The organism is Ornithinimicrobium jinqii (assembly GCF_045032595.1).
Lineage (GTDB): Bacteria > Actinomycetota > Actinomycetes > Actinomycetales > Dermatophilaceae > Ornithinicoccus.
This window is the reverse complement of sequence record NZ_JBJFZS010000011.1, coordinates 56790-114460: the sequence shown is the minus strand read 5'-3', so window position 1 is coordinate 114460 and position 57671 is coordinate 56790. Positions and strand designations below refer to the sequence as shown.

Sequence of the window (57671 nt, the reverse complement as noted above, 5' to 3'; positions counted from 1 at the left end):
GCGAGCGTTCGCCCGCAGGACTCCAAGCGCGGTGTCATCACCGCCTACGAGATCGGGCTCACCCACACAGTCGACGCCGCCGCCATACGACGTGGGACCGGTTGGACGCACGATGAGCTCGGCCTGTCTCGATCGACAGTCCTGCCGCTGGAGGGGTGGAAGCGGCTGCTCGAGGCGGGATTCCCTTTCGTCAAACGCGTGCTGCTCACCGGCCCGCAGTTTGCGCCTGCTCGCACGGAGGTGGCGCTGGTGGTGGCCGACCGAAAGGTGCCTCTACGCGGGGCAGGAGCAACCGTCGATCAACACTGACACAGGAGCAGCAGCACACGCCGCGCCTGAGTCGAGGGAAAGAGTGAACTCGCGTGAACCGCCGCAGTTCTTGGCATCACGAGTCACGGTGACAAGGGGTGCAGGCGCCGTCGGATACGTAGGCGAAAGAAGGATCTTGCCGGTATTCGGGTTGTAGACTCCTGCCCCGTTGGCCACCGAGATCGAGTCATCTGTCCCCGTGCTTGCGAGTGTGAAGGTGAGTTGGATCGGCGCAGTCCCGATGACCTGCACAGTGAACGTGACCACGTTGATCTGGTTCTTGGGCGAGGTGCACTCAAAACCTAGATAAACGCTGCAGCTTGCCGCCGCGAAGGCCGCGGGAGAGCTCATGGCCACCACAGGGACGGACCAGGCCGCCCCCTTCACCAGCAGGCGACGTGTGGGCGTAGTTTCGGACATGCCATTCCCCGATCGAGGCTGCAAACATAAAAAAGCCGACCGTGGATGTACCGGTCGGGGGACGGGTCCAGTCTGTCACGGACCACGACGCGCAACCTCACCGGGCCGACCCCAACCGCACCTCACGTCACATCCGAGCCAACTTGCGCGACCGCTCGCGCGCGGCAGTCCGCAACGGACGCGACTCTCCGCGCGGACCCTGCGCCCGTCGGGCATCACCAGTCGTGCCGTAGTAGTAGTAGCCCTCACGCTCCACCGGGGTCTTGGTCAGCACGAATCCGTCCACATCGACGTCACCGGTCTCCAGCGTGCGCAGCGCCTCCTGCACGTGCCGTTTGCGCGTGCTGGCGGCGGAGACGACGAGGAGCAGTCCGCCGGTCAGCCGGCTCATGACGAGCGCATCGGTGACGGGCAGCACGGGCGGGGAGTCCACGAGTACGAAGTCGAACTCGCGGACGAGGCGGTGGAACAGCTTCTCCATCGCCTTGGACCCGAGCAGCTCACTCGGGTTGGGCGGGATCACCCCTCCGGACAGCACGAACATCTCGGTGTCGCCATAGCGCTGGATGACGTCTTCAGGGCCGGCCTCCCCGGCGAGGACAGAGGTGAGGCCCACTGCACCCTCCAGCCCCAGCTCCCGCGCGACGCTGGGATGGCGCAGATCAGCGTCGAGGACCAGCACCGTCCGACCTGACTCGGCCAGGGCCATCCCCAGGTTGAGCACCGTCGTCGTCTTGCCCTCGGCCGACAACGCCGAAGTGACCACGAAAGAGTGACCGGAATCGGCCGCCACGTCGACGAAGACCAGGTTGGTCCGCAGCTTGCGCACTGCCTCGGCCTGCGGCCCGAAGGGGTCGTCGACCAGGTAGAGCGGAGCCTGGCTCCCCTTCGAGCCGAGGACGGGTATGGCGCTCAGCACCGGCTTGTCGGAGACGCCGCGCAGGTCCTCCGACGTCCTGAGCCTGGTGTCGAAGGCGTGCATCCCCAGTGCGTAGGCCACAGCCAGGAACAGGCCAGCCAGGCCGGAGATCAGCAGGTTCTGCACGGGGTTGGGTTCGACAGGATCGCTGGAAGCGGTCGGCTGGTCGACGTACTGCGCCTCGACGGCGTCGCCGCTCTGCGCCAGGGTGGGTGCGTAGGTCCGAGCGGTCCGGGCTAGTTCCTCCGGCACGGCCTCAGCAAACGCCCGTGCATGCTCGGGAGAGTCGCTGCGGACGACGAAGTCGAACAGCGAGGCGTCTCCGCCGCTGGGCAAGGCCTCCACAGAGACGGGCACGCTCGCCTCATACCCGAGCGTCGCGCGCACCGGGTCCAGCACGAGCGGCGAGCGCGCGATCCGCGCGAGGGTGGTCTTCTCCCCGTCGGGCATCTGGTAGAGGTTGCCAGTGCTCTGGCCGCTGCCGTCAGCAGCCGCGAAGTAGATGGTCGTGCGCGACTCGTAGACCTTGGGCGTGGTCGCGGTGGCTACCGCTGCTCCGGCGACGACAAGCAGCAGGATGGCGGCGGCACCACGCCAACGGCGGGCAAGCGCGACAAACAGATCACGAACGGTCAACGCCCGAACCCCCGAAGGTATGGATTTGTGGGACGAGTCAGTTTATCGCGTATGCAGCGTGGCGACCTCGTCGCGGAGGCGAGCTGCAAAACGCTCCTCCCCGAACGCTGCGGCGTGCCGGACCAGGGTGTGACACGACCACTCATAGGTGGCGGCTCGGTCGATCGCCCGACCGATCAGTTCTGGCTCGCTCCGGTCGAAGAACACTCCGGTCTGCCCTTCCACGACCGTGTCGAGGTAGCCGCCCTCGCGCAAAGCCACCACCGGGAGACCCCAGCCGTTGGCCTCCAGCGGCGTCAGTCCGAAGTCCTCCATGCTCGGAGCCACCAGCCCCTGAGCGTGCGAGTAGATCCAGCGAAGCTCGTCGTCGCTGACACCGGAGACGATCCGGACGTTGGCCGGCAACGACGCACGCAGCGCGTCTCGCTCAGGGCCGTCACCGACGACGACGAGACGTTCATGAGGCCGGTCGCGGAACGTCTCGATCGCCTTGTCCACGTTCTTGTACGGGAGAAGGCGCGACACGACCAACCAGTAACTGCAGTGACCCCACTCCGCCAGGTCCGGGTGCCCCGACTGCTCACCGCACAGGTCCAACCCGGGAGGCGGGGGGACGACGTCGGCCTCGATCCCGTAGGTGGTCGCGATCCGTTCCTTCACCGTCTGCGAGTTCGCGAGGTAGCGGTCCGCGCGCCCCGCTGCGGTCCTGTCCCACAGACGGAGTGGCGGGGTCAGCGCACCAAGGGCCACAGCTCGAGCCGACCGACGACCCGACTCCCCGAGGTACTCCTCGGCCTGGTAGAGCCAGCGCGCGGGGTTGTGGCAGTAGACGAGCATCTTCCCGGCCGTTCGGAACCCGTGGGCCCAGCCGCTGCTGGAGGCTAGCGTGACGTCCGCGTGGATCTTCTTCGCGCTGGCTGCTGCGGCCAGCAGGGGGAGCGCTCGTCGGTGGTCGCGCCTGAAGGCGGGGATGCGGTTGAGCGGACTCACGATGACGTGGCGATCGCGGAACTCGGGGAAGCTCCCGTCCCGGTCGTACAGCGTCGTGTAGATGGGAGCGTCCGGGAAGGCCCTGCTCATCGCCAGCACGACCCGCTCTGCGCCCCCTCGTTGCGTGAGGTAGTCGTGAGCGATCGCGACCGGAACTCTGCGTTGCGCTCCCATGTCCACTCCCTGCCGTCAACCCCGGGGACAGCGTAAACCGTCCGTGGTGGCAGCCCTAACGTTTCTCGAGCAGATTCAAGAGATAGTCGCCGTACCCAGACTTACGCAGCGGTTCGGCGCGCTCCATCAGCTCGTCGTCGGACAGGAAGCCCATCGTCCAGGCCACCTCCTCCGGCGCACCGATCTTGTAGCCCTGCCGCGCTTCCAGGGTGCGGACGAAGTTGGAGGCGTCGTTGAGGGAGTCGAAGGTGCCGGTGTCCAACCAGGCCGTGCCTCGTGGCAGCACCTCCACGTGCAGCTCACCGTCGTCCAGGTAGCGGCGGTTGAGATCGGTGATCTCGAGCTCTCCCCGCGCAGAGGGTTTGAGCTCGCGCGCGTACTCCACGACCCGCTTGTCGTAGAAGTAGAGCCCGGGCACGGCATACGAGCTCTTCGGCTCGGCAGGCTTCTCCTCTAGCGACACCGCCCGGCCCTGCTCGTCGAACTCGACGACACCGTAGGAGGTGGGGTCGGCCACCCGGTAGCCGAACACGGCCGCGCCAACGAGGTTGTCGAAGCGGCGCAGCTGGGTGCCCATCCGAGGGCCGTAGAAGATGTTGTCGCCCAGGACCAAGCACGAGGTGTCCTCGCCCACGTGGTCAGCCCCCAGGATGAACGCCTGGGCGAGCCCGTCGGGAGAGGGCTGCTCCACGTACGTGATCGAGATGCCGAACCGGCTGCCGTCACCGAGCAAACGGTGGAACTGCTCGGCGTCGTGCGGGGTGGTGATCACCAGGACGTCGCGGATCCCGGCCAGCATCAGCGTGGACAGCGGGTAGTAGACCATCGGCTTGTCGTAGACCGGCACGAGCTGCTTGCTGACCCCGAGGGTGATCGGGTGCAGCCGGGAGCCGGTCCCGCCGGCCAGGAGGATGCCACGCATGCGGCCCACCCTATGGTGCCGTGTCTGGGGTGCCGAGATCCTGCAGGTATGCCGTCAGCGCGACCGTCTCGTCCGTGGGTCGGAAGCCCGTCGCCTTGATCTTGTCAAGGCCCAACACCGAGCGTGCGGGACGGGGAGCGACCGGTCCGGGGGTGCCGGCCGACCACGCTTGCGTGGTGGTGTCGGTCACGTCGGCGGCGTCACGGCCCCGCCCCACGAAGACCGCTCTAGCCAGGTCAGCCCACGACGCGGGGTCCCCGTCGCTCGTCACGTTGTAGGTGCCGAACGCTGGGCCGGTCGACAGCAGGTGCGCGGTCACACGGGCAAGGTCGGCCGTGAACGTGAGTCGCCCGACCTGGTCGGCTACCACCGTCGGTGAGGCCCCTCGATCTGCCAGCGACGCCATGGTACGAACGAAGTTCTTGCCCCCGCCGACCACCCACGAGGTGCGGATCAGGTAGTGCTGCGGGACAACGGAGACGGCCAGGTCGCCGGCGGCTTTGGACTGGCCGTAGACCGACAACGGTGCGAGCGGAGCGTCCTCGGCGTAATCCTGCTCGGTGCCGTCGAAGACGTAGTCGCTGGAGTAGTGCACCAGCGTGAACCCGTGGTCCACGGCGGCGCGGGCCAGCGCGGCAACGCCCGTCGCGTTGGCCGCCCAGGCGGCACGACGCCCCTCCTGGGTCTCTGCGGTGTCGACGGCGGTGTAGGCGGCGGCGTTGACCACGGTCCCCACCCCGCTGAAGTCGTAGGCGGCGACGGCGGCGGGGTCCGCCAGGTCGAGCTCGTCCCGGCCGACGCCCGTGGCGGCGGGGAGCATCTGGAGAAGGGCCCGACCGAGCTGGCCCCCGCTCCCCAGCACCAGGGTCCTGCGTGGGAGGACCCGCCTCACCTCCGCGAGCGGTGGGTGGGCGCGGTCCTTGTCCGAGACCTCCGCCTGCTCCAGCGGGACCGGCCACGGGATCTCGACGGTCTCGTCGGCGAGGTTGAGCATCGTGTACTCCGCGTCCGCCGACCAGTGGTCGTTGACGAGGTAGGAGTAGACGGTGTCCTCCACGAGGGTCTGGTAGGAGTTGCCAACCCCCCGTGGCACGAACACCGCGGTGTGCTCGTCGAGCTCCTGAGTGTGGACGACCCCGAACGTCGGACCTTCGCGAAGGTCCACCCAGGCCCCGAACGCGCGGCCGTGAACGATCGAGACGAACTTGTCCCACGGCTCGGCGTGGATCCCCCGGGTCACGCCGGCCGGCCCGTTGTACGCGACCGAGTGCTGCACCGGGCCGAAGTCCGGAAGACCCAGCGCGGTCATCTTGGCCCGCTGCCAGTTCTCCTTGAACCAGCCCCGGGAGTCGCCGAGAACCGCCAGGTCCACCACCAGCAGACTGGGGATCGCGGTGGCCCGGACAGCGAGGTCCTCCACGTTCACTGGCCCTTCGCGGCGTACGCCGCCTCGATGGCGGCCTTCTTGGGACGCCACCAGTCATCGTGGTCGCGGTACCAGTCGATCGTCCTTGCCAGGCCTTCCTCGAAGGAGGTGTACGTCGGCTCCCAACCGAGCTCTGTGCGCAGCTTCGTGGAGTCGATGGCGTAGCGCAGGTCGTGCCCGGCCCGGTCGGTGACGTGGTCGAAGTCGTCGGGGTCGTGCCCGAGCTGCTCCAGGATCATCCGGACCACCGCCAGATTGGACCTCTCCCCGTCCGCGCCGATGAGGTAGGTCTCTCCGATCCTTCCCCTCTCCAGGATCTTCAGGACGGCCGAGGAGTGGTCCTCGGCGTGGATCCAGTCGCGGACGTTGGCGCCGCTGCCGTAGAGCTTGACCTTGCCCCCGTCGAGCACGTTGGTGATCTGCCGCGGGATGAACTTCTCCACGTGCTGCCACGGCCCGTAGTTGTTCGAGCAGTTCGACAGCGTCGCCTGCACCCCGAACGACCGTACCCAGGCCCGAACCAGATGATCCGCCCCCGCCTTCGACGCTGAGTAGGGACTGGAAGGGCGATAGGGGGTCGACTCGGTGAACCGCGCCGGGTCGTCCAGCTCCAGGTCCCCGTACACCTCGTCCGTGGACACGTGGTGCAACCGCACCCCGTGCCGGCGCACCGCCTCCAGCAGAGTGAACGTGCCCACGATGTTCGTCTGCACGAACGGCGACGGGTCGTCCAACGAGTTGTCGTTGTGCGACTCCGCCGCGAAGTGCACCACCGCACCCTCCGCCCCGGCCAGCTCGGCCACGAGCCCGTCCACCAGGCCCGCGTCACAGATGTCACCCTCGACCACCCGCACCCGCTCTCCCGGCAACCCCGCCAACGCCTCCCGCGACGCCGCATACGTGAACGCATCCAGCACCGTCACATGAGCATCCGAGTGCCCCAGCACGTGGTGGACGAAGTTCGAACCGATGAAACCGGCACCACCGGTCACGAGAAGACGACGCATGAAGGCAACACTAGATGCCGGATGTCGGGGCCTGGCTCCGGGCCGTCTGCGGGAGAGTGCGGCCAGTACGGTTGGACCGAGTCCGAGTGGCAACTCCCCCCTCGCAGATCAGCGCACTGGGACAGCCAGGGTAGAGTCGTATGTCATGCGATCGGGCCGAGTCAGCATCGTGATCCCGACTTACAACGACGACCCTGACCACCTGGCTGCGGCGGTCGGGTCGGCGCTGGCACAGACGTGCGGTGACGTCGAGATCGTCGTGGTGGACGACGGTTCAACTCAACCGGTCGCCCTTGCTGGCGTGCGAGTCGTTAGGCAGGACAACGAGGGAACCTCGTCTGCTGTCACGACGGGAATTGCCGCCACCGATGGCGAATTTGTTCTCATCCTGGGTGGTGACGATCGAATGGACGCTCACCTCGTGGCCGAGAGCGTGACTCTGCTTAGGGGTGACCGGGAAGTCGTGGCAGCGATTCCCAATCTTGAGCAGTTTGGAGACCTCCGGAAAGACATAGGGGAGATGCCTCAGGAAGCTCGGCTCGCAGACATCATCTTTCGCAACAAGGTAGTTGCGACGGCGATGTTTCGTCGATCCACCTGGGACAAGTACGGTGGCTACGACGGTACACTCGGGGCGCTGGAAGACTGGGAACTGTGGGTGCGCTTCCTCGCCCAGTCGGGCGGAGTAATGCGACGGGTGCCGACGGCGAAATTCTACTATCGGATAAGGTCGGTGTCGCGGAACACGTACGGCATGACGCCCGAGGCCCACGACGCCGCTCGCGTCCGAATGGTCGAGAATAATCCGGACCACCTTGACCGACTGTTCTTTGCAATGGTCGACGTGGCCCACAGTCTTCAAGGGCAACTATGGGCACGGGAGGCAGAAGTGACCAAGTGGCAACGCCGCGTAGGACCTCTTCGAACTGTGTGGCTGATAGCCAAGAGCCTCGCGCGGCGCGCGGACCGCGACGGGTACTGAGTACGCAAATGGGTCTAGGTACAAGCGCAAGAGACCGCGCAGCCGCCTTTGTCAGCCGCCACAGTGTTCTCGTCCCCAGACGGAGGATCCCAAGACTCGAAGCCCCACTTGTCGCCGTAAGCGTCTATCGATCGCGCAACGTCCCCCTTGTAGTGCAATTCATCGGGGCGCTCCCACCAAATTCTGACGTCCGGTTGCATGCATTAGAGGAGGTCTCGCCGGCCCTCAAGAACCAGACCGTCAATTCAGGAGCAGGTATGCGGATTCCACTCCTCCGGCTGCTCCTAGCAAGCGACACCGTGCCCCAGAACGCCTGGGTCATGCTTTTTGATGATGATGCCCAATTCGTCAGACCGGGCCCATCGAGATTCCTGCAGTATGCGGCTGCTGGCCACTTGCACATCGCTGCGCCGGCCATTCAGCCAGGAAACCCCACCTCTCATGCTCACGCTGTCGCCCGTGCGCTGCGCAACGCGCGCCGTGTGGGCATGGTGGACAGTGGTCCAGTCGTCGCATTCTCCCCCCGAGCCCGGCGGCACATAGACCTCTTCCCAGAAGACGTATGCGGCATGGGGTGGGGTCTCGACGTCCGCTGGGCCCTCGGGGCCGCAGCGTCGGGCCTGGACGTGGGGGTAGTTGATGCCACTCCCATCCGGCACCATGGACCGGTGGGTGCGGAATACGAAACCACCGTCGAGCGAGCGGCACTGGAGGCGGAACTCGATCAGAACGGGGTCGACTTGATGGATCTGTGCCGCGATATGGGAGAGTCCTGGCGGGTCTGGCATTCTCGGGCACCCTGGGTGGGTAAGTGACTCTACGACCGTCCCACCGAGACCGTCACCGACGGGTGTAATGACTGCAACCATCTCGAGAGCGTGCCGCCCAAGCGTCACCCCTGCTTCGTGCCGCGCGCTTGGCTGATACTCGCGTTCCGCGCCCACCTCGGACCCAACCGGGAGGGTAATTGCCGGGTGATATGATATTCTACCCGGTGGAGTGCCTCAGTTCGAAACCCCTCATATTGACTCTTACCCGTCCGGTCCAGAACGCCATCAATCTGCAAGTTTGTTCGATACCGCACTGGCTCGTAAGTCGCGCGTACCTTGCGGCTGGCCCGTTGGTAACTCTCCATTCGGAACTCGAATGTATAGGGGTGCGGGGCGTGTCGTGCAATGGCCGCGGGGGAGAAGGTCTTCATGTCGGTGGCAAGCATGTTCTTGCGTGATATAAGAAACACCTGATCGCTGAAGCCCCAGCTGAGGAGGAAGTCACCCACTCGAGCGACCGCGTCTCCTTCAACCCCAGCGTCCTGAGGTCGGGCGGGGGGCCAGTTCAGCGAGGCGTGCAGGACTCGTGAGTCGCTCCCAAGTAGATCCAGGGAGGGGCTTACCCAGTCGGCTGGCTCCTCCAAGACGGTCTCCGCGTCCCACCCAAGGATGTATTCGGACGACGAGACCAACGGCATCACAAGGCCGTAGTCGAGTAGGTAGGGCCGCCGTCGAAAGTGCCGATGACCGAGGCGCCAGTGCTGCAGCGCAGCAGGCACCCAGTCAGAGACAAACTCGAAACCCGTAATCTCTCCACAGTCTACCAAGGCTGCGGCTCGGTCTTGTGCCTCCCGCGGGTCACCGACATTGTTGATGAGGGCGATGACCTGCTCGAAGGTGCGGGCGTTCATCTGCTCAATCGCAGGGAAGTAGCCCGGCGCCAAGACCTGCCGGTAGGTGCGTTCGTAGCAGTTCACTGCCAGCGTGACGGACATCAGCTCCCCCCAGAGGCGACCCGGCCTCGGTCCCGGAGCTGTCGGGCGGCCGCCCGTGCTATCTGAGGCGCGGTTGCCCTCAACCCGAAAGTGGCGATCCCGAGCGCGACGATGCTCCTCCGGTAGTAACTGTCGTGCCAGAACCGATCGGAGGCAATCGCTTGACGGTAGAGGTGAGCGTGGAGGGGACCGCTGGTCATACGCGTCGATCCGGGTCCGTCCACCAGCATCCCGCCCAGCTGGAGGGCCAGCGAGTTGGACAAGAACGGGAGGGGTAGCTCGGTGGAGCGAGAGGTGGCGCCCAGGTGTACCCGGTAGAAGACGGAGGCATCTTCCACGCGATAAATGGGGGTCAGCCGCGAAGCATTGGCCAGAGTAATATAGTCATCCATGGCGCGGGCGTGAGGCGCGAACCCGCCGACAGCCTGGAGCAAGGTCCGTTTCGCAACAAAGCTAGTAGTGGTGGAGATCGGACCCTGGAGAACGTCTCGCGTCGTAATTGTTGTGAAGGTCGGGCGAGGGTTGAGTGGATGCCTGGACGCCAGCTCAGTGATCTCATCCTTGTCGCTCACGTAGTCGTCAGCCCACTCGCCAACATCCGGGTGTAGCTCTCGAAGGACATCCCTTTCCAAGCGAGAGGCAAACTTGAGCTCCCGCGAGAGCACTAGGTCTGCGGGGACCGACTCCACGAAGTCATGCAGCTGGCGGAAGCGGCCAGGGTGCCACAAGTCGTCCTGATCCAGGAAGGCTACCCACTCGCTTTCCGCGCGGGCCAGCCCACGGTTGCGCGCCACGGCAACACCGGCATGATCCTGGCTCAGCACAGACGTCACGACTGGGTGCTCGTCTGCGATGTCGACCGATGCGTCCGTCGAGCCGTCATCGACGACGATCACCTCGAGGTTCGGGATGGCGTTTGCGTGCAGCGAGTCCAAGGTGGGGCCGAGATACCTCGCCCCGTTGTAGGTGGGGACCACGATGGTCAGATTCTTCACGACAACCTGCCGGGGCTCGGTTCCGGAGACGCGCTCTTCCCGGAAAGGTCACCCAAGGCGATCAGGCGCGCGAAGTATGGGTTGTTCTCTCGGAGCCAAGCGAAAGTCCCTTGGGCCTCCACGACCCCGTCCCGCATCACGACGACATGGTCGGCGTGCCGCACGGTCGACAACCGGTGGGCGACGATGATCACCGTGGTCCTGCCCTTCAGGGCTCGTAGCGCTTCGGTGATGTGGCTCTCCGTCTCGTTGTCGAGAGAGGAGGTGCCCTCGTCCATCACGATCAATTGGGGGTCTAGATAAAGCGCGCGTGCGATGCCCAGCCTTTGCTTCTGCCCGCCACTCAAACCGCCACCTCTGTCTCCGAGCTCAGTGTCGAGTCCCCCTCCGAGACTGCTCACCAAGTCCGTCAGCATGGCACGATCGATCGCCCCCTGCAGCCGTGCCCCATCCACGTCCTCGCGGTCCTCGTCGATCGTGATGTTTTCCAGAAGGGAGCCTTCGAAGAGGTACACGTCCTGCGGTACGTAGGCAATCCCCCTCTGCCACGTGTCCAGAGCGTCGCGTATATCACGACCGTCGACCCGCACCTGTCCCATCTTTGGCTGGTGCAGCCCGAGGACGACATCGACCAACGTCGTCTTCCCGGCACCACTGCCCCCGACGATGGCGACCTGCGTTCCAGCCTGGAGGGTGAGGGACACGTCGCGGACGGCAGGTCGAGCTGCCCCAGGGTAACTGAAGGTCACGGCAGCCAGGGACAGCTCTGCGCGAAGGGGCAGGACGGGGCCTTTCTGGCGCTTGGTGGGCGTAGCAGGGGGCAGCACCTGCGCGCCCGCAAGTTCCTCCCTCAGTATCTTGACGAACGGCTCTCCCACTCGCACCGAACTCACGCACGCCAGCAGACCCGATATCGCCGGGAGCAGCCGTAGCGCCGCCGCGACGAAGAGGGCGAGAACGCCAAAACTGTTGAGCAGGTTGGCCTCACGCGCGACGGAGAACGCGAGGACCGTTCCCAGCACGAGAATGAACAGGGTCTCCAGCAAGTACCGGGGCAGCGCCGCCAACAACGACGCCACCTGCGACGCACGCACCGACTCGTTCGAGACCTGACGGTACTGATCGACGAAGCGTTGCTGGGTCCCGCGGAGGTGCAGCTCCTTCATAGCCCCCAGCGCCGTCATGGCGCTGCGCCAAGCGGCGACGGCCGTCCTATCCATCTCTTTGCCAGCCCGTGCGGCATGGGGCCGGACCACGCTCAGGTAGACGATGGAGAACAGCACCGTCGTGGCCATCAACACCAGGCTGGGCACCGGAGCCAGGATGATCAGGGCCGTGGCGATCGCGAGGATGTTGAAGGCGTGGGAGAACAACTGGATTCCCGCATTGATGACAAGGCCAAAGACTTGGAAGGTGGCCGTGTTGAGGCGGTTCATCAGCGTCGCCTGACTTCGGCGCGAGACGTCCGTATACGAAGACGTGAGGTAGTGCCGCAATAACCGTGACGCGACTGATGCGCGTTCTCGACCTATGAAGCCCTGGTTCCACCAGTTGAAAGTGACGGCAAGGACGTCTTTCAGGATGAAGAGCACCACGACCGCGATGATCAGCGGCAGTATCGCGGTCTCCGGCGCGACCCCCAGGTTGTCCAGCGCGGATTGCACAAGGCCCGGAGGCGGTTCGCCGACGGCCATCGTGACCATCGGGAGCACGAGCGCGATCGCGAAGGTGTCCATGAGGGCCATGAGGACGAGGCCCACGCTCACCACCCCAAGCCTGCGTCGAGCGGGGACGGGTAGCAGGCTCAGCGCCCTCCAGACGACGCTCAGCACTCCCTGCCCCCCACTCACGGGCGTGGGGTCCGTGTCTGACACGCTCGTAGACTACACAGTGCTGCATCGAGTCTATTCTCACCGCCCAGCTGCCAGCTGGTTGAAAAGGAAGGCCTCCGTGACTGGTCAGTCGAGCGAAGGGCAAGACATGACGGCCCGAGCTGTCGCGTTCTACCTGCCGCAGTTCTTCCCCATTCCAGAGAACGACGAGTGGTGGGGGCCGGGTTTCACCGAGTGGACCAACGTGGCTCGCGCGCGGGGGCTCTTCCCAGGTCACCGACAGCCGCACATCCCTGGTGAACTGGGCTTTTACGACTTGCGTGTCGCAGAGACCCGTGCGGCTCAAGCCCACCTGGCTGCACAGCACGGTGTCGAGGCGTTCGCCTACTGGCACTACTGGTTCGGCGGCGGCGAGACGATCCTGGAGCGGCCGTTCCAGGAAGTTCTCCGCAGCGGAGCGCCTGACTTCAAGTTCTGTCTGGCCTGGGCCAACCAGTCCTGGACCGGAGCCTGGCACGGGGCGCACGGCCGGGTCCTGCGCGAGCAGCGTTACCTCGGGCGTGAGGACGAGCAGGCCCACTTCACCAGCGTCCTGCCCGCCTTCCGGGACGAGCGCTACCTCCGCGTCGACGAGCGTCCGGTGTTCTACGTCTTCCGTCCCGAGGAGCTGCCGGACGCCGCCCGGTTCGTCGATCACTGGCAAGGCCTGGCCCGCGCTGCAGGCCTCCCCGGCCTCTACCTGGTGGCCGAGGTTAGCGACCTGGTCGGCGCCGGGCCGCGGTACGAGAACCATGATGCCGACGGCTTCGACGCGGGGGTCTACATGCGTCTGCCGGCTAGGACCGATGGTCTGGCAAGACTTCGCATGCGAGCCTTGCGCAAGGTCCTGGGCGGCGGACCCGAGATCTATAGATACGAGGCGAGCGCCTCCCTCCCCCCTTCCCGTCGATACCTGCCGTGCGTCTACCCGAACTGGGACAACACCCCACGATCTGGCCGACGCGGTCTCGTGCTCACGGGTAGCCATCCAGACCGCTTCGAGAAGGGTGTGCGGGCTGCCTCGCAGCACCTGGTAACACGTTCAGACCAGGAGAGGCTGCTGTGGATCAAGTCCTGGAACGAATGGGCCGAAGGAAACCACCTGGAGCCGGACCTTGAGCACGGACGACGGTGGTTGGAGGCCGTGCGCGACGGGCTGGCGGCGGGGAGCGGGACATGAAGATCGCGATGATCTCCTACTACCTGCCCTCCGAGAGCAAGATCGGGGTCGGGCACCAGGTGCACGCACTGGCGAACGACCTTGTCAGCCGGGGACACTCGGTGACCGTGTTCAGCCCGTGCCGGACGCCCGAGGGTGCGCACTATGCCGTGCACCGGGTGCCCGTCGGCAGACGGCTGCGCACGTTCAGGTTCGCCGTGAATCTTCGGAAGGAGGACTTCTCCAGCTTTGACGCCCTGCACGCCCACGGCGATGACTACTGGCTCTGGCGCAGACGTGTCCCCGTTCACGTCCGCACCGTGCACGGCTCATGCTTCGAAGAGGCCAAGCACATCCGTGGTGTGGTGGAACGGACCCGAATGATCCTACTCGGTTGCAGTGAAGCACTCGCGGCGGCCGTGGCGGATCACACCGTCGCAGTGTCACCGCCGACCCTGCGGTGGCTGCCCGGTGTCAGCCGCGTCATACCCAATGGGGTCTCGTCCGAGGTGTTCAAACCCGGGACTTCACGGAGCGCCCACCCCACCATTCTCTTTGTGGGGACCTGGGGAGGGCGCAAGCGCGGTGGTGCTCTTGCTGCCTCATTCGTCGCAGAGGTGATGCCGAGCCTCCCCACGGCGGAGTTGCGTATGGTGTGTCAGGACGCCCCGGAGCACCTGCCCGACGGCGTCGTGGTCCTTGGCCGGCTGAGTGAGCAGGAGCTCGTAGCCGAGTACCAGCAGGCTTGGGTGTTCTGCCTCCCCAGTGACTACGAGGGTTTCGGCATCCCCTACGCGGAGGCCATGGCTTGCGGAACCCCTGTGGTGACCACCCCTAACCCTGGGGCCCTGTTCGTCATCGAGGACGGGTCATCCGGTGAGGTGGTCCACCTCAAGTCCATAGGAGCATCACTCGTGGCCCTCCTGAAGGACCCCCAACGCCGCGACGCGTTGGCGAGGCAAGGCCTGCGTAGGGTGCAGAAGTTCACGCTTCGGGAGGTCGCCGAGCGATACGAGAGCCTCTACTCGTTGCCGCCGGACCGAGGTCTTCGCGCTCGGACACGAGCCTTCGGCTCATGGATCGCCTCGATGCGATCCAGTCGCGCACTGTCATAAGCAAGCGACAGTGAGATGAGCAAGCCTCGGATCGTGGTTGCGCTCACTACCTTCAACGGTCAGCAACACCTGGAAGAACAACTGGACTCCATCAGCAGGCAGGTGCTTGCTCCTGACGCCGTCTACGTCTCCGACGACTCATCCACCGACGGCACCTGGGGGCTGCTGCAGGGGTGGGCAAGCCGTCAGACGTTCCCTGTCCACCTTCATCGCAACCAGTGCAACATGGGCGTGGTGGCAAACATGGAAGCGTTGCTATTGCGAGCCACCGGCGGCGACGTGGTGGTCTTGTGCGATCAGGACGACAGGTGGGACGACCAAAAACTGACCGCCGTGGCTGAGGCGTTCGATCGTCGGCCCGCCGCCCTGTGGCTGAGCGACGGTCACCTCATGGACGAGCTCGGTCACCTCTACCCGTCCCAGACGCTGTGGTCGGGAGTCCACCTGTCCACCGAGAACCTCTTGACCAAAGAAGGCCAACTGCACGAGAGGGGCCTGCGGCGGCTCGTCCTCGGCATGACTGTCACAGGGGCCGCCATGGCGGTGCGCTCCGACGTCGTCAAGGCGGCGCTGCCCTTCCCCAGCGTCATGCACGGTGCCCACCCACCCTTCCTGCACGACGGGTGGCTAGCTCTCTTCGCCGCTCTCAGCGGCGACGTCGTCATGGAGCCGCGCCAGCTCCTAATTTATCGCCAGCATCAGAGTCAATACACTGCTATGTCCCTGGTCGCGGACGGTTCAACGGGGGTACGCCCAGCTGAACCAACCGACCGCGAGACGGTGATCATGGCCGAACTCAGCCGCCTGGATCTTGTGCTCGAGGCGGTCGACGGACGCGACCCCCGAACCTTCTCTGCCAGAAGAATAGCCTTTCTGCGACGCTTGAGACGCTTTCTCGCCGTACGTCAGCAGCCGACCACATCCGCGATCCTCGTTCGTGCTGCGAAGGGCGACTATTCGCTCTTCGCGAACGGCATCCGCACCTGCGGTCTTGACCTGCTTCGCACACGGACGCGACGATCAACCCACCTATAAACCGCCCGAGTCATGCTCCGAGCAAACCACTGCAACGCCCTGACATGAATAGGCATTGCGCTGATCACAGCACGTCGGTAACTCTCGTCATGATGCCGGTGCTGCATATCAGGTGGCCCAAAGATCGATTCGTGAAGGGGGCGCTCCCTCTTCGCCAAGAGCGAGTAATCACTGAGAGTTTCGAGCAGCCGAGCTGCGCGGGGGCGGTGAGAGGAGTAGGACGCCACCACGTCGTCCCGCATGGCCCGTAGCAGTTCTCGGCGGACACTTCGGACAAATTCCTCCATTTCTAGGGACGGATGAGTGAGCTCACTCTTGCTGCTTGCTCCCTGAAGAACCGGAAGGAGGAGCTTCGGTCTATGCCGGAAGAGACTGGTGCCTGCGGGACACACGCTACGCAGGTCGACTCCCTCGAGCCCCGACGTCATGATCGCCGTCGCCACAACACCCTCATCATTCGGGAAACCATAGCGATTCGGTTCATAGAGGGCGCGACGTAGGCGAAGTGCAGCCTCGTATCCGGGTCGCGTCAGCCTAGTCAGTGGAAAGAAGCATCGCCAAGGATCGCTGACACCTCTAGACGTCAACTGATGGGCCCAGAGCCAGTGCGGATCCGCGGTGAGATCAGCTGCCAAGAAATCCGCGGACACTAGGTCCAGTTCTGCGAAGAATGACGCAACATCGACATTCAGGAAACGCACGTCTGGTTCGATGAGCCATGCTTGCTCGACCTCAAGAGCCCGAAAGAGCGCGTAGTAAAAATAATCCCCGCAGCGCCATCCACCATCCGGGACAACGGTCGGCAAGCCGAGTTCCACGAGAACATCATCCGTGAGTTCAACGATATTGTAGGCCGATGGCCACGCGCGAGGAGAGGCTGAATTCAACTGGTCGACGACCACCACGACTCTATCGCGTCCCAGCGCGGCAGCAAGTTCAGAATGCAACGTCTGGACGGCCCGAGACAACTCATGCGTGCGGATGGCCACGACGGACGCTCCTGCAGAGGGGCGCCGACTGGGTACGGCTTGGTCGAGATCGGGGTTGGCCAAGGAAACACCTCATGACTCTGCATCACCGGCGGCCACTCCGCCACCAGTTAGCGGACTTGGGGACTTTATCACACGCGGACCCGCCTCAGGTGGCCGCCCTCCACGTCAGCGGTGCCCGCTAGGATCCGATTGTGACAGCAGCACCCCTCGGAGCGCCTGAACGCATTCGTGAGCCGGCAGGGTCCCTCGGCGCTGCCCTAGCCGGCCGGGACAACGCGCTCAACTTCGTGCGGCTTGTTCTCGCCAGCCTGGTCATCTGGTCCCACGCCTGGCCTCTCGGCGAATTTGGTGGGGACCCGTACTTTGGAGGCAACTCACTCGGTGGCTGGGCCGTGTCGGGGTTCTTTGCAATATCCGGGTATCTCATTGCCGGGTCGCGTTCGCGGCTACGCCTTGCTCCATTCCTGTGGCGTAGGGCGCTGAGAATATTCCCAGCTTTTTGGGTGGCGCTTGGCGCCGTGGCCTTCGTTGCGGCCCCGCTGGGATCCGTGATGGAGGGGAGCCGCTGGCAGTTAGACGGCGCTGTCAGCTACGTCGTGCGCAACTGGTTTCTCAAGATGGAGCAGTGGGACGTACCCGCCACTCTAGTCTCGGCCGGCAGCCAGAGCTGGAACGGCTCGTTGTGGACACTAGTCTTTGAGTTTGCGTGTTACTGCGCGATGGCTCTCTTGTTTACGCTCAGGCCGGTTCGACGGTTTCCGCTGCCGGCCTTGGCACTGCTTTGGCTGATTGCCAGCGTGATGACGTGGGCCCCCGCTCGGGCAATTTCTGTGGCAACCTCTCTGCGCGTCGGGTTCTTGGTTGAACCTTTCGCTCACGCTTTCTGGCTGATGGCTTTCTTCCTGGCCGGTGCCCTTGTGTGGTCGATTCGTGGAGGCGTTAGATTGGGACCTTGGTGGCCGCTCGGCGCGGCCGTCCTGCTCTTGGCATGCATCGTCACCGAAACCGGGCCCACGCTAGGGTCGTTACCCACTACCATCCTCGTCCTGTGGGCGGGCACAGCACCAGTGAGGATCGGCTCTGTCAACGATATTTCCTACGGCGTGTATATCTACGCGTTTCCTATCCAACAGCTTCTCTTCCTGTCCGGGATCGCGCAGCAGGTCGGCCCGTGGGCGGCTGGGTTGATCGCCTGGGTCTTGGTTCTCCCGGTGGCAACGCTGTCATGGCATCTGATAGAGAAGCCGGCGCTGGCGTTCAAGAATTTGGTGAGGTAATTGCACATTGCAGGGCCCGCGCGTCACGGCTTCCTACACTAGAGGCCCAGCGAGACTCGCACGAGCCCTAGGCTTTCGCGTCGGGGGCCCACGAACGGGAGCGCAGCGGACGTGTCGGGACATGCGGACCCTTAGCCACCCAGTCGATCTCGGGTACGGCCTGGCCTCGCTGCATCTGACCCCACACTCGTTCTGCATCAGCCTCATCAAACTTGGCACCGACGCGCCAATGCCACCCCTCTCCCGCGGGGGTGCCTGCATCGTCGAGCGCTTGAGCGCCTCGACGGAACTTGCCGAGAATCTGGTGGGCCCCTCGGTACGGAACATGAATGTTGACGAGTCCTCCCCCTCGACTTCCAGGTCGTGAGACGTCGTGGTTGCCGGGCGCCACGAAAGCCAGAGGGTGAGCTCGAAATCCTACCTTCTTGTAGCCACCGCCCAGGTCCAGGAGCAACGTCCTCTTCCGGAAGTCGCTCTCCTCCGAGAGTGGAACGGCATGGATCGTGTGCGAATTGATGACGTCCGCACTCTGCGACGGCAACCACTCCGACAGGGTACCGCTGGGTGCGAACCAAAACTCGTCGCCGTCAAACGGGATAATCCACTCGGCGCCGGCGCGCCACGCCAACCTGCTCAGGTGAGTGATCTTTTCTTTTTGAAAGTGCCCTTTCGAGGAGTCCAGAACGACGTGCAGCCGGGGCTCAGCCGCAGCCATGGAAAGCAACCGTTCCCGCGTGCCATCGTCCGAAGAGTGGTCCGCGATGACGATGCCACTCAGGCCCTGATCCAACAGATGGGACACGACGGCGGGCACGACATCTGCTTCATTGCGAACGACACTGACCCCCCACACCTGCCCCGGCCGCCGGACGCGGCGCACATGAGGCCGCGTCAGGTGGCTGCGCACATCTCGATCGACCTTCCAACTCCAGTGACCCACCCTGTACTCGTGTAGCACCGACTTCACATGCCGCACCTCGGAGGCCAGACCTGCTGGGAGAGCAGTCGCAGCCCGAGTCCGCACGATCCTGCGGAGTGTCACGATGCGGTTTCCCACTCTCATCCTGCAACCTCCAGCCGTCGTGACAGATCGAGCACCCTCTGGGCGGTATCGTCCCAGCAGAACCGCGATCGGACCGCCGCTGGGTCGACCGCGACGACCTCGTCGGAGATGACCCGCCGGAGGCCGTCCCTGATCGAATCCACGTCCTTGGGGTCGAAATAGACGGCGCGGTCGGCCGCGATCCAGCGGAAAACCGGGATGTCCGACACAACCAAAGGCGTCCCTAAGGACGCCGCCTCGATGAGCGGCAGGCCAAAGCCTTCGTCAAGACTGGGCACGACAACGGCGCGGGCGCCGCGGTAGAGAGACCAGAGCTCGTCATCCGAGACGTATCCGAGCTTGAGAATCCCGGACGAGTCGTCGACCGCGTCTTGCGAGGCGGCAAACACCGTGCTGTTTGTACCGCCGACCAGCACCAGAGAAACCTGCCGTCGCAGGCCCGGGGGGAGGGAAGAGTACGCCTGGACCAATCGGTCGATGTTCTTGCGGGGGTCAGCGGATGCGACCGCCAGTAGATAGGGGCGGCCAAGGGGCCATGGCCGCACAGTGTCGAGCGGCGGGGCAGTCACGCCATTGGGAGCAACGACTGCAGGAGTCTCACCACCGTAGAGATCGACGTGGCGGGTGCGTGTGGCCTCACTCACGAAGACCAGTCCAGAGGCACCGCGAAGCTGAGCCTTCAGCACTGGGGCGTGAGTGAGGACGTACCTCCGGGAGTACCACTCCGGGTTGCTGAGAACGAAGTGATCGTGCACGGCGACCACGTGACGCCGGTGAAACACCGGGCTGCGGGAGGTAAGCGTGACGAGGACCTCATCCTTGCTCGACACGCTCAACCCCTGCACCTGTGTCCAGGCCAGCCACCGGTTGGCAGAGGTGCGGGCCGGACGGGCAACCACCCCCGGGTGACTGAGCAGTCGACGGGTCACCTCGGAGGCATACCGCTGCTGGCCCGTCGTGCGTTGGCCCCTCCAGGCAGCATTGACCACAATCATCGAGCCTCCAGGTGCGAGATGACCTTGGCGAAGTCAGCGACTCGCTCCGCCCAGTCGGGTGCTCCCGTGCGGGTAGACGTGACGGGAGGATCTGCCACCAGCGACGCAACAGCTTGCGGAAAAGCGTCAGCTCTTCTTACGTGCACCATGGGGGATGCAGAGTCTCTGAAGCCGGGGACTGCCGTGGCCACGACCGGCCGGCCAGACGCTTGGTATTCGTACGCCTTGATGGGGTCCAAGCTATCGGTGAAGTCGCTCTGGACGTGGGGGACCACCAGGGCAGCGGCGTGCTGCAGGTAGGCGGGGACCGATGACGCGGGACGCCCCCCGAGCAACCGCACCCCGCCTTCCACCAGGGCTTTCACGTCGTCGTTGCCGAGGGCGATCGGGCCGAGCAGGACCAGTTCACCGACGCCTCGGACCACCTTGGCCGTCTCGAGGCATAGGTCGACGTCCAGACGATCTCGGTGGAGGGTACCGACATACAGGGCGTAGGGAAGACCAGGCAGGTCGGGAGGTCGTGCGTGGACTTGAGCGTAGGCACGTGTATCTACTGCATTGGGGATCAGCCGAGCAGGCTTGTCTGCGGTCGTCTTGCTGCCCAGCGCCCGCGAGCAGACCACCACGACATCGACGTGCGCGAGGAGTCGGCGTTCCTGCGCTGCTGTGCGGTCCGCCTCCCTTCGTGGCCGCTCCGCAGCCAACCAGTCGTCGGTGATGTCATAGAGCGAGCGCCAGCCGGTGATGTCGAGCACCTCCGCCCCCTGCGGATCGTTGACCCAGAGGACCGGGCTGTCAAAGCCCAGCTCCTCGGCAACCTGCACGACGCGGCGCGCTCTTCTGGTGTCACCCCCCGGATCGACCCGGCGTGGCAGCCACTTCGTCCCCTGGAAGGCCCAAAGGCGCCCGGCAGCTCCCTCCAGGTCTTGGACCTGCCTCAGTCCGGTCCCGCGATCGCGCGGCGCCTTCCGCCTCCACGCATGCACCGGGTCCCCAGGCGGCTCGACGAAGAGCACCTGCAGGTCAGGCCTGACCCGAAGGAGACCTGCGACAAGGTGCTGATTCCGCCGCCACACCTCATCCCATGCCTCCAGCGAAATTACGACCAGATCGGTCATCCAAGCAGCTCCTCGTAGACCGAGCGCGTCTCCCGCGCCTGGCGGTCAGGGGTGAAGCGCTGCCGTTGAGCAGTCTGCAGACGATGGCCGTAAGCGACTCGCCAAGGCGCGTATCTCGCAGCCTTGCGAAGCAGTCCGGCTGCGTCTTGCGCAGAACCCGCTGAGAACAAAGCGGCACCGTCCACCAGACCGACCGACTCGAGGTGGCCACCTGCTGCACTGGCCACCACTGGCAGCCCGCACGCCATCGCCTCAACGACGCTCAGCCCGAAGGGCTCGGCAGGCGCCGTCGCCAGCAAGACCGATGCCTGGTCCATGAGAGCGGACACGTCCTCGGAGAAGCCTAGGAGGTCGACATCACTCAAGAGCCCCAACTGCGCTGCCCGTTCCCGCAGTTGCGCCCCCTGGCTACCGGTGCCCGCGACCACCAGACGCCACCCGTCGTCCACGAGCCCCGACAGCGCGAACGCCTCTAGGGCCAGGGCGGTGTCCTTCTCCGGCTCCAGCCGTTGACACACCAGCACGACCCGCTCCCTGGCCGAAGACAACGGCCGGTTGGGTACGCCAGCGTAGACAACCGTGCTCCGACCGTCGACCGCCCCAGCGACGAACTGGCTGACGGCGATCTGTCGAGCAGCGCGCTGTCGCAACACGGGCGACGCCAGCCGGCCAGCCCAGGATCTGCCCCTGCGCGCCGCGAAGTGGCGGGTCACGACATAGGGGCGCCCCCCCAGGGCCAGGGCGGCAGCCGTCTCGGCCGCGGTCATGTGGGTGTGGACGATGTCAGCCCCAGCTGCGCGCACCAGAGCGGCTCCGACCTCTGCCGTCGTCCTGGCTGGCAGGTGCGGCACGTCAGGGCCGAGCTCGACTTTCATCCTGTGAGGGTCACCTCCGATCACCCGGATCTCATCGCCCTGCTCTGCCTGCGCCCGAGCCAGCACCACGACGTGCCGTTCCACTCCCGCGAAGGCGTCCGAGCGCACGGCGTGGACAACCTTCACGGCTGCGACCTCAGAGCCAGGGCTTCCAGTCGCGAGAGGTAGACCCGCGAGACCTCAGTCCAGGACAGAGTCCGCACCGACTCCCTCGCCGCTTGGCGCACTCGACGCGCTGGAAGGGTTTCAACGTCTTGTATGCGCGCCGCGATCTCAGCCGGCGACGGTGTCGTCAGGTAGCCGTTGCGGCCGGGGTCGATCACATCGCTCGCGCAGCCGACGGGGGTGGAGATCACGGGGAGTCCGCTGGCCAGTGACTCCGTGACGACGAGGCCGTAACTCTCATACGCGCTCGCCTGCACCAGGACGTCGGATGCCCAGTAGAACGGCGCGGGATCGGTCGCGCCAACCAGGTGGCAGCGGTGGGCAAGGTCCCTCACCCGTTCGTCACGCCGCAAACGGGTCAGTTCCGTCTCATCTCCGCCGACCACGACGAGATGATGATGCTCGGGAAGGAGCAGAACGGCGTCGATGAGGGGGAAGAGCCCCTTGCGACCGAACTCGTGACCCACGAACAACACCGCACGGTCACGCTCGCCGAGTCCCAGTGCCCTCCGCGCTTCACGCCGTTCGGCCTCGGTCGGCGGGCGATACACCTCGAGGTCGACCCCGTTCGGGATCACCCAGGTCGTCGGCACCACTTGACCAAACGTCTTGCGCAACAACTCATCTTCGATCGTGGACAGGTTCACCACGCTGCGGTGGATCGTGGAGCGGTAACGGATCGCGTCGCGCAGGGTCGTGAACAGGTGCAAAGGATTTCTCAGCAACCGCAACCAGGGACGCCCCCGCGCCTCCATGGCTGCGATCAGGTTTCCGTGATTGACGTAGACATCACCGGTCAGGACGTCGTTGTGACAGACGCTGACCGTCTCCGGCGGCAACCCGGCGAGGTACCGTCGAGCCAGGACAGTGCCCACCGTTGAGAACCAGACCACTCGTGCTGCAAGGGCAGTCTTCTCAGCGATGCCGGTCAGGCCCGTGGGGATCCAGCCCCCCCGCGCCTCGCTCAGCGTGAAGCTGGACACCTCGTGCCCAGCCGCCTTCCACTCCTGCTCCAGGTGAAAGGCGACAGCACCGACTCCGGATCCCGGCCCGACGTGCGGTGCGATCTGCACGATCTTCAACCCGCACCCACCAGTCTCCGCTCCTGGGGCCCCACCGTCGCCGCCTTGGACGCTCGAGCGTCAACGTGCGCAGCACCCAAACAGACCCCGGCGATGAGGAAGGGAACGGAGACACTCACACTGATCCAGAACAGGTCGAACTGTCCCTGGACCACGCGACTCAGCACCGCTGCAAAGGCAACGGTCCCGAAGGCTGGGTCCAAGCGCCACAGGACAACCAAGATGCCAGTGATCATGACGAGAAAGCCGATAAGGCCCACCACTCCCGTCGTCGTAGCAACCTCAAGGCCGACATGGGGAGGCTCGTACTTGATCGGCGCGTCGGCTGTGCGCCAGAAGCGCAGCCCCCACCCCAGCAACGGCCGCTCCAGGAAGACCTGCGATGACTCTCGATACCACTCCAATCGCTGAAAGACCGAGTTGTGCTCGTTGCCCGAGCGGAACTGGTCTCGCACCAGCGTGAGGACTCCAAAGGCTGCTGGTGCGAGCGACAGCATGACCAAGATCGACGTCCGACGTTCGCTGTGCCGCCGCAGCGACACCACGAGGATCGCCACGGCCAGTGCGATCAGGGCCTGCCGAGACTGTGACAAGGCAATGGCTGCGGCGAAGATCCAGAACACGAACATCGAGTTCCTGGTGGACCAGCGGAGCCAGGATGGCTGGGCGTAGACAAGGACGGCGGCGAAACCCAGCAGGGTACCGATGAAGTTCTTGTGCATCTGCCATGGCCACCTGGGGTAGACGGCCCTGAAGTCCCCAGCTGCGACCTGGAGGACCCCCTGCACGATCGTGGGGATGGCGAGCGCCACGCACGCCGCGAGGAAGAGCGACAGTCCCAGCCTCGCGTGCCCGCCAGCGCCCACCGCCCAGCCGACCATCAGGGCTCCGGACACGAGCAGCCAGGCGTGGAACCACTCCACGGTGTTGGCGGTAAAGGGGTTGGCGAGAACGGTGAACAAGGTGGTCGCCTGGTAAAGGGCGTTGAGCCACAGGAGCCGTCTGAGATCGGACGAAAACGGTCGGGGCGACATCAGCACCGCTGGCCAGAACGCGAGCGCCAGCATCGCATCCGACACCGTCAGGTCGAATCCTTCACCACCAACCCGTGCCACCACCACGATCAGCGGCATAGCCAGCAAGGGCAGGGTGACGGGCTGCACCAGGGCAGCCACCCCGACCAGCACGACGGCCGCGAGGCCCAGAGCGAGCATCGGCTGGGTCGGCACGAGGTAGGCGACGGCCAGGGCCAGAACGATGGCACCCAGCACGAGCACGCCGACGCCGACACGCTCGGAGATCTCGCGCCAGGTGGTCACGCCGCCACGCTCTCCCGCAGCGGACGCTGCGGTCGGGCCCACTTCCGAGCCTCGATCCGCACCGGCCCCTGCCGCAGCAGGGCCGCACGCCGGCGAGCTGCCGCGCCGCGCGCTCCAGGCAGGACGACCGAACGTGCAGCGGAGCCCAACCACTGCCCCGCCCGCGCGTACTGCCACCCCGCAGCCCCAAAGTGCTTCCGCAGGTAGCGCTCCTGGCCCGCGTAGAAGTGCACCTCCCGCCGCATCGGGTCGCTCGACGTCGCGGCCCCCAGGTGCAGGGCGCTCACCTCCGGCACCAGACGATGGCGCCATCCCATCAGGGAGGCCCGCTTGGCCCAGTCCGTCTCCTCGGCGTAGAGAAAGAAATCCTCGTCGAAACCACCAACCTGCTCAAGAGCCTCAGCGCGCAGCAGCAGCACCGAGCCGATTACGTAGTCCTCGTGCCGATCGTTGAGCCGACCCAGACCCTTCGCCTCGATCCACGACCGCACCGGTGACGGGAACGGCCACACTACGCGCGACGGGCGTCCCTCGCCGTCGGTCTGCGCCGGGGCGACGCTGGCCAGGTCGGGGTCGGCCCGCAGCGCGCGATGCAGGGCACGCTGGGAGTCGACGGACACCACCGCGTCCGGGTTGAGCAGCAGGACGTCGGTGCCGGGAGTCAGCCGGTCGGCAAGGGCGTGGTTGACACCGACACCGAAGCCGCCGTTCCAGCCCGGGTCGAGGTAGCGCACCCCCAGCTCGGCGCACAGGTCCCTGATCTCCGGAAGCGATGAGTTGTCGACGACGGTCACAGCGAGCTCGCGCACAGGCTCCAGCGCCGCACGCAGCAGCTCCGGCGCCCCGTAGGCAACCACCACGACCTCGGGGTCGTGGTGGTCGGCGATCTCGCTGCGCGCCTGGTGCACCATCCGACGATAGACCGCCTCGTAGCGCGCAGCCACGCTTGACCACGAGCACCCCTGCGCCCGCTCAACGCCCGCCTCCTGCAGCCGCTCCCACAGGCCCGACTCACGGCATACCCGCAGCAGCGCCTCCCCGAGCGCCCGCGGGTCGCCCTCGGGCACGAGCAGCCCCGCGTCGCCGACCACCTCGGGCAGCGAGCCGGAGTCGCTCGCCACGACGGGCACACCCGCGGCCATCGCCTCGACGACGACGCGGCCGAACTGCTCCACCCAACTTGGAGTGGTCAACGACGGAACCGCCAGCACGTCCATGCCCTGGAACAGGGCCGGCAGCTCCTCCTGGGGAGCAGAGCCCGCGAAGGTCACCCGGTCGCGCAGGTCGGGCGCTGCGGCGCGCTCGCGCAGCTCTGCCTCCTGAGGGCCGGCGCCGACGAGGGTGAGCCGCAGATCCGGGTATGCCGCCACCGCGTCAAGCAGCACCGTCACGCCCTTGTGCGGGGCGAGGCGACCGACATACCCGACGCGGACGGGCTCGTCCGGAGCGGGCGGCTGCCGGTCAGCAGGGGTGAACCGCTCGACGTCCACGCCGAGCGGCACGACGTCGGGCACCCCGGGGAAGCCCTTGCGCACACAGATTTCGCCAGCCGCATCGTTGCAGACAATGACGGCGCGCGCGTGGCGCAGGGCCCATCGTTCCCACCAGCGGAACGGGATGGGGTAGTGCTTGTCGATGTTCTGCGCCGAGTACAGCGCGTAGGGAGCGCGGTTGCGCCGCAGGGCACGGATCACCAGAGCCTGAAGCGTGCTGACGGCGAACGGCTCCTCGTGCAGGTCGATGACGTCCCACCGCTCGCCGAGCGCCCGCCACAGCGGCCGCAGGTCGTAGGCGAACAGGGCAGGGTGCCGACCCAGGGTGCGCACCGGCACCACGGAGTCGGGGGGCTCGGAGGGGTCGGTTTCGAGGGTGACGTCCGCTCCGCCCTCGTTCCACCGGCGTGCGGAGAGCAGCGTCACGTCGTGACCGAGGCCCCTCAGTCCGCGTTCGCGTGCCCTCCATGCGGTCATCACCCCGCTGTGAAAAAGGCGGAGCACCCTCATGGGGATAGGATACGGGTGCTTTCACCTTCATTCTTCGTGGGAAGAGGGCCCGTGACCCTTCGCGACTTCTTCGGCGCGATGCGCCAGCGCTGGCGCATCATCCTGTCCACGGTGCTCGTGGTCGTGGCGGCCACCGCCTACCTCACCCTGCAGATCCGCCCGGTCTACGAGTCGAGCTCCCGGGTCTACTTGCTCGCGAGCAGCCAGACCGACACCGCCAACGTCTACGACATGCCGGCTGCTCAGAGGCAGACGATCATCCAGGTCGCCAGTTCGCCGATCGTCCTCGACCCGGTGCGGGAGCAGCTGGGCCTCGCTCCCGGGACCATGCTGCAGGTATCGGCCGCGGCCGCCGGGGACACGCCTCTTCTCGACGTCCGCGTCCGTGCCCACGACCCGCAGGTGGCCTCCGACGCCGCGACCGCCGTCCCGCAGCAGCTGGCTTCCGTGGCCCGCAACTTCTCACCGATGCTCGCCAGCAGCGGACAGTCTGTGACCGCAGAGGTCATCGTGCCCGCCGGCGTGCCGTCCCGCCCTGTGGAGCCGGTGCCCGAGCGAAACCTCGCCCTAGGACTGCTGGCAGGTCTCATGCTGGGCGTCGCCTTCGCCCTGGGTCGACAGGCGATGGACCAGCGGATCCGGGAAGAGCGAGACCTGGATGCGCTGTCCGACCGTCCGGTCCTGGCAAGCGTGCCCCTGCGCAAGGACAACGACCCCCACGCGATCTTCCTCGAGATCGACCCGTTCGGCCCTCAGGCCGAGGCGATCCGACGGCTGCGGACCAACATGATGTTCGTCGACGTCACCACGGGCAAGCACTCGTTCGTCATCAGCTCGACCCTGCCGGGGGAGGGCAAGACGACGACAGCGATCAACCTCGGATTGGCGATGTCCGACGCCGGCTCGAAGGTGCTGCTCATCGACGCCGACCTGCGTCACCCGTCGGTGGCCTCGAACCTCGGCCTCGAAGGAGCTGTGGGCCTGACCACCGTGCTCCTGGGAGAGGCAGACGTCGCGGACGTCACCCAGCGATGGGGCGGGAGCAACCTGCATGTCCTCGCCTCCGGCGAGGTGCCGCCCAACCCCAGCGAGCTGCTCGGGTCCTCCAAGATGCACGACCTCTTCGAGAGCCTCTCGGAGACCTACGACTTCATCCTCGTCGACACACCGCCCGTGCTGCCCGTCACCGACGCCATGGTCATCGAGAAACTGACTGGCGGCATGCTGATGGTCGCCGCCTCCGGACAGATCCGCAAGCGGCACCTCAGCGACGCCCTCCGCACCCTGGAGACTGCAGAGACCCACATCGCCGGTTTCGTGATCACCAAGTCGCCGGCGCAGCCGTCGGCCTACTACAACTACTACAACGGGGACGACGCGCCGACCCGTCCCCGTGGTGCACGGTCGCGTCGCAAGTCGGTGCGCGACCGGCGGATGGCGGCGGCTCGCCCCCATGCCGAGCAGGCCGCCCAGGAGCGTGCTCTCAAGGCCGACGCGGCGGACTCGCCCGAAGGCGAGGCGCTGGAGTTCCGCAGTCGGTCCAGGCAGCGGATGGACCGGCGCACCCCGCGCAGCTGACCAGCCGCTGGCGGAGCGTTCAGGTCGTCGCGACCAGGACTCCGAGAGCGACCAGCTCGTCCAGGACCTCCGTCATGACCTCCACGTCCACGTCCTCGTGCGCCACGTCGAGGTCGGCGGCCACGAGCAGGCTGACGTCCGCCAGGCCAGGTGCCTGCAGCAGTGCGCGGCAGACGGCAGCGACAGGACCCTCCAGCACGGAGATGGATCCGTCGGTCAGGGAGGCTGCGTAGATCGTCCCGCCGTGCGCGCCCTCGTCCGGGCGGTCGACGACCCCCCACCCGGGCGTGACGGTCCAGCCCCGGCTCATGCGCGCCCCCTCCGACGGCTGCGCCAGATCTCCGTGACACCACGACGCACCCGGTCGCCGAACTCCACGACCACCTCCCCCACCGACGGCGGATGACCTCGCGTGTTCGCCAGGTGCTCGGTGTTGACCAAGGGTGCCCGCAGGACGGTGAGCGCCTTCGCTGTCAACGTCGACTGGGCCTTCACCCGCGCCCGCCACTCCTCCACCCGACCAGACCGGGTCACCACCACGTGCCACAGGTCGTGCTCCCGGTGGTCCCCGACCCGGTCCAGCTCACCCAGCGCCGCGGCATACCCGACCTCCGCCCCCACCCGTCCCACGAGAGCCTCGACCTGTGCGGTCAGCTCCGCCCCGAGCAGCTCAACCACCCCCTCCTTCCTCCGCACGGTCATGCCGTTGCGCGCCTCGTTGAGGAGGTGGACCAGCGCCTGCCCGGCCTGGTCGGGCACCGGGCACGGCACGGAGGCGAGCCGGATCTCCAATCGGTCGGACCACAGGGTGTCGAAGGTCTTGTCGCCCGGCTGCATGCCCGGGAAGAACCGGTGGATGTCCGCGTAGCCGAGGTGGTCGTGCCAGTAGGTCTGGGCGTGGCCGAACGGTGAGCCCGTGTGGAACCGAGAACGACGGCGCCAGCCCCGCGCCTCCAGCGCCTCGACGAACCGCTTGACCTGGCTGGGCCGCACGAGCACGTCGGCGTCGCTGCCGCCGGAGGCACGCGAGCGCCACTGCGGCTCGAACGCGATCCCCTTGATGTGCAGCAGGTCGACGCCGAGCTGGTCGGCCAGGTGCTGCAGCGCGGCGTGGCAGAACTCGATGCGGACCGCCAGGTCCACCGTCGCCACCCGCTGCTCCTCCACGCCGACCATCGTGCCACCCACCCTGGACGATCCTGCGGCAGGACAGCCAGCCTGCCCTCGACATGCGCGCACCCGCCCCGCCGCCTAGCCTGACGGCATGCCAGCCAAGACGGACGTCGTCATCGTCGGAGCAGGTCTCGCCGGTCTGACCTGTGCCCTTCGGCTCCAGAGCCGGGGGGTGTCGTTCCGGGTGCTGGAGGCGTCCGACGCGGTCGGAGGACGCGTGCGGACCGACGTCGTCGACGGCTACCTGCTCGACCGCGGCTTCCAGGTGCTCAACCCGGGATACCCGATGGTGCGCGAGCTCGTCGACCTCAAGGCGCTCAACCTGCAGCGGATGACCGCCGGCGTGGGCGTGCGCTCGGCCCGCAGCGAGGCCCTCGTGGTGGTGGCCGACCCTCGACGTGAGCCCCAGCTGATCGCGCAGACGATGCGCTCGGGCAAGCTGCACCCGGCCAGCCTCGCCTCCCTGGCCCGCTGGATGGCGCCGGCGATCAGCTCCGAGCAGCTGCTCAGCGACACCTCCGGCGACGTGACCCGGCGCGAGTCGATGGACGAGGCCGGGTTCCTCGGACCGCTGCGCCACCTCGTCGACGCCGTGCTTGCCGGTGTGCTGCTCGAGGACGACGGCAGCACCTCCGCCGCCTTCACCCGCCTCCTCGTGCGTGGGCTCGTCACCGCCACCCCCGGCGTCCCCGCCGAGGGCATGCAGGCCCTCCCCGAGCAGCTGGCGGCTGGCCTGGACCAGGCCGTCGAGCTGGGGACCGAGGTCGTCGAGGTGGGTCCTGGCACGGTCCGCACCGCCGGAGGTGAGCAGATCGACGCCGACCTCGTCGTCGTGGCTACCGACCCCGGGACCGCCGGTCGGCTCACCGGTCGCACGACGCGCCCCGGCAAGGGCGTGACCACGCACTGGTTCGCGGCCCCCGAGGCACCCACCGACCTGGCTGCGATCATCGTCGACCAGCGGCCCCACCACGGGCCGGTCGTCAACACCGCGGTCATGAGCAACGCCGCCCCCACCTACGCCCCCATGGGTCGCCACCTGGTCCAGGCCAGCAGCCTGCTCCGCGCAGGGCACGAGCCGGTCTCCGACCGGGCCGTCCGGCGCCACGTCGGCGAGATCTACGGCGTCGACGTCACCGCGTGGGAGCTGGTCCGCCGCGACGACATCCCCTACGCCCTGCCGCAGGAGCCGGCGCCGTTCCTCGACCGGGACGCCATGCAGGTGGACGAGGGACTCATCGTGGCAGGCGACCACGTCGACACCGCGTCCATCCAGGGCGCGATGGTCAGCGGGCACCGCGCGGCCAACGGCTACCTCCACCGGCGGCTCCTCGTCGACTGACCTGCGAACTCACTCGCCGCGCAGCTTCTCCCACCTGGCCCGCAGCGCCGGGGCGCGGTGCGCGTTGCCGTGCAGCTCGACATACCTGGTCCCGAACTGCGCCAGGAGCGCGTCGTCGAGGCGGCGCACCGCGCCGGGCGGGTAGCGGTAGGCCATCCGTGCGTCGATGACGTCGGTGTCGACGCGGTTGAGCACCTCGCCGAGCTCGTCGAGGGAGGTGATGCCGAGCTCGAGGAGCAGGTGCGCCACCCAGTCGTAGTGGTCGGTGCGCGACCAGCCGGCCTCCGGGAAGCGCCCGGCCAGGAACGCGGCCAGGTCCTGCGTGCCGATGCGCGGGTCCTCGTCGGGCACGCTCTGCTGCTCCGGCACGCTCTCGCGCAGGCGGTCGCGGATCTGCAGGAACTCGCGGTCGGCCAGCTCCAGCAGGCCGGCGGCCAGCGTGAAGCGCCGGTCCAGGTCGGGCCCGTGCTCCTCGGGCACCCTTCCCTTGTAGCGGATGTCGTGCTCGAACTCGGCCCAGGCGTGCTGCAGCACCGTCCGCACCTGGATCGACACCGGGCGGCCGACGAGCGCGGCGACGTCAGGCCGTCGCAGCAGCTCGGGGTCGAGCTCGGCGAGCAGGTGGCGGCTGGAGTAGCCGAACCGCCCCTCCTGGGCCGTCTCGCGCCCCATGTCGCGGTCGTCGATGACGTGCAGCTGGTCCCCGAACAGGTCGGCGACGGCGTCGACGTCGGAGAGCACGTAGGTCACGACGCGCACGCCGATCTGGTCGGTGACCTGCTTGAGCGGGTCGGGAAAGACAGGTATGCCGTCCACCGCGCGGGCCGCCTTGGCGGCGAAGGACTCGACGCTCTTGGTGCGACCGGTCACGGTCAGGTAGTTGATGCCGGCCTCGTCGAGGATGTCGGTGATCAGGGCGATGTAGCCGGCGGTGGCGGACTCCACCGCGGGCCGCGACTCGGCATACTCCTCCACCGGGTCCCGGACCGGGTCGGCCTTTGACCGCGGGGTCGGGAGGAGGTCCTCCGGCAGCGTCGGCGTGACGATGTAGCCCGTGGCAAGGTCCCCGTAGGTGGTGGTCCGCCCGGGGTGCGCGACGGCATACCTCGCAACGTAGGCGCACACGACCGCGTCCACCTGGTCCTCGATCACGCGCAGCCGTGACTTCTGCGCCGCCCCGCGCACCCCGTCGACGAGCGCCTGCCAGTCGGGTTCGTGCGTGAGGTGCAGGGGAGGGTCGGCGGAGGCGAGGCCCTCGAGGTGGGTGATGAGCTCGAGGAGGGCGGCACGCAGGTCCTCGAGGGAGCGGCCGGGCTTGTGCTTGTACTTCAGCGTCCGGCCGAGGCGGAAGAGCGCGACGGTCGCCGGGTGCGGGTAGACCTCGATGGCGCGGCGGTCGCGGCCGGACGTCGGGTTGATGTCCAGGCGCAGGCGTCGGGCGAGCCGGGCGCCGCGCGGGGTCTGCGCGAACTCCGGCTTGCCCGTGTTGGTCGGGTGCGCGCCGGCGTCGAAGCGACGGAAGTCGGCGTTGAGCGCCTGCTCGCAGGGCCGGTTGCCAGTGGGGTTGACGACGACCAGCGGCGCGTCGACGGCGACGAGGCAGGGACCGTCGGTGAACGGCTCGAGCGCGGCCACGATGTCCTCGTCGCTCCGCTGCGTCGAGACGTGCACGAGGCGGCCGTCGCCGTCGAGCACCGCGAGGCCCGTGGGCTTCTTCTCGCCCCAGGCGAGGTCGATCCCGACGAAGTGCATGGTCACACTCTGCCCTGTCCGTCCCTGCCCCGTCGGTGCCACACTGGCCTCGTGACGACGACACCAGCCTCCCCCTCCCAGCCCCCCACCCTCGCGGTCATCGGAGCCGGGTCGGTGGGCGCCACGATCGCCTATGCCGCGCTCGTCCGCGGCACCGCCCGCCGCGTGGTGCTCCACGACATCAACGCCGCGAAGGTCGAGGCCGAGGTCCTCGACCTCAACCACGGGCTCGCGTTCACGCCGATGGGTCAGGTGGAGGGCAGCGACGACGTCGAGGTATGCCGTGGCGCGCGCGTCGTCGTGGTCACCGCCGGCGCGAAGCAGCAGCCCGGCCAGAGCCGGATGGAGCTCGCGGAGTCGACCCTGCGGCTGACCAAGAGCATCATGCCCGCGCTGGTGGAGGTGGCGCCGGACGCGACGTACGTCATGGTGACCAACCCCGTGGACGTCGTGACGACCGCCGCTCTCAAGGTCACCGGCCTGCCGCCCAACCAGCTCTTCGGCTCCGGCACGGTGCTCGACTCGTCGCGGCTGCGGCACGCGATCGCGACACGGCTGGGCGTGGCCGTCACCAGCGTCCACGCGAGCGTCGTCGGGGAGCACGGCGACACGGAGTTCCCGCTGTGGAGCTCGGCCAGCGTCGGTGGCGTGCCGTTGCTGGAGTGGGACGCCCAGCACGGCGGACTGGGTGAGGACGTCCGGGCGGCGATCGCCGACGACGTGATGCGCTCGGCCTACCGGATCATCGCCGGCAAGGGCGCCACCAACTACGCCATCGGGCTCGCGGTGTGCCGGATCGTCGAGGCCATCCTGCGCGACGAGCACGCCGTCCTGCCGGTGTCGACGTGGCTGACGGACTACCACGGGATCTCGGACGTGTGCCTGTCGGTCCCGACGATCGTGGACAGCAAGGGCGCCGGCGAGCGGCTCCTCGTACCGATGAACGCTGCGGAGCTCGCCCAGCTGCACCACAGCGCCGAGTCGATCCAGGCGACGGCGCGGCGGTTCGGCTTCTAGGGAGGCGCGTCGCGTCGCACCGTGCCGATCAGCACACACCGCTAGAGCACCAACACCAGCACCAACACGCCGACGCCCGCCGCCCGAGGTCCGCTGCCCCCACCCACTACCCGGCAGCAATCGTTCTTCCCGCGGGATATTTCCAGCGGGTAGCACGATTGGTGCCGGGTAGTCGGTGCCGGGTAGTCGGTGCCGGGAAGTCGGCGCCGGGAAGTCGGCGCCGGGAGTCGCCCTGGCGGGTCACACGGCCCGGCGTGCCGTCGCGGCTGCCGCCTTGATGGCGCGGTCCACCTTCTGAGGCGCGAAGAGGTCGGACCAGACGAGGCGCACCACGCCGTAGCCCAGAGCGCGGATCTGGTCCTCGCGGCGCTTCTCCCGGACGAGGGCGTCGCGACCGTCGCGTCCTTCGTACTTCACCGCCCCGTCGAACTCGACGACGACGCCGAGCGCCGGGATGAAGAAGTCGACCCGCGCGATGACCCGACCGTGCTCGTCCAGCACACGGAACTGGGGCACCACCTCGTAGCCGAGCTCGTGCATGAGCAGCCGGCTCAGAGACTCACCGGCTGACTCCGCCGACGGGCTGGCCTGCTCGACGACGTGGCGGGCCACCGACATCCCCGGCGTGCGCCGAAGCCGTTCCAGCCATGTGTCCAGCTCGGCCCGTGTGGTCAGCTCTCCACGGAGCGCCGCGTCTGCTGCCACGATGCCCGAGCTGGCTCCCGCACTCACCGCCGTCCCCAGCACCGCCAGGGCCGGGACCACCACCGACAGCCCACCGACCTGCGTGAACGCTCCGTCGCCGGGACAGCTGTGAATCGTGAAGGCGTCGTGGCGACGGGTCTCGGTGGACGGCCGACGGTGGAGGACGTGCACCAGGTCGAGGTCGCGCTGCAGCACCGGCAGCCTGTGCAGCACTGCGGCGCTCTGGTGGCTCGCGGCCAGAGCGCCCGGCTGGCTGCGCAGGATCGCGACCGTGCGCACACGGTGCCGCTTCGTGGGGCCGGCACTCTCGTGATCCGCCGCTCCCACGTAGGCACCGCGGGCGATCCGGATCAGCACACCCGACCTCACCATCCCCCGCAGGAAGTTGGAGCTGATCCCCAGCCGGGCCGCCTCCGCCGTGGTGACGACGCCCTCGTGGCCGGACAGGAAGGCGGCGAGCTGTGTCTGCATCTCGCCGATGGTGGTCAGCACGGTCCGCGGTCACCAGCAGCGACGTCCCCGTTGTGGACGGCTCAGCCCTCGCCACCAGACGTGTGGAAACCCAGCGCCATCAGCCCGACTACCCGGCAGCAATCGTGCTTCCCCGTGGAAATATCCGCCGGGAGGAACGATTTGTGCCGGGTGGTCGAGGGGCCATCGTCGTGGGCCGAGCAGTCGACGGGGTCAGCCCTGCCGCAGCTCCCGCTTGAGGATCTTGCCCGTCGCCCCCTTCGGCAGCTCCTGGATGAGCGTCACCGTGCGGGGGTACTTGTACGGCGCGACCTGCGACCTGACGTGCTCCACGAGCTCTGCCTCGGTGACGGACGCACCTGGGCGGAGCACGACATACGCGGAGATCTCCTCGCCCAGCGCAGGGTGCGGGATTCCGACGACGGCGGCTTCCGCGACGGCCGGGTGCTCGTAGAGGATCTCCTCGATCTCGCGCGGGTAGACGTTGAGGCCGCCGCGGTTGATCATGTCCTTCTTGCGGTCGACGATGAAGTAGTAGCCGTCGTCGTCGACGCGCGCGAGGTCGCCGGAGTGGAACCAGCCGTCGGCGTCGATGGCCTCGGCGGTCGCCGCGGGGTTGTTCCAGTAGCCCTTCATGATGTTCTCGCCGCGGATGCAGATCTCGCCGACGCCGCCCTCGCCGAGCTCGCCGCCGCCCATCCCGCCGGCGAGCTTCATCTCCACGCCCCGCACGGGGATGCCGATCGAGCCCGCCTTGCGCTCGCGGTCGGGGTGGTTGAAGGAGGCGACCGGGCTGGTCTCGGACAGGCCGTAGCCCTCGAGGATCTGGCAGCCGAAGGTCTCCTCGAAGCGGCGCATCACCTCCAGCGGCAGGCTCGCGCCGCCGGAGACCGCCGTCCGCAGCGTCGACAGGTCGGGGACCCGGTCGGCCGAGGCTGCGGAGGCGAGCATGGCGCCGTACATCGTGGGGACGCCCTCGAAGACCGTCACGGCGTCGCGCTCGATGACCTCCAGGGCCTTGGCGGGGTCGAAGCGCGGGATCATCGTCAGCGCCGCGCCGGTGCTCACCGCTGTGTTGAGCGCGCACGTCATGCCGAAGACGTGGAAGAGCGGCAGGCACCCCATGACCACGTCCTGCGGCCCGAGGTCGAGCAGCGTCTGCGTCGTGGTGAGCTGGTTGCTCTGCAGGTTGTCGTGGGTGAGCTCGGCTCCCTTGGGGCGACCGGTCGTGCCCGACGTGTAGAGGATGACGGCGGTGTCGTCGCCGGCCCGCTCGACGACCTCCTCGACGGGGTCGGTGGCCTCGGCGCCGTGGACGTAGGAGCTCAGCCCCTCCGGGCCGATCGCCAGCACCGGCACGCCGACGGCCCCGGCGGCGGCGCTGACCTCCTCGCCAGGCATCGCGACGATGAGGCGGGCGCCGGAGTCCTCGAGGTAGTACTGGATCTCGCGGCGCTTGAACAGCGGGTTCATCGGCACGACCACCCCGCCGAGGCGGAGCGTGGCGTAGAAGATCACCGGGAAGGCCGGCACGTTGGGCAGCATCAGCGCGACGCGGTCGCCGGCCCCGATCCCCTGCTGTCGCAGCCAGCCGGCCAGCTGCCGCACGGAGTGGTCGAGCTCGGCATAGCTGAGGCGTAGGTCGTCCAGCACGATCGCCGGCCGCTCGGGGTGCTGCTGCACCGTGCGGGTCAGGTTGTGCGCGAGATTGCTCATGTCACGTCCTCGTGGGTATGCGGTGCGCCGGGTGGGTGCACCCCGTCCTGCGCTGGTCCGGCGCTGCGGTCGCTGCGGTCACTGGTCGGCACTGCCGACACTAGGTGAAAACGGGTGCGCGTGGCGACGTATCCAGCGGGGTCCACAGGCCTCCTCACCAGTGTCCCGGGCATCGGGTCCGGGGGACGTGGGGAGACGAAAAGATGCGGACTGGTGAAGACTTTCCAGGGGCCGACAAGGTGCCGTGGCAGCTGCTCATCCGGGCGCGGTTCGTGCGCGAGCTGGACGTGGTCATCGCCTCGACGGTGGTGAACCGGGTGATGCAGGTGGCCTCGCCCGAGGTCGCGAGCCAGGTGGCGCTGGCGGCGTCGGAGGCGATGCGTCAGCTGCCCGATGAGAAGGCGTCCGGGGAGGCGCGGCTCAACGCCGCCGTCGCCGTGGCCGACTTTCTCGACATCTGTCCGCCGTGGCCCTGGCCGCGCCCGTGGCCGCTGCCCGGTCCGTGGCCCTGGCCGGGACCCGGCCCCAACCCCGGTCCGTGGCCGGGACCGTGGGAGAAGATCTCGCACCCGATGGCGGACCTCGTCCTGCGGGGCGCGGTCGACCTGCTCGAGAAGGCGGCCAGCCCCGAGCTGGCGCGTCAGCTCAGTGGTGTGCTGCACGAGGCCGGCGGCTTCTGAACCGCTCTCGGGCCTGTCGTGGGGGGCCGGCAGCGTCGCCGCCATGAGCGCCCCCCACGACCTCGGCCTGGTCGAGCTGACAGCCATGCTGCAGTCCCGCCAGGTTGGTGCGCGCGAGGTGGTCGAGGACCACCTCGCGCGCATCGCCGTGGTCGACCCGGCCGACCTATGCCCACGGCGGCGGCGTGGGCAGGGCTCCCTCGGACGTGAGCCCGTCGTCGACACCGCGGGCGAGCCACAGCAGGACCTGTCCCGGCGTTCCTCGCACCACCGGTCCGCCCCCGCCGACGGGGAGCGGGTCCATCCCGTCCGGACGAACGGTCAGCCCGGGCACGAGCGACCCACCCTCCCACTGCCTGATCCCCCGTCGAAGCGTCCTCTCCACCCAGACCGGGTCGGCGTCGTCGAAGCCGTAGCCGGCGTCCAGGTCCACGTGGTGGAAGACCACCTCCAGGAGTCGCATGGCGACGACCTGGGCACCGGTCACCGGGGTCCCCGTGCGGCTGCGGACCTGGGAGTCGCCCGCGGGGCCCCGGAGGGCCTCCGCCTCGGCTGCGAACCGGTGCGCCGTCTGCTCCAGGTCGGTCACGATCTCGTCGCGCTCCCGGCTGGCGCCCGCCTCGATCTCCGCGGCCCGGGCCTCGTCGGAGGAGTAGGGGGACCGCTCCCGACCGTCGACAGCCCACCGGACGAGGTTGAGGAGGGCATCCGCGTTGCGGGCGAGGTGGGTCAGCACGTGAGCACGTGACCACCCCGCGCAGAGGCTCGCCCCAGCCAGGTCGGCGCTGTCGAGGCGTCGTGCCGTGGCGAGCAGACGGGAGGTCTCGACCTCGAGCAGGGCGAGGTTCTCGGCAGCGCGGTGGGCCATCGTCTAGATCCCCTCGGCCTCTGTCTCGGCGTGCCGGGCGAAGGCGACGTCGGACACGAGGTCGATGTGGTCCGTCATCGCCATGGCGGCCCCGGTGGCGTCCTGGCGTCGGATGGCGTCGGCGATCAGCCGGTGCTTCTCCAGGGAGTCGCGGGGCCGGCCGGGCTGGGACAACGACTCGATCCGGGTCTCCAGGATCAGCTCACCGATCTCCGCCATCAACCGCGCGAGGACGGCCGAGTGCCCGGCGCGCGTGACGGCCTCGTGGAACGCGCGGTCCCCCTCCAGGGCCCGGTCGCCGCTCTCCACCTGGCGTCGCATCAGCTCCAGCGCGTCGTCTATGGCCCTGAGGTCCTCGTCGGTGCGTCGCTCGGCCGCCAGCCAGGCGAGCTTCGCCTCGAGCGCCGACCGTGCGTCGATGATGTCCGGCAACGAGTCCTGGTGCTCGCGCACCGCCCTCAGGAGGACGTCCCCCTCCGCGGGCGACTCCAGGATGGTCGCTCCCTCCCCGTGGCGGACCTGCACCACGCCGACCACCTCGAGCGCCACCAGGGCCTGGGCGAGCGAGGCCCGACTGACCCCCAGGGCCTGCGCGAGCTCTCGTTCGGCCGGCAGCCGGTCACCCGGTCCGAGACCCTGCGCCCGGATGTGGCTGTGGAGCTCCGCGACGATCTGCTCGTAGAGCCGGGGCCGCGTCAGCCTGGAGACCGGCGCCGGAGGCACAGCCGCCCGGCGGCGCGACGAGCCGGCGGCAGAACCCATGCGGGCCACTCTATTGACAACCACCCTCTTGACAAATGGCGCGGGGGACTATTGGCTAGGCCACTAAGCCACGAAGGGGTGATCCATGCCACACACCACGACCGCCGCGGGGCCGCTGAGCGACCTGACGGTGCTCGACCTCACCCGCGCTCTGGCCGGACCGCACGCGGCGATGATGCTGGCCGACCTCGGCGCCCGGGTGATCAAGGTGGAGTCTCCCGGCACCGGGGACGAGACCCGGACGTGGGGTCCACCCTTCGTCCCGGGCCGGGACGGCGTCGACGTGGCGACCTACTTCCTGTCGTGCAACCGCAACAAGGAGTCCATCGCGCTCGACCTCAAGTCGGAGGACGGCCGGGAGACGCTGACCGCGCTGGTCCGACGGTGCGACGTGCTGATGGAGAACTTCCGGCCCGGGGTCCTGGACCGCCTCGGGTTCCCCACCGAGCACCTGCTCTCGCTCAACCCCCGCCTGGTCGTCCTCTCGATCTCCGGCTTCGGCCACGACGGCCCCGAGGGCGGGCGCCCCGGCTACGACCAGATCGCCCAGGGCGAGGCCGGCCTCATGTCGATGACCGGCTCGGGTCCCGACGACCCCCAGCGGGTCGGCGTGCCGATCGGCGACCTCCTGTCCGGCATGTACGGCGCCTACGGTGTCCTCGCAGCCCTTCTCGAGCGGGAGCGCACCGGCAGGGGACAGGTGGTCCGGACCTCCCTGCTCGCCTCCTTCGTCGGGGTCCACGCCTTCCAGGGCACCCGGTGGACCGTGGCCAAGGAGGTCCCCCGGGCCCAGGGCAACCACCACCCGTCCATCGCTCCCTACGGGCTGTTCCACTGCGCCGACGGTGCGGTCCAGATCGCCTGCGGCAACGAGGTCCTGTGGCGCAAGCTCTGCACCGAGGTCGGGCTGGACCCGGACGCTGCCGGGATGTCGACGAACGGCGAGCGGGTCGCCAACCGTCCTCGGGTCGTCGCGGCGCTCGAGGAGACGTTCGCCGGCGTCGAGGCGGCGGACCTCCTGGAGCGCCTCGACCAGGCAGGCGTGCCGTGCGGGCGGGTGCGGGACCTGAAGGAGGTCTACGAGTGGGAGCAGACGCTCTCCCAGGGCCTCCTCATCGACGTGGACCACCCGACGCTGGGTCGCATCCAGCTCCCGGGTCCTCCCCTGCGCTTCTTCTCGGCGGACGGCACCGAGACCACGCCGACCGAGCACACCAGTCCGCCGTTGCTCGACCAGGACGGCGCGAGCCTGCGTTCGTGGCTGGCGGAGGTCTGACGTGCGCCGACTGCCTGCGCGAGACGTCCTCGACACCGTCCTGGACCCCGGATCCTTCACCTCGTGGGACGTGGACCCACGTCAGCCCGACCTCGGCGAGGAGTATGCGGCACAGCTGGCCGCCGCGCGTGAGCGCAGCGGCGTGGACGAGGCCGTGATCACGGGCGAAGGACGGCTGGACGGACGCCGGGTGGCCGTCGCCGCCGGCGAGTTCGGCTTCCTGGCCGGGTCGATGGGTGCCGCGGCCAGCGAACGGCTGACCCTGGCGTTCGAGCGCGCCACGCGGGAGGGCCTGCCGTTCCTGGCGTCCCCGTCCTCGGGAGGTACCCGCATGCAGGAGGGCACGCCCGCCTTCCTGCAGATGGTCAAGATCGGGCAGGCCGTCATGGCCCACCGGAGGGCGGGCCTGCCCTACCTGGTCTACCTCCGCGACCCCACCACCGGTGGCGTCCTCGCCTCCTGGGGGTCCCTGGGTCATCTCACCGTGGCGGAGCCCGGAGCCCTCATCGGGTTCCTCGGGCCCCGGGTGCGCGAGGTGATCCACGGCCAACCCTTCCCCGAGGGTGTGCAGGTGGCGGAGAACCTCGCCCGCCGCGGCGTCATCGACGGCGTGGTCCCGCTGGAGGGGCTGCGGCCCCTGGCCGTCGCTGCCCTCGAGGTCCTCATGGCCCCGCAGGCACCGAGTCCCACCCCCGCCCCCGGGGACCCGGGGGAGGACCGGCTCGTCGAGCGTCACGCCTGGGCCTCCGTGCAGGCGACCCGCAGGCCCGACCGACCCGGTCTGCGCGAGCTGCTCCGGCACACCGCCGAGACGTTCATCCCGCTCCGCGGCACCGGGTCGGGCGAGTCCGACCTCACCGTCATCTTCGGGCTGGCCCGCTTCCCCGGGTTCTCCTGCGTCCTCGTCGGTCAGGACCGTCGCGCCCAGCAGGACGCCTACCTCGGCCCCGGCGCCCTCCGGGTGGCGCAGCGCGGGTTCCAGCTGGCGGAGGAGCTGGGGCTGCCGGTCGTCACCGTCATCGACACGCCCGGGGCCGACCTCTCCCCCGAGGGTGAGCAGGGCGGGATGGCCGGGGAGATCGCCCGGTGCCTCGGGGCCCTGGCCACCGTCCGCGTCCCGGTCGTCTCCATCGTGCTGGGGGAGGGCACCGGTGGCGGCGCACTGGCTCTCATGCCCGCGGACCGGACCATCTGCGCCGAGAACGGCTGGATCGCGCCCCTGCCCCCGGAGGGCGCCAGTGCCATCGTCCACCGCACCGGCGACCGTGCACCGGACATGGCCGAGCTCCACCGCATACGCGCCATCGACCTCCTCCGGCTGGGGGCCGTGGACGAGATCGTGCCCGAGGTGCCGGACGCCGCGGACGAGCCGGAGGACTTCTGCGCCAGGGTCGTCGCCGCCACCGGGCGCCACCTCGGAGACCTTCTCCAGCAGTCCGGCGACGACCGCCTCGCGCAGCGGCACGTCCGGTACCGAGAGATGAGGTGGGAAGCGTCCGACCAGCCCATCGCCTGACCCCCGAGAACCCACCGGGCACCCTCCCCCCAGTGCCCACACCGCACGGACCACCCAGAAGCCCCACAAGGAGAACGCAATGAAGCCCTTCCGATCCCGCGCCCTGACCCTCGTCGCCATGGCGACCACCCTGGGGCTCACCGCCTGCGGCGCGCCGGGGTCCGGCACGGCCGACAACGAGCCCGGGGGCTCGGCAGACGCGCCCGGCAGCGCCGCCGCCGAGTGCGAGGACGTGGAGCTGCGTCTGTCGCACCAGTGGCCCGAGCCCGTCGGCGAGGACGGTGACTTCCGGTCGGTCGTCGCCCAGCGGTTCGCCGAGGAGGTCGGCACCGCGACGGACGGTCAGGTCACCGTCACGGTCTACCCCAACAGCACGCTGTCGAAGGCCACCGAGCAGTACGACGCCATGATGAGCGGCGCCATCGACGCCTCGGTCTTCCCGCTGGACTACGCCTCGGGCCGCGTCCCGGAGTGGAGCATCACGCTCATGCCCGGCATGGTGCGCAACCACGACGAGGCCCAGGCCTGGGACGAGGGTGAGATCGGCAAGGCCGTCGAGGAGAGCATGACCGAGAACGGTCTCGTCCTGCTGACCAACGTCTGGAACGCCGGTGCCATCGGTGTCAAGGGCGATCCCATCCTGCGCCCGGAGGACGTCCAGGGCGGGATGACCATGCGCGCCGCGGGCACCTATGTCGAGCGGATGCTCGAGGAGGCCGGCGCCGGCATCACCTCGCTGCCGAGCTCGGAGATCTACACCGCGATGCAGACGGGCGTGCTCGACGCGGCCGTCACCTCGACCGGGTCGTTCGCGTCCTACAACCTGCAGGAGCAGGTGGACTCCTACACCTCACCCACCACGCACACCTTCTGGTTCATGTACGAGCCGCTGATCCTGACCACGCAGGCCTTCGACAAGCTCTGCGCGGAGCAGCAGGACGCCGTCCTCGCGGTGGGCGAGGACCTGCAGGAGTTCGCCTACACGGCCTCGCGCGAGGACGACGCGCGCGTCGAGAAGATCTTCGCCGACGCGGGTGTGGAGGTCGTGTCCATGACCGAGGAGGACTTCCAGGCCTGGATGCCCCTGGCCGAGGAGCAGTGGGCCGCCTACGCGGAGCAGGTCGACGGCGGTCAGGACCTGCTCGACCTGGCGCAGAAGCTCCGCGACGGTCGATGAACAGCGTCCCGACGTCGGCGCCGGGGGTCGAGAGGCCTCGACCCCCGGCCATCTCACGCTGGGTGGGATGGATCTCCGAGGCCACCGGTTATCTGTCGGCGCTCGCACTCGTGGTGGCGACCTTCGTCACGGCCCATGCCGTGTTCGTGCGCTACTTCCTGAAGGCACCGACGGTCTGGCAGACGGAGACGACCACCTACCTGCTCATGTTCGTGGCGTTCGTGGGAGCGGCCTACGGTCTCAAGCACCACGCGCACGTAGGGGTGGACCTGCTGATCGACCGGGTGCCGGAGCGACCCCAGCTCGTCGCCCGTCTCGTCACCGCAGTGATGTGCCTGGCTGTCGTCGTGATCGTGATGTGGACCGCCTACCAGAACTGGCACGAGGCCTACCTCTTCGACCACCGCTCCGCCACGGCGTTCCGCTTCCCCCTGTGGATCGCCTACGCGATCCTCCCGCTCGGGATGCTCGCGGTGACCCTGCAGTACCTGGCGATGATCCTCGAGGGCGTGATGGCCCTGGCCGGACGGCTGCCGATCTCGGCGGTGTCCCTCATGACCGGCACCAGCGAGCTCGCCCAGGTGCAGTCGGAGCTGGAGCTGGAGGAAGAGCTCCACCCCGACCGGATCCGACCCCATCTGGACACCCCGGAGAAGGGCGGTGACCACCGATGAGCTCTCTCGCCCAGGGCGGCATCATCGGGCTGATCGCGCTGGCCCTGTTCATGACAGGGATGCCGATCGCCTTCGCCCTCGCCATCACCGCGCTGTCCTCCATCCTGCTCTTCCTGGGGCCGGACCAGTTCGACCTCTTCGGCAAGATGGTCTTCGACTCGCTCAACGACTTCGGCCTGCTGGCCATCCCGCTCTTCGTCGTCATGGGCAACCTCTTCGGCGGGTCGCAGGCCAGCAAGCAGCTCTTCGAGGCGGGAGAGGCGTGGCTGTCCCGGATCCGCGGTGGCCTCGCCATGAGCTCGGTGGCGGCCTCCACGCTCTTCGCCGCGCTCACGGGGTCGAGCCCGGCGACGGCCGCGGCCATCGGCCGGGTGGCTGTCCCCGAGATGGCGGCGCGGGGCTACTCCGCGCGGATCGCCACGGGCGCCGTGGCAGCCGGCGGCACGCTCGGCATCCTCATCCCGCCCAGCGTCACGCTCATCCTCTACGGCATCGCCGCCGAGCAGTCGATCGGCCAGCTGTTCGCGGCCGGCGTCGTCCCCGGCTTCATCATCGCGGTGATGTTCTGCATCTGGATCTTCATCGCGGTGACGCTGGAGGACCGGAAGAAGGACCGGACGGCCCGTCTCGGGGGCTACGAGCCCGTCGTGCAGGAGCAGAGACAGTTCACCTGGGCCGACCGGTTCGGGAGCCTGGCCAAGACGCTGCCCTTCGCGGTGCTCATCGCCATGATCCTCGTCGTCCTCTACCGGGGTATCGCCACCCCCAGCGAGGCTGCCGCCATCGGGGTGCTCCTCGTCTGGGTGCTCGTCGCCGTCGTCTACCGCGGACTGACGGGGCGGCAGTTGGTGGACGTGCTGCTGGAGTCGACCAACCAGAGCACCATGATCCTGCTGATCACGGCGTTCTCGGCGGTCATCGCCACGGTCCTGAGCTATCTGCGGGTGCCGCAGGACCTGGCGGCGGCGGTGACGGAGGCCGACCTCAACAAGTGGGTCGTCCTGCTGCTGATCAACGTCATCCTGCTGGTGATGGGGTTCTTCCTGCCCCCCGTGTCCATCATCGTGATGACCACCCCGATCCTGCTCCCGCTCATCATCGGGCTGGGCTTCGACCCGATCTGGTTCGGCATCATCATGACGATCAACATGGAGATGGGACTCATCACACCGCCCGTGGGGCTCAACCTCTACGTGCTGAAGGGCATCGTGCCGCAGGTCCCTCTCAAGGAGATCCTTATCGGCTCCGCCCCTTACGTCGGGGTGCTGGGGCTGGCGATCGTGCTGTTCTCGGTCTTCCCGGAGATCATCCTGTTCGTCCCGAGGATGCTGTACTGACGCACGCCGCACGAGGGCGGGTCCGACCACGTCGGGCCCGCCCTCTCCCGTGCCGCGTGCGTCCTCACCCCCGGAGGTCGTCGAGCGTGTCCGCCTCGCCCGGCCCCTTGTCGTCCCGGTAGCGCAGCACGCGGGCGAACCGCAGCGCGATCCCGCCCGGGTAGCGCCGCGAGGTCTGCACGCCGTCGTAGGCGATCTCGACCACCTGCTCGGGACGCACGTGCACGGCATACCCGTCGCGGTGGGTCTCCAGGGACAGGAAGCGCTCGGTCTGCCAGGTGAGCACCGCGTCCGTCATCCCCTTGAACGTCTTGCCGACCATGACCAGCTCGCCGGTGCCGGGGTCGCGCGCGGCCAGGTGGATGTTGGAGAGCCAGCCGCTGCGACGCCCGCTGCCCCACTCGACGGCGGTGACGACGAGGTCGGCGGTCCGGCGCGGCTTCACCTTGACCCAGCCGGCACCGCGGCGGCCCGCGGCGTAGGGCACCGCGGGGTCCTTGACGACGACCCCCTCGTGGCCGCGCGCGAGGACGTCGGCGAAGAACTGCTCGGCCTCGCCGACGTCGGCGGTGACCGTGCGGTCGACGACCAGCGAGGGCGCGAGCTCGGCGAGCGCCGCCCAGCGCTGCGCCAGCGGTGCGTCGACGAGGTCCTGCCCGTCGAGGTGCAAGAGGTCGAACAGGTATGTCGTCACGGGGGTCGAGCGAGCCAGCGCGGCGGGGTCGGCGGAGCTGGCGGTGCGGGCGCCGGTGACCTGGAAGGGGTGCGGTCGGCCGTCGTCGGCGAGGGCGATCACCTCGCCGTCCAGGACGGCGCGGCGCGCGGGCAGGCCGAGCAGGGCCTCGACCACCTCGGGGAGGCGGTCGGTGATCTCCTCGAGGCTCCGGGTGAACAGCCGCACGGCCGGGTCGGCGTCGCGGTCGAGGTGGACCTGGAGGCGGATGCCGTCGAGCTTGGTCTCCACCGCGACCTCCCCGGCGCCGTCGAGGGCCGCTGCCACGTCGGGGGCCGAGCCGGCGAGCATCGGACGCAGCGGGCGGCCGACCTCCAGGGTCACCGCCACAAGGGCGGCCCGCCCCTCGAGCAGCGCGGCCGCGGCGACCGGGCCGGGGAAGCCGGCGAGCATGACGGCCCGGCGCACCAGCGTCTCGGGCACGTCGGCGGCCGACGAGATCGCCGGGAGCAGGACGCCGTCGGAGGCGCCCTGGCGCAGCTCGCCGGTGAGCAGGCCGACGAGCCAGCGCTGCTCCGCGTCGGTCGCCCGGCCGAAGAGCTCGCGGACGGCCGTGCTGCGGGTGGCGACCGACCCCGCGCCCGCGTGCGCCCGCAGGGCCTCCAGGGCGGCGTCGACCTCGAGGACGTCGAGCGAGGACTGGGGCGCCGCGTCGGGCAGCTGCTGCAGGCCCCGCCAGCCGACCCCGACCGTGCGCTGGGGCAGGGTGCCGGCGAGGTAGTCGGCGACGACCGCGACGAGGCGGGCACGGGCTGACCGGTCGGCGGGACCAGCCGCCGCCGCCGCAGCCTCCGCCGCCTCGCGCAGCGTCGCGGCGAGGAGGGTCACCTTGGTGGTCCGGGCCCGGGTCGCCGAGACGGCGGTGGAGGTCTCGATGACCCGGGCCAGCGGCATACCGTGCGTCATGCACCCATCGTCGGGGATGACGTCCGTGTCCGCGCGCTCACGGCACGCCCTGCAGCAGCTCCGCGAGGGGGCGGCTCGGGGCGATCCCGGGGACGCCGGACTCGTCGACCACCGGGCCGAGCTCGCGGCCGTCGTCGGTCACGACGATGTCGGACGGGCTCATCGGGACGGTGGCGGGGTAGACGGTCCCGCGTCGGTAGACCAGGTCGCCCGGGTCCATGCCCGGCACCAGCTCCTGCACGGTGACGAAGGTGTAGCCGGCCGCCTTGAGGTCGGCCACGATGCCCGGCACCGCGTTGACGGAGTTGATGTGGATGTCGTGCTGCAGCACGATCGAGCCCGGCCGGACCGCGGAGACGACCCGGCTGCGCACCGTCGCCGAGCTGGGCGGCCCGTCCCAGTCGCGCGGGTCGACGTCCCACATGATCAGCGGGAACCCGAGCTGACGGGTCGCGGTGTTGTAGGAGCCGTAGGGCGGCCGCATGAGGGTGGTGTCGGGGATCCCGTGCTGGTTCAGCTCGTTGTCGGTGACGTCGACCTCCCACTGCTGCTGGGCCAGCGTCAGGGTCGGGAGCTCCTTGTGGTCCCAGGTGTGGTTCTCGACCCGGTGACCCTCGACCCAGGCGCGCCGGGCGTGCTGGGAGTAGACGTCCACCTGCTGCCCCAGCACGAAGAAGGTCACCGGGATCCGCTGCGTGGCAAGGGTGTTGAGGAGCGTCGGGGTGGGCCACGACGGCCCGTCGTCGAAGGTGAGCGCGACGCAGGCGACCGCCGAGCAGTCGACCGCACCGCGCGCCGCCAGGGAGGCACCGACCAGCGTCGAGCTGCACAGGGCGTTGGTGCCGCCCAGCGCGACCACCGTGCCGGGGTGGCGCTGCCGCAGCTCGGCGGCGGTGCTGCCGACCACCCGCTCGCACGGGCCGGGCGTAAGCAGCACCGGGCCGTCGGCCAGCATCCCGGCCGCGACGGCGTCCACGAAGTTGCTGGCCTCCCCCCGGGCGATGTAGACGCGACCGGTGCTGCCGGGGTAGGCGCGGTCGGCGATCTTGACGGCGGTCTCGTAACGGTCGGCGCCGGCCACCCGGCCCTGGGCACGCCCGACGGACGCCGCGTCGAGGGCGGCCTCTGAGACGGCGAGCGGCCCACCGAGGGCGATCACCGTTGCGGGGTCGAGCTCCGCGACCGCCGCGGCGGTGGCTGACGGGACGGTGCGTCCGTCCCGGGAGACGAGCAGGATCGGGCCGTCGCGCAACGCCCCGCCCACCACGGCGTCGGGAGTGATCGCCCCGCTCGCCAGGTAGACGACGCCCGAGCCGGCGGGGAAGCCGTGCCGGGCGATGCTGGCCGCCGTCTCGAAGCGGTCGACCCCCTCGAGCCGCCCCGTGGGCCGCCCTCCGGCGGCCTGGAGCAGCTGGTCCTCGCACACCGAGAGCGTGCCGCCGAGCGCGACGACCCGGTCCGGGTCCACGCGGGCGATCTCGCTCATCACCACCCACGGCACCACGCTGCAGTCGGCCCGGATGAGCAGCACCGGCCCGTCCTCGAGCGTGCCGGCGGTCAGGGCGTCGGCGAAGATGTCGCCTCGCGTGATGTAGACGGTGTCGACGGTCGCCGGATCGGCATACCGTCGCTCCGAGATGTTGACCGCCACCTCGTAGCGGTCGACCCCGCCGATCCTGGCGGTCGCGGCCCCCACGGACCCTGGCACCGCCTCCACCTGCAGCTCGTCCTGGGTCCCGTCCTGCACACCGGTCGCTGCGGTCGACGATGCCCCCGCCGTCCCTGCCGGCGACCCCAGTCCCGCCGCCAGCAGTGCGATCAGTGCGACCCACGCCTTTGCGCGTCGCATTCCTCGACGGTACTCCTGCGGTGCGGTGCCTGTCAGTGCTTGGACCTCCCCGATCTTGACAAGATCTTGACCGGGCCTTTACCCCACCTTGACCGAAGCGTCGCTAGCGTCGGTGGTGACGTCCTACGACGTGGAGAATGTCTACCCCTCATGCTCCGCCCCGTCGGCCGTCGCCCGCTCGTCGCCGATGCCGCCCCCAACCTGCGGACGGACACCGACACCCCGGGGGGGAGAGCGTGCGGGCAGGAAGGGCGCGCCGTTCGTCACGGGCCGGCGCGCCCTTCCGTGTCGGGTGGCTCGGGGGTTGTCCCCCCGCACGTCCGGTGGTCGCCACCCTGCCCGCGCTGCGCCGCCGTCGATACCGTGAGGTCATGACCTTCGTCGTCCACCAGGACGGACCCTCCGACATCGGGCCCGGCGCACCTTCCCCCTCCGTGTTCTCCACCCCTGCTGCCGTGCCCGGGTCGCGCCGCGGCCTCCTCCGGCGCTGGGTCGAGGGCTGGTGGTCGGTGGCGATGGTGGGCCTGGGCCTGTTCACCGGGGTCCTCACGCTGGTGGTCTTCGTCGTCGCCGTCGCCGGGCTGTTCTCGCTGCCCGCCGCGCTCAGCGGCCTGCTCCTGCTCGCGCCGGCGGTCTGGGCGGCGTGGCTCCTCGGACGCCTCCAGCGCCGGATGCTCCTCGTCTTCACGGGCGTCGACGTGGGTCCGCCGCCCCCCAGCACCGCGGCTCCCTGGCGCCGCGTGCTCGGCCTGGACCAGCCGCGCCTGCAGGCCATCGCCTGGGCCGGCCTCCACGGCATCTGGGGCCTGCTCACCGGCGCGCTCCTGATCACGCTGCTGTCGGTCGCGATCGTCCTCACGGCGGCCCCGCTCCTCTCCCCCCTCGCCCCGGACCCCGGCCTGCGGCTGCTCGGGCTGGTGCGCGTCGACGGACCCTTTGGGTATGCCGTCTCGGGGCTGGTCGGTCTGGTCACCCTGCTGGTGCTGCCCTTCCTCGCCGCCGGGCTGGCCCACGTCGACGTCGCGCTCGGCCGGTGGCTGCTCGGCGTCGACCCCCAGCTCCAGCTGCGCGAGATGAGCCGGCGGATGGAGACCCTGACCACCTCGCGGGAGGAGACCGTCGACTCGGTGGAGGCCGAGCGGCGGCGCATCGAGCGCGACCTCCACGACGGCCCGCAGCAGCGGCTGGTCTCGATCGCGATGACCCTCGGTCTGGCGCGGACCATGCTCGACACCGACCCGCAGGGTGCCAGCGCCCTTCTCGACGAGGCCCACGCCTCCAGCAAGGAGGCCATCGTGGAGATGCGTCAGGTCGCCCGCGGCATCGTGCCGCCCATCCTGACCGACCGCGGCCTGGACGCCGCCGTCTCCGCGCTCGCCGCCCGCAGCCCGGTGGCGGTCGCCGTCCGCAACGAGCTGCCCGCGCGGCTCGACCCGTCGGTGGAGGCGATCGCCTACTTCTGCGTCTCCGAGGCGCTGACCAACGTCGCCAAGCACGCCGGCGCGACCCGCGCGGACGTCGCCCTCCGCCTGCAGCCGACCCCCGCCGGCGACCGGGTCGCGATCACCGTCACCGACGACGGCCGCGGCGGGGCGGTGGTCGGCAACGGCACCGGCCTCACCGGGCTGCGCCAGCGGGTGGCGTCGGTGGACGGCGAGCTGACCGTCCACTCGCCGCCCGGTCAGGGCACGACCGTCGCCATCTCCCTGCCGACCCGTCCCAGGAGGACCCGATGAGCACCCCCACCGACCACGCCACCGACCCCGAGACCACCACCGCCGCCGAGACCGGGCCGCGCCTGCGCGTGATCCTCGCCGAGGACTCCGTCCTGCTGCGCGAGGGGCTCGTGCGCCTCCTCCAGGCGGCCGGGTTCGAGGTCGTCGACGCCTGCCCCGACGCGGAGACCTTCCTCACCTCGGTCCGCGAGCACCGCCCCGACCTCGTCGTCGTCGACGTGCGCATGCCCCCCACGTTCACCGCCGAGGGCCTGCAGGCCGCGCTCGTGGTCCGTGCCGAGCTGCCCGAGGTTGCGGTGCTGGTGCTCAGCCAGTACGTCGAGGAGACCTACGCCACCGAGCTGCTCGCCGGCCGCCCCCGCGGCGTCGGCTACCTCCTCAAGGACCGGGTCGCCGACACGGGCGAGTTCATCGACGCGCTGCGCACGGTCGCGGCCGGCGGCACCGCCCTCGACCCCGAGGTGGTCAGCCAGCTGATGTCGCGGGCCCGGCACACCGACCCGCTGTCGCGTCTGACCCCCCGTGAGCAGGACGTGCTGCGGCTGATGGCCCAGGGCCGCACCAACAGCGCGATCTCGCGCGAGCTGTTCATCGGCGAGGGTGCCGTCGAGAAGAACGTGTCCTCGATCTTCAGCAAGCTCGACCTGCCGCCGACCGAGGACGACCACCGCCGTGTGCTCGCCGTCATGAAGTGGCTCGACCACGGGAACGACGAGTCATGACCACCACCCCCACCCGCCCCTGGCCCCCCGAGGACACGGTCGACCCGGCACGCGCGCCCTACGCCGGCCCCGCGCCATACCCCTCCCCCCAGTCCCCGCGCTTCCGCCGCGAGCACCGGTGGGCGAGGGTCGGGGGCACGGCGCTGGTGGTGCTGCTGGCCGCTGGCGGTGCGCTCGCCGCGGTGCCCGACATGGTGCAGGAGCGAGCCACCGTGCAGCGCGCGCTGCCCGCCGACCTGGCCACCCTCACCATCGACTCTGCCGCCGGCGACGTGCGTGTCGAGGAGGCGACCGGCACGGCGGCCCCCGGCGTCGTGCTCGAGACGCGCTGGTCCTTCGTCGAGCCCGACGAGGAGATCCTCGTCGGGGACGGCGCGGCCACCCTGTCCCTCGACTGCCCCGGGGGCACCGCCACCAACTGCTGGGGCGACTGGGTCGTCACGGTGCCCGCCGGGACGCTGGTGGACGTGCGGTCCAGTTTTGGGGACGTCGCGCTCTCCGGGGTGACCGGCGAGGCGGTCGTGCGCAGCGCGTTCGGCGACGTGCGCGTCGACGGCGCTCCGCGACGGGTGGAGGTCCACGGCTCCGTCGGCGACGTCGACCTGGCCCTCGAGGAGCCGCCGGACTCGGTGGACGTGCGGACCAGCCTCGGGGACGTGCGGGTGGTCCTGCCGCGCGGGACCGCGTATGCCGTGGACGTCACCACGGAGACCGGTTCACCGTCGGTGCTGGTGGAGACCGACCCGGCGTCGCCGCACAGCGTGGACGTCGTCACCGGCCTGGGGTCGCTGACGATCGAGCACTGAGGCCGGGCACAGCACGAGGCCCCCGCACCCGAGAGGGGTGCGGGGGCCTCGTTGGTGACGATCTCACCGTGGGGTCAGGGACCTCACGGGTAGACGAGACCGTTCAGGTGGTCCTCGACCGACTTGTCGACGGCCGCGTAGCCACCGGCGATGGTGATCTCCTGGATCCGCAGGTCGACGATGGCGCCGAGCACGGCCGCCGGGACGGCGTCCTGCTTGACCAGGAGGACGGGACTGTTGTGCTTCGCCGCCACCGGGCCGGCCGCCAGGGCGTCCGGGAAGTTCAGACCGGTGGCCACCAGGGCGTGGTCGGCCGGGGCCTCGAAGAACCGGGTGGCGACACCCGCAGACACCTCGTACCGGTTGGCCCCGCCGATGCGCTCGATCTCGTCGCCGTAGGCGGCGAGGGCGGTGAGCACATCGTCGGACACGGCTGCGGGCCCGCCGACGAGCACGACCCGCTGCGGCTGCAGCCGGTCCAGCTCCTCAGCGACCACGTTGGGCACGGAGTCGGACTTCACCAGCATGAGCGGAGCGTCCAGGACACCCGCGGCCGCCGAGGCGGACAGGGCGTCCGGGAAGTCCTCACCGCTGGCGATGAACACCGTGCTCGCAGCGTCGTACTCACCGGAGACCGCGGCCGAGGTGGCGTAGCGGTTGGCACCGGCGAGCCGGCGGACCGGGGCGTAGTCAGCCTCGAGCTGGGCCACCACCGCGTCGGACACGGCGGCCTCGCCACCCAGGACGACGATCTCCTGCGGCTGGAGCTGCTGCAGCGCCATCTGGGTCGACGCCGGGATCGATCCCGGCTTGACCAGGACGACCGGCGAGCCGTTCGCCGCGGCCAGAGCGCCACCGGCGAGCGCGTCCGGGTGGACCAGACCGTTGGCGACGTAGACCGTCTCCACGCCGGCGTCGAAGTTCTCGACCGCCAGCTCGGACGCGACCATGTAGCGGTCGGTGCCCAGGGCGCGGGTCACCGACAGGGTGTCCGTGGTGGAGTCACCCTCCCAGGCCACGGTGAAGAACGGGCTGGTCCAGCTCTCGACGCCCGCCTCCCGGTCGTCGTTCCAGGCGCTGGCCTTGGTGACGCGCACGTCCAGGATGTAGTCGCCGGAGGTGACGCGCTCACGCGCACCGTTCTCGTTGACGTACATGCCGTCCCACGTCCACGCCGAGATCCCGTTGCGGGTCGAGGTGCGGCCCAGGTAGTCGACCTCGGTGACGACGCCGACCGACGCACCCTTGGTGCCGTCGACGTTCGCGCGGTAGACCTCCCACTCCATGCGGCGGGCCTGGTGCTCGAAGTGGATCGCCACGGTCGGGACGTCGTTGCCGGCCATCTCGTAGACGTTGCCCTCACCCACGAGGTTGTAGTCGCCGTTCGGGTCGACGCAGTCGACACCGAGGAAGCGGTCGCAGGTGGCGAGCTCGAGCAGCGCGGGCAGCTCGAGGAGCGTGCTGCCGTCGGCGTTGACCATGTCGGCGAGGACCTCGCGGTCCTGCAGGTCGAAGGACGAACCGCCGTAGGCGACCGAGTAGTCGATGCCGGTCGGGTCGTCGAACGAGATGTAGCCGCCGAAGGTCATGCCGTACTCGGGCGGGGTGACGGTGACCGGGACGGTGGCGCTGCCACCGGCCGGCACGGTGACCACGGGCTGGACGACGACGGTGGCCGCGTCCAGGTAGTAGCCGAAGTCGTTGGCCGTGCCCTCGGTGGAGACGGCGGGGGTGTGCTCGACCGTGAAGGTCTTGCTCTCGGTCCCCGTGTTGGTGAGGGTGATGGTGTTCGTGGACGTCTCACCGATGAGCTGCTGACCCAGCTGGATCAGCCCGGGCGAGGCGACGACGTCGGCCAGGATGGCCTCGTCGACCTGGATCATGCCGGCACCCTGCAGGTGGACGACCTCGAGACCGGCTCCGGGCGCGAGGTTGAACGGCAGGACCTCGGCGGTGTTCTGCAGGCGCCGGAGCAGCTCCTCGTGCAGAAGGTCCGGGTGGGCCTCCAGCATGAGGGCCGCAGCACCGGCGACGTGGGGGGCCGCCATCGAGGTGCCGGAGAGGGTCGCGTAGGACCCCTCCTCCAGCGGGTAGGTCGAGTAGATCGACCCGCCCGGCGCCGCGACGTCAGGCTTGAAGGTGAGGTCGGCCGTGGTGCCGTAGGAGCTGAACGAGCTCATCAGGCCACCGGTGGGGTTGGGGGCGCTGATCTGCTCGGCGGTCCACGTGATGGTGGTGCTGCCGTCCGCCATGGCGTCCGCCACGAGGGCGAGGCCGTCGGCGCGGGTGACGCCCACGACCGGGATGGTGACCGGCGGGTCGCCGGCAGCCGTCCCGGTCACGATGCCAGCACCGCTGTTGTAGATGATGACGCCCGTGGCGCCGGCGTTCATCGCGTTGAGTGCCTTGGAGTAGAACGTGCAGACGCCGCGCTCGATCAACAGGACGTTGCCCTCGATCTGTGCGGCGAAGGGCTCCAGGTTGCTGGTGCCGGCTGCATCGCTGCAGGCGCGAGCCTCGGCCGTGCCCGGCGCGGCGACCGCGACGACGGTGGCGGTGCCCGAGGTGGGGGGCGCCGGCACACCGGAGAACGGCGCGTACGGGACCGGCTCGCCGTTCTCGTCGAGGAAGGTGCTGGCCCGGTAGGCGACGTTGTCGACCGAGCCGACACCGATGGTGTCCAGGCCGACGCCGGGAGCGCCGGCGGAGTGCAGGCCGTTGGCGCCGCTGTTGCCGATCGACGCGGTGACGATGACGCCCTCACGCGAGAGTGCGTCGGTGGCCCGTGCGGTGGGGTACTGCGGCCACGCGGTGAAGGCCGAGCCGATGGACAGGTTGACCACGTCCATGCCGTCGGACAGGGTCCGCTCCATCGCGCGGAGCATGATGTCGGACTCGGTGGAGCCGTCGCAGCCGAAGACGCGGTAGGCGCCGAAGGTGACGCCGGGGGCGACACCGTCGACCTCGCCGTCGGCGCCGACGATGCCGGCGACGTGGGTGCCGTGACCCTGGCAGTCGTCGGGGTTGGCGTCGGGGATCGGCTGGGGGCTGTAGGCGTCGGTGCTCGGGTCGGAGTCGAAGGCGTCTCCGACGAAGTCGTAGCCGTGCGTCACCCGGGCCGACGGGAAGGCGGTGGTGCCGCTGGAGCCGTTGCCGCCCAGGTCCGGGTGGTCGATGTCGATGCCGGTGTCGATGATGCCGACGCGGACGCCGGCACCGGTGAGACCGAGCTCGCTCTGCGCGATGTCGGCACCGGTCATCGAGATCGCGGTGAACATCTCAGGGTCGATCGTGGTGGCCTCGGGCTCCTCAGGAGCCTCGATGACCCCGATCGGGAAGATCGCCTCGACGACGCCGGAGGACGCCAGCTCGAGGAGGTTGCCCTCGTCCGTGTTGACGGACACGCCGTTCCACAGGGTGCCGAACTCGGAACGGACCTCGAGCTCGACGCCCGCCTGCTCGACGTCGCTGAGGAAGGCGTTGCGCTCGGCCTGGATCGTCGACAGCGAGCCTCCCTCGCTCGTGGGAGCGGAGGCGAACTGGACGAAGAAGGCGTGCGGCGCCAGCTCGGCGCCGCTGATGGTGCTGCCCTGGATCTTGCTCTCAGGCGCCGGGGACCCCGGTGCCAGGTAGTCGGAGGCGCCGGCCGACAGCGGCACGAAGAGTGCCCCCGTCATGGTCAGCGCTGCGACACCCGCGAGAGCACGGCGAGGGGTTGTCCCCCGAGATGCTTGAATCACGCGTCTATCTCCCTTGATGCACGTCGCGCGCCGGTTGACGCGCGCGGAACCGACTCTACGTGCGTACAGCGTCCGCAGGCGGCTGCCAGGTCACGAGTTCGTAACGATCCCTCGTCTTCCACCGACCCCGTCGTCGGACCGTCAGCACCCTGGGGCTAACGTGCGAGAGTCCCCCATCCTGAGCGCAACGCAGCCTCCCGAAGGACTGAGCAGCATGAACTCCCTGACCCTCGCCGTCATCGGCGTGGCGATGATCCTCGCGGGGTACTTCCTCTACTCGAAGTACCTGGCCACCCGGATCTACGCCCTCGACGACTCCCTCCCGACCCCGGCCCACCAGCTGGAGGACGGTGTCGACTACGTCCCCACGAACAAGTACGTGCTGTGGGGCCACCACTTCACCTCGGTCGCCGGCGCCGCCCCCATCGTGGGTCCGGCCATCGCCGTCATCTGGGGCTGGCTCCCGGCCTTCCTGTGGGTCACCATCGGCACCGTCTTCTTCGCCGGCATGCACGACCTGGGGGCGCTGTGGGCCTCGACCCGGAACCGCGGGCAGTCGATGGGCGCCCTGTCGGGCCGCTACATCGGCGTGCGCGGACGCAACCTGTTCCTGGTCGTCATCTTCCTGCTGCTGCTGATGGTCAACGCGGCCTTCTCGGTCGTCATCGCCAACCTGCTGGTCGCGACCCCCACGGCGGTCATCCCGACCTGGGGCGCCCTGATCGTGGCCGTGCTCGTCGGTCAGGCGATCTACCGCCTCAAGTGGAGCCTGCCGGTGGTCTCGGTCGTGGGCGTCGTCGCGCTCTACAGCCTCATCTGGATCGGTGACCAGGTGCCGCTCTCCCTCCCGGAGACGATGCTGGGCCTGCCCAGCAACTCGGTCTGGATCATCCTGCTGTTCGTCTACGCGGGCGTCGCCTCGATGCTGCCGGTGTGGGTGCTGCTCCAGCCGCGCGACTACATCAACGGCCTGCAGCTGTTCATCGCCCTCGGCATCCTCTACGGCGCGGTGCTCATCGCCCGCCCGGAGATCGTGGCCCCGGCCTACAACACCAACCTCCCCGAGGGCACGCCCAACATCGTCCCGCTGCTGTTCGTCACCATCGCCTGCGGCGCCATCTCCGGCTTCCACGGCATGGTCTCCTCGGGCACCACCTCCAAGCAGCTGGACAAGGAGAGCGACGCCCGTTTCGTCGGCTACTTCGGCGCGGTCGGCGAGGGTCTGCTGGCCCTCGGCGCGATCATCGCCGCCACCGCCGGGTTCGCCAGCCTGGCGGCCTGGGAGGAGACCTACTCCGCGTTCGGCGCCGGGAGCGTGGGGGCCTTCGTCTCCGGTGGCGGTGCCATCGTGGAGTCCGGGCTCGGGTTGTCGCAGTCGCTGTCGGCGACCATCCTGGCGACCACCGCGATCCTCTTCGCCGCCACGACGATGGACACCGGCGTGCGCCTGCAGCGCTTCGTCGTCCAGGAGATCGGGGACATCGCCGGCGTCCGCCTGGGCAAGGTCGTCGCCACCCTGATCGCCGTCGGCGTGGCCCTGGCCCTGACCTTCGGGGCCGGTGCGGACGGGTCGGGCGGCATGCTCATCTGGCCGCTCTTCGGCACGACCAACCAGCTGCTCGCGGCGCTGACGCTGTCCATCATCGCGATCATGCTGCTGCGTCGTGGCCGGACCGCACTGCCCGCCCTGATCCCGTTGGCGTTCGTCGGGGTGATGACCATCTACGCGCTGTTCATCCAGCTCGGGACGTTCTACCGGGACGAGAACTGGCTCCTCCTCGCCCTGGACGTCGTCATCCTCGTCGCCGCCCTGTGGGTCTTCGTGGAGGCCATCAGCGCCATGCGCAAGGCCAAGGACTACGACGGCGACGACGACGCCGAGCTCCTGGCGCTGTCCGGGCGCGAGGTCGAGCACGTGGGCGACCACCCGCCGCACGACTGAGCGCGCACGGCATACCCTCGAGGTATGCCGCACACCCCGCCGCAGCCCCGTGGCCGCCTCTCGCAGGTGGCTGCGGGGCTGCGCGACTTCTACTCAGGTCCCTACCGCCGCACCTTCGCCCGGGCGCAGCAGGACGAGGACGACCTGTTCCTGGTGATCGTCATGGCGGAGGCACTGGGGGTGCCGAACCCGGCCAGCTACTACACGATCGAGCTGCTGCCGGTCGTCTACGAGCAGTTCCACGACTGGCACCGCCGGATGGGGCTGGACCGCTCCCCCCTCGACCACTTCTCGTGCTGCTGAGCAAAGGACTCCTTCGGTATGTCGAACGCGCTGCGTGATCTCGCTGCCTCCCGCGAGGTCCTCTTCGTCGGCGGCAAGGGCGGGGTGGGCAAGACCGCCGTCGCCTCGGCCCTCGGGCTCGCGCAGGCGCGGGCGGGCCGGCCGACGCTGGTGGTCTCGACCGACCCGGCGCACAACCTCGGCCACCTGTGGCGGCGGACCGTCGGTGACCGGCCGGTCGAGCTGGCACCGCTGCTGCGCGGCCTGGAGATCGACCCCGCCCGCACCACCGACGAG

At 68.9% G+C, this 57671-nt stretch carries 46 protein-coding genes (2 of these 46 cut by a window edge); 21 read left to right on the top strand and 25 right to left on the bottom strand.

All coding sequences use genetic code 11. The features are described 5' to 3' along the window. On the top strand, positions 1-309 hold the end of the coding sequence (locus ACI3ET_RS04945) for a glycosyltransferase (RefSeq protein ID WP_405031852.1). The gene continues 1458 nt to the left of window position 1, outside the view; the window shows 309 of its 1767 coding nt (coding positions 1459-1767); its start codon lies beyond the left edge, outside the window; the stop codon is at positions 307-309. Positions 310-856: 547 nt separating this feature from the next. Here ACI3ET_RS04945 and ACI3ET_RS04940 read toward each other — a convergent pair. Genes ACI3ET_RS04940 through rfbB form a run of 5 tightly spaced genes read right to left on the bottom strand, consistent with a single transcriptional unit; the run spans position 857 to position 6803 of the window. Further along, positions 857-2284, bottom strand: coding sequence for a tyrosine-protein kinase domain-containing protein (locus ACI3ET_RS04940; protein WP_405031851.1), 1428 nt, complete (start codon positions 2282-2284; stop codon positions 857-859). A gap of 42 nt (positions 2285-2326) precedes the next feature. Then, positions 2327-3448, bottom strand: a complete 1122-nt coding sequence (locus ACI3ET_RS04935; protein WP_405031850.1) for a glycosyltransferase — start codon at positions 3446-3448, stop codon at positions 2327-2329. A gap of 55 nt (positions 3449-3503) precedes the next feature. Continuing rightward, positions 3504-4370: a glucose-1-phosphate thymidylyltransferase RfbA gene (gene rfbA / locus ACI3ET_RS04930; protein WP_405031849.1), complete on the bottom strand. Its 867-nt coding sequence runs from the start codon at positions 4368-4370 to the stop codon at positions 3504-3506. A gap of 10 nt (positions 4371-4380) precedes the next feature. After that, the gene (locus ACI3ET_RS04925) at positions 4381-5790 is read right to left on the bottom strand and encodes a sugar nucleotide-binding protein (RefSeq protein ID WP_405031926.1); all 1410 of its coding nucleotides are present in this window, start codon (positions 5788-5790) and stop codon (positions 4381-4383) included. Between the two features lie 2 nt (positions 5791-5792). Next, complete coding sequence (rfbB, locus tag ACI3ET_RS04920; protein WP_405031848.1) at positions 5793-6803, bottom strand: dTDP-glucose 4,6-dehydratase; 1011 nt, start codon at positions 6801-6803, stop codon at positions 5793-5795. A 169-nt stretch (positions 6804-6972) separates the two neighbouring features. On the opposite strand from rfbB, the gene ACI3ET_RS04915 reads away from it, so the two are divergent. Further along, a complete protein-coding gene (locus ACI3ET_RS04915; protein ID WP_405031847.1) occupies positions 6973-7785 on the top strand; it encodes a glycosyltransferase family A protein in 813 nt (270 codons plus the stop codon). A gap of 892 nt (positions 7786-8677) precedes the next feature. On the opposite strand, the gene ACI3ET_RS04910 is transcribed toward ACI3ET_RS04915, so the two are convergent. Genes ACI3ET_RS04910 through ACI3ET_RS04900 form a run of 3 tightly spaced genes read right to left on the bottom strand, consistent with a single transcriptional unit; the run spans position 8678 to position 12305 of the window. Next, positions 8678-9550 (bottom strand): hypothetical protein, encoded by an 873-nt coding sequence (locus tag ACI3ET_RS04910; RefSeq protein ID WP_405031846.1) that lies wholly within the window; start codon positions 9548-9550, stop codon positions 8678-8680. Further along, positions 9550-10545 carry a glycosyltransferase family 2 protein gene (locus tag ACI3ET_RS04905; RefSeq protein WP_405031845.1) on the bottom strand — a complete coding sequence of 332 codons (996 nt, stop codon included), beginning with the start codon at positions 10543-10545 and terminating at the stop codon, positions 9550-9552. The genes ACI3ET_RS04910 and ACI3ET_RS04905 overlap by 1 nt, the downstream gene beginning before the upstream one ends. Next, positions 10542-12305, bottom strand: a complete 1764-nt coding sequence (locus ACI3ET_RS04900; protein ID WP_405031844.1) for an ABC transporter ATP-binding protein — start codon at positions 12303-12305, stop codon at positions 10542-10544. The genes ACI3ET_RS04905 and ACI3ET_RS04900 overlap by 4 nt, the downstream gene beginning before the upstream one ends. 220 nt (positions 12306-12525) lie before the next feature. Here ACI3ET_RS04900 and ACI3ET_RS04895 point away from each other — a divergent pair, with 220 nt between their 5' ends. The 4 genes from ACI3ET_RS04895 to ACI3ET_RS04880 all read left to right on the top strand — a co-directional run bounded on the left by ACI3ET_RS04895 (position 12526) and on the right by ACI3ET_RS04880 (position 17994). After that, a complete protein-coding gene (locus ACI3ET_RS04895) occupies positions 12526-13596 on the top strand; it encodes a glycosyltransferase WbsX family protein (protein ID WP_405031843.1) in 1071 nt (356 codons plus the stop codon). Continuing rightward, on the top strand, positions 13593-14690 hold the full coding sequence (locus ACI3ET_RS04890) for a glycosyltransferase family 4 protein (protein ID WP_405031842.1): 1098 nt from the start codon (positions 13593-13595) through the stop codon (positions 14688-14690). Before ACI3ET_RS04895 ends, ACI3ET_RS04890 begins: the two co-directional genes overlap by 4 nt. 15 nt (positions 14691-14705) lie before the next feature. After that, positions 14706-15725: a glycosyltransferase gene (locus ACI3ET_RS04885; protein ID WP_405031841.1), complete on the top strand. Its 1020-nt coding sequence runs from the start codon at positions 14706-14708 to the stop codon at positions 15723-15725. A gap of 1183 nt (positions 15726-16908) precedes the next feature. Next, complete coding sequence (locus tag ACI3ET_RS04880; protein ID WP_405031840.1) at positions 16909-17994, top strand: acyltransferase family protein; 1086 nt, start codon at positions 16909-16911, stop codon at positions 17992-17994. A 67-nt stretch (positions 17995-18061) separates the two neighbouring features. Here ACI3ET_RS04880 and ACI3ET_RS04875 read toward each other — a convergent pair whose 3' ends face one another. Genes ACI3ET_RS04875 through ACI3ET_RS04845 form a run of 7 tightly spaced genes read right to left on the bottom strand, consistent with a single transcriptional unit; the run spans position 18062 to position 26614 of the window. Further along, positions 18062-19057, bottom strand: coding sequence for a glycosyltransferase family 2 protein (locus ACI3ET_RS04875; RefSeq protein WP_405031839.1), 996 nt, complete (start codon positions 19055-19057; stop codon positions 18062-18064). Continuing rightward, positions 19054-20052: a glycosyltransferase family 4 protein gene (locus ACI3ET_RS04870; protein ID WP_405031838.1), complete on the bottom strand. Its 999-nt coding sequence runs from the start codon at positions 20050-20052 to the stop codon at positions 19054-19056. The genes ACI3ET_RS04875 and ACI3ET_RS04870 overlap by 4 nt, the downstream gene beginning before the upstream one ends. Further along, positions 20049-21170, bottom strand: a complete 1122-nt coding sequence (locus ACI3ET_RS04865) for a glycosyltransferase (protein WP_405031837.1) — start codon at positions 21168-21170, stop codon at positions 20049-20051. Before ACI3ET_RS04865 ends, ACI3ET_RS04870 begins: the two co-directional genes overlap by 4 nt. Next, positions 21167-22171, bottom strand: coding sequence for a glycosyltransferase family 4 protein (locus tag ACI3ET_RS04860; RefSeq protein WP_405031836.1), 1005 nt, complete (start codon positions 22169-22171; stop codon positions 21167-21169). Before ACI3ET_RS04860 ends, ACI3ET_RS04865 begins: the two co-directional genes overlap by 4 nt. Continuing rightward, positions 22168-23283: a glycosyltransferase family 4 protein gene (locus tag ACI3ET_RS04855; RefSeq protein ID WP_405031925.1), complete on the bottom strand. Its 1116-nt coding sequence runs from the start codon at positions 23281-23283 to the stop codon at positions 22168-22170. The genes ACI3ET_RS04860 and ACI3ET_RS04855 overlap by 4 nt, the downstream gene beginning before the upstream one ends. A 5-nt stretch (positions 23284-23288) precedes the next feature. Then, positions 23289-24611, bottom strand: coding sequence for an O-antigen ligase family protein (locus ACI3ET_RS04850; protein WP_405031835.1), 1323 nt, complete (start codon positions 24609-24611; stop codon positions 23289-23291). Then, positions 24608-26614 carry a glycosyltransferase gene (locus tag ACI3ET_RS04845; RefSeq protein ID WP_405031834.1) on the bottom strand — a complete coding sequence of 669 codons (2007 nt, stop codon included), beginning with the start codon at positions 26612-26614 and terminating at the stop codon, positions 24608-24610. The genes ACI3ET_RS04850 and ACI3ET_RS04845 overlap by 4 nt, the downstream gene beginning before the upstream one ends. A gap of 51 nt (positions 26615-26665) precedes the next feature. Here ACI3ET_RS04845 and ACI3ET_RS04840 point away from each other — a divergent pair, with 51 nt between their 5' ends. Beyond that, complete coding sequence (locus ACI3ET_RS04840; protein ID WP_405031833.1) at positions 26666-28192, top strand: tyrosine-protein kinase domain-containing protein; 1527 nt, start codon at positions 26666-26668, stop codon at positions 28190-28192. 19 nt (positions 28193-28211) lie between these two features. Here the strand turns inward: ACI3ET_RS04840 and ACI3ET_RS04835 are convergent, their stop codons facing one another. Beyond that, on the bottom strand, positions 28212-28502 hold the full coding sequence (locus ACI3ET_RS04835) for a hypothetical protein (RefSeq protein ID WP_405031832.1): 291 nt from the start codon (positions 28500-28502) through the stop codon (positions 28212-28214). Next, complete coding sequence (locus tag ACI3ET_RS04830) at positions 28499-29380, bottom strand: hypothetical protein (protein ID WP_405031831.1); 882 nt, start codon at positions 29378-29380, stop codon at positions 28499-28501. The genes ACI3ET_RS04835 and ACI3ET_RS04830 overlap by 4 nt, the downstream gene beginning before the upstream one ends. 76 nt (positions 29381-29456) lie before the next feature. Between ACI3ET_RS04830 and ACI3ET_RS04825 the strand changes: the two genes are divergently transcribed. Next, on the top strand, positions 29457-30707 hold the full coding sequence (locus ACI3ET_RS04825) for an NAD(P)/FAD-dependent oxidoreductase (protein WP_405031830.1): 1251 nt from the start codon (positions 29457-29459) through the stop codon (positions 30705-30707). A gap of 9 nt (positions 30708-30716) precedes the next feature. Here the strand turns inward: ACI3ET_RS04825 and ACI3ET_RS04820 are convergent, their stop codons facing one another. Beyond that, positions 30717-32459, bottom strand: a complete 1743-nt coding sequence (locus ACI3ET_RS04820; RefSeq protein ID WP_405031829.1) for a DUF429 domain-containing protein — start codon at positions 32457-32459, stop codon at positions 30717-30719. A 51-nt stretch (positions 32460-32510) separates the two neighbouring features. On the opposite strand from ACI3ET_RS04820, the gene ACI3ET_RS04815 reads away from it, so the two are divergent. Further along, positions 32511-33476, top strand: a complete 966-nt coding sequence (locus tag ACI3ET_RS04815) for an L-lactate dehydrogenase (RefSeq protein ID WP_405031828.1) — start codon at positions 32511-32513, stop codon at positions 33474-33476. Between the two features lie 240 nt (positions 33477-33716). On the opposite strand, the gene ACI3ET_RS04810 is transcribed toward ACI3ET_RS04815, so the two are convergent. After that, complete coding sequence (locus tag ACI3ET_RS04810) at positions 33717-34652, bottom strand: type IV toxin-antitoxin system AbiEi family antitoxin domain-containing protein (protein ID WP_405031827.1); 936 nt, start codon at positions 34650-34652, stop codon at positions 33717-33719. Between the two features lie 213 nt (positions 34653-34865). Then, the gene (locus ACI3ET_RS04805; protein WP_405031826.1) at positions 34866-36368 is read right to left on the bottom strand and encodes a long-chain-fatty-acid--CoA ligase; all 1503 of its coding nucleotides are present in this window, start codon (positions 36366-36368) and stop codon (positions 34866-34868) included. A 203-nt stretch (positions 36369-36571) separates the two neighbouring features. Here ACI3ET_RS04805 and ACI3ET_RS04800 point away from each other — a divergent pair, with 203 nt between their 5' ends. Beyond that, the gene (locus ACI3ET_RS04800; RefSeq protein ID WP_405031825.1) at positions 36572-37048 is read left to right on the top strand and encodes a hypothetical protein; all 477 of its coding nucleotides are present in this window, start codon (positions 36572-36574) and stop codon (positions 37046-37048) included. A gap of 166 nt (positions 37049-37214) precedes the next feature. Here the strand turns inward: ACI3ET_RS04800 and ACI3ET_RS04795 are convergent, their stop codons facing one another. Further along, positions 37215-37916: a maleylpyruvate isomerase family mycothiol-dependent enzyme gene (locus tag ACI3ET_RS04795; RefSeq protein WP_405031824.1), complete on the bottom strand. Its 702-nt coding sequence runs from the start codon at positions 37914-37916 to the stop codon at positions 37215-37217. 3 nt (positions 37917-37919) lie between these two features. After that, positions 37920-38678, bottom strand: coding sequence for a FadR/GntR family transcriptional regulator (locus tag ACI3ET_RS04790; RefSeq protein WP_405031823.1), 759 nt, complete (start codon positions 38676-38678; stop codon positions 37920-37922). An 85-nt stretch (positions 38679-38763) separates the two neighbouring features. Between ACI3ET_RS04790 and ACI3ET_RS04785 the strand changes: the two genes are divergently transcribed. The 5 genes from ACI3ET_RS04785 (at position 38764) to ACI3ET_RS04765 (ending at position 44658) form a co-directional block, all read left to right on the top strand. Next, a complete protein-coding gene (locus tag ACI3ET_RS04785; protein WP_405031822.1) occupies positions 38764-39954 on the top strand; it encodes a CaiB/BaiF CoA transferase family protein in 1191 nt (396 codons plus the stop codon). A gap of 1 nt (position 39955) precedes the next feature. Continuing rightward, the gene (locus tag ACI3ET_RS04780; RefSeq protein ID WP_405031821.1) at positions 39956-41470 is read left to right on the top strand and encodes a carboxyl transferase domain-containing protein; all 1515 of its coding nucleotides are present in this window, start codon (positions 39956-39958) and stop codon (positions 41468-41470) included. Positions 41471-41549: 79 nt separating this feature from the next. Next, a complete protein-coding gene (dctP, locus tag ACI3ET_RS04775; protein WP_405031820.1) occupies positions 41550-42647 on the top strand; it encodes a TRAP transporter substrate-binding protein DctP in 1098 nt (365 codons plus the stop codon). A 62-nt stretch (positions 42648-42709) separates the two neighbouring features. Next, positions 42710-43321, top strand: a complete 612-nt coding sequence (locus ACI3ET_RS04770) for a TRAP transporter small permease subunit (protein ID WP_405031819.1) — start codon at positions 42710-42712, stop codon at positions 43319-43321. After that, positions 43318-44658, top strand: a complete 1341-nt coding sequence (locus tag ACI3ET_RS04765) for a TRAP transporter large permease (RefSeq protein WP_405031818.1) — start codon at positions 43318-43320, stop codon at positions 44656-44658. The genes ACI3ET_RS04770 and ACI3ET_RS04765 overlap by 4 nt, the downstream gene beginning before the upstream one ends. 64 nt (positions 44659-44722) lie before the next feature. On the opposite strand, the gene ACI3ET_RS04760 is transcribed toward ACI3ET_RS04765, so the two are convergent. Together ACI3ET_RS04760 and ACI3ET_RS04755 are read right to left on the bottom strand one after the other, a co-directional pair. Further along, positions 44723-46285: an ATP-dependent DNA ligase gene (locus tag ACI3ET_RS04760; RefSeq protein ID WP_405031924.1), complete on the bottom strand. Its 1563-nt coding sequence runs from the start codon at positions 46283-46285 to the stop codon at positions 44723-44725. Positions 46286-46334: 49 nt separating this feature from the next. After that, positions 46335-48146, bottom strand: coding sequence for a cell wall-binding repeat-containing protein (locus tag ACI3ET_RS04755; protein WP_405031817.1), 1812 nt, complete (start codon positions 48144-48146; stop codon positions 46335-46337). Positions 48147-48517: 371 nt separating this feature from the next. Here ACI3ET_RS04755 and ACI3ET_RS04750 point away from each other — a divergent pair, with 371 nt between their 5' ends. The 3 genes from ACI3ET_RS04750 to ACI3ET_RS04740 are packed head-to-tail and all read left to right on the top strand — an operon-like array spanning position 48518 to position 51410. Continuing rightward, positions 48518-49882 (top strand): sensor histidine kinase, encoded by a 1365-nt coding sequence (locus ACI3ET_RS04750; protein WP_405031816.1) that lies wholly within the window; start codon positions 48518-48520, stop codon positions 49880-49882. Beyond that, complete coding sequence (locus ACI3ET_RS04745) at positions 49879-50604, top strand: response regulator transcription factor (protein WP_405031815.1); 726 nt, start codon at positions 49879-49881, stop codon at positions 50602-50604. The genes ACI3ET_RS04750 and ACI3ET_RS04745 overlap by 4 nt, the downstream gene beginning before the upstream one ends. Beyond that, entirely contained in the window at positions 50601-51410 is an 810-nt protein-coding gene (locus tag ACI3ET_RS04740) for a DUF4097 family beta strand repeat-containing protein (protein ID WP_405031814.1), read from the top strand. The genes ACI3ET_RS04745 and ACI3ET_RS04740 overlap by 4 nt, the downstream gene beginning before the upstream one ends. 83 nt (positions 51411-51493) lie before the next feature. Here ACI3ET_RS04740 and ACI3ET_RS04735 read toward each other — a convergent pair whose 3' ends face one another. Continuing rightward, positions 51494-55087: a S8 family serine peptidase gene (locus ACI3ET_RS04735; RefSeq protein WP_405031813.1), complete on the bottom strand. Its 3594-nt coding sequence runs from the start codon at positions 55085-55087 to the stop codon at positions 51494-51496. A 277-nt stretch (positions 55088-55364) separates the two neighbouring features. Here ACI3ET_RS04735 and ACI3ET_RS04730 point away from each other — a divergent pair, with 277 nt between their 5' ends. The 3 genes in view from ACI3ET_RS04730 to ACI3ET_RS04720 are tightly spaced (at most 24 nt apart) and all read left to right on the top strand, a layout consistent with a single transcriptional unit that may run on beyond the window. Beyond that, positions 55365-57092 (top strand): carbon starvation CstA family protein, encoded by a 1728-nt coding sequence (locus tag ACI3ET_RS04730; RefSeq protein WP_405031812.1) that lies wholly within the window; start codon positions 55365-55367, stop codon positions 57090-57092. A 24-nt stretch (positions 57093-57116) separates the two neighbouring features. Beyond that, the gene (locus tag ACI3ET_RS04725) at positions 57117-57395 is read left to right on the top strand and encodes a cory-CC-star protein (RefSeq protein WP_405031811.1); all 279 of its coding nucleotides are present in this window, start codon (positions 57117-57119) and stop codon (positions 57393-57395) included. A gap of 18 nt (positions 57396-57413) precedes the next feature. Next, positions 57414-57671 carry the beginning of an ArsA family ATPase gene (locus tag ACI3ET_RS04720; protein WP_405031810.1) on the top strand. The gene runs 786 nt beyond the window's last position, so 258 of the gene's 1044 nt are visible here — the first part of the coding sequence; its start codon is at positions 57414-57416; its stop codon lies off the right edge, out of view.

Coding starts and splice junctions, on each gene's coding strand:
- ACI3ET_RS04935 (WP_405031850.1), bottom strand. CDS start 3,448: ATGGGAGCGCAACGCAGAGTTCCGGTCGCGATCGCTCACGACTACCTC.
- rfbA (WP_405031849.1), bottom strand. CDS start 4,370: ATGCGTGGCATCCTCCTGGCCGGCGGGACCGGCTCCCGGCTGCACCCG.
- rfbB (WP_405031848.1), bottom strand. CDS start 6,803: ATGCGTCGTCTTCTCGTGACCGGTGGTGCCGGTTTCATCGGTTCGAAC.
- ACI3ET_RS04910 (WP_405031846.1), bottom strand. CDS start 9,550: ATGTCCGTCACGCTGGCAGTGAACTGCTACGAACGCACCTACCGGCAG.
- ACI3ET_RS04895 (WP_405031843.1), top strand. CDS start 12,526: ATGACGGCCCGAGCTGTCGCGTTCTACCTGCCGCAGTTCTTCCCCATT.
- ACI3ET_RS04890 (WP_405031842.1), top strand. CDS start 13,593: ATGAAGATCGCGATGATCTCCTACTACCTGCCCTCCGAGAGCAAGATC.
- ACI3ET_RS04885 (WP_405031841.1), top strand. CDS start 14,706: ATGAGCAAGCCTCGGATCGTGGTTGCGCTCACTACCTTCAACGGTCAG.
- ACI3ET_RS04875 (WP_405031839.1), bottom strand. CDS start 19,057: ATGAGAGTGGGAAACCGCATCGTGACACTCCGCAGGATCGTGCGGACT.
- ACI3ET_RS04870 (WP_405031838.1), bottom strand. CDS start 20,052: ATGATTGTGGTCAATGCTGCCTGGAGGGGCCAACGCACGACGGGCCAG.
- ACI3ET_RS04865 (WP_405031837.1), bottom strand. CDS start 21,170: ATGACCGATCTGGTCGTAATTTCGCTGGAGGCATGGGATGAGGTGTGG.
- ACI3ET_RS04845 (WP_405031834.1), bottom strand. CDS start 26,614: ATGAGGGTGCTCCGCCTTTTTCACAGCGGGGTGATGACCGCATGGAGG.
- ACI3ET_RS04835 (WP_405031832.1), bottom strand. CDS start 28,502: ATGAGCCGGGGCTGGACCGTCACGCCCGGGTGGGGGGTCGTCGACCGC.
- ACI3ET_RS04825 (WP_405031830.1), top strand. CDS start 29,457: ATGCCAGCCAAGACGGACGTCGTCATCGTCGGAGCAGGTCTCGCCGGT.
- ACI3ET_RS04820 (WP_405031829.1), bottom strand. CDS start 32,459: ATGCACTTCGTCGGGATCGACCTCGCCTGGGGCGAGAAGAAGCCCACG.
- ACI3ET_RS04810 (WP_405031827.1), bottom strand. CDS start 34,652: ATGCAGACACAGCTCGCCGCCTTCCTGTCCGGCCACGAGGGCGTCGTC.
- ACI3ET_RS04805 (WP_405031826.1), bottom strand. CDS start 36,368: ATGAGCAATCTCGCGCACAACCTGACCCGCACGGTGCAGCAGCACCCC.
- ACI3ET_RS04800 (WP_405031825.1), top strand. CDS start 36,572: ATGCGGACTGGTGAAGACTTTCCAGGGGCCGACAAGGTGCCGTGGCAG.
- ACI3ET_RS04795 (WP_405031824.1), bottom strand. CDS start 37,916: ATGGCCCACCGCGCTGCCGAGAACCTCGCCCTGCTCGAGGTCGAGACC.
- ACI3ET_RS04790 (WP_405031823.1), bottom strand. CDS start 38,678: ATGGGTTCTGCCGCCGGCTCGTCGCGCCGCCGGGCGGCTGTGCCTCCG.
- ACI3ET_RS04785 (WP_405031822.1), top strand. CDS start 38,764: ATGCCACACACCACGACCGCCGCGGGGCCGCTGAGCGACCTGACGGTG.
- dctP (WP_405031820.1), top strand. CDS start 41,550: ATGAAGCCCTTCCGATCCCGCGCCCTGACCCTCGTCGCCATGGCGACC.
- ACI3ET_RS04765 (WP_405031818.1), top strand. CDS start 43,318: ATGAGCTCTCTCGCCCAGGGCGGCATCATCGGGCTGATCGCGCTGGCC.
- ACI3ET_RS04760 (WP_405031924.1), bottom strand. CDS start 46,285: ATGCCGCTGGCCCGGGTCATCGAGACCTCCACCGCCGTCTCGGCGACC.
- ACI3ET_RS04755 (WP_405031817.1), bottom strand. CDS start 48,146: ATGCGACGCGCAAAGGCGTGGGTCGCACTGATCGCACTGCTGGCGGCG.
- ACI3ET_RS04750 (WP_405031816.1), top strand. CDS start 48,518: ATGACCTTCGTCGTCCACCAGGACGGACCCTCCGACATCGGGCCCGGC.
- ACI3ET_RS04745 (WP_405031815.1), top strand. CDS start 49,879: ATGAGCACCCCCACCGACCACGCCACCGACCCCGAGACCACCACCGCC.
- ACI3ET_RS04740 (WP_405031814.1), top strand. CDS start 50,601: ATGACCACCACCCCCACCCGCCCCTGGCCCCCCGAGGACACGGTCGAC.
- ACI3ET_RS04735 (WP_405031813.1), bottom strand. CDS start 55,087: ATGACGGGGGCACTCTTCGTGCCGCTGTCGGCCGGCGCCTCCGACTAC.
- ACI3ET_RS04730 (WP_405031812.1), top strand. CDS start 55,365: ATGAACTCCCTGACCCTCGCCGTCATCGGCGTGGCGATGATCCTCGCG.
- ACI3ET_RS04725 (WP_405031811.1), top strand. CDS start 57,117: ATGCCGCACACCCCGCCGCAGCCCCGTGGCCGCCTCTCGCAGGTGGCT.